This is a genomic window from Saccharopolyspora sp. NPDC047091 (assembly GCF_040643635.1).
In the GTDB taxonomy this organism is placed as follows: Bacteria; Actinomycetota; Actinomycetes; order Mycobacteriales; family Pseudonocardiaceae; genus Saccharopolyspora_C.
In genome coordinates, this window is the sequence record NZ_JBEYUS010000027.1 from 1 (window position 1) to 56,011 (window position 56,011).

54 protein-coding genes (1 of these 54 cut by a window edge) are annotated in these 56,011 nt (G+C 73.1%); 24 read left to right on the top strand and 30 right to left on the bottom strand.

The genetic code is table 11. The features are described from left to right. Window positions 1-191: 191 nt before the first annotated feature. From ABZ805_RS14180 to ABZ805_RS14190, 3 genes are read right to left on the bottom strand one after another with little or no spacing between them, the layout of a single operon-like run. Entirely contained in the window at window positions 192-1,304 is a 1,113-nt protein-coding gene (locus ABZ805_RS14180; RefSeq protein WP_358439298.1) for an iron-containing alcohol dehydrogenase, read from the bottom strand. A gap of 13 nt (window positions 1,305-1,317) precedes the next feature. After that, window positions 1,318-2,793, bottom strand: a complete 1,476-nt coding sequence (locus ABZ805_RS14185) for an aldehyde dehydrogenase family protein (protein WP_358439301.1) — start codon at window positions 2,791-2,793, stop codon at window positions 1,318-1,320. After that, the gene (locus ABZ805_RS14190) at window positions 2,790-3,911 is read right to left on the bottom strand and encodes a mandelate racemase/muconate lactonizing enzyme family protein (RefSeq protein ID WP_358439304.1); all 1,122 of its coding nucleotides are present in this window, start codon (window positions 3,909-3,911) and stop codon (window positions 2,790-2,792) included. The genes ABZ805_RS14185 and ABZ805_RS14190 overlap by 4 nt, the downstream gene beginning before the upstream one ends. 296 nt (window positions 3,912-4,207) lie before the next feature. On the opposite strand from ABZ805_RS14190, the gene ABZ805_RS14195 reads away from it, so the two are divergent. Next, entirely contained in the window at window positions 4,208-4,969 is a 762-nt protein-coding gene (locus tag ABZ805_RS14195) for an IclR family transcriptional regulator (protein WP_358439306.1), read from the top strand. A 22-nt stretch (window positions 4,970-4,991) separates the two neighbouring features. Here the strand turns inward: ABZ805_RS14195 and ABZ805_RS14200 are convergent, their stop codons facing one another. The 4 genes from ABZ805_RS14200 to ABZ805_RS14215 form a co-directional block, all read right to left on the bottom strand. Continuing rightward, window positions 4,992-6,245, bottom strand: a complete 1,254-nt coding sequence (locus tag ABZ805_RS14200) for a cation:proton antiporter (protein WP_358439309.1) — start codon at window positions 6,243-6,245, stop codon at window positions 4,992-4,994. A gap of 200 nt (window positions 6,246-6,445) precedes the next feature. After that, window positions 6,446-7,900: a cytochrome P450 gene (locus ABZ805_RS14205; protein ID WP_358439312.1), complete on the bottom strand. Its 1,455-nt coding sequence runs from the start codon at window positions 7,898-7,900 to the stop codon at window positions 6,446-6,448. After that, window positions 7,897-8,976 (bottom strand): alpha-hydroxy acid oxidase, encoded by a 1,080-nt coding sequence (locus ABZ805_RS14210; RefSeq protein ID WP_358439315.1) that lies wholly within the window; start codon window positions 8,974-8,976, stop codon window positions 7,897-7,899. The genes ABZ805_RS14205 and ABZ805_RS14210 overlap by 4 nt, the downstream gene beginning before the upstream one ends. After that, window positions 8,973-10,550: an NAD(P)-binding domain-containing protein gene (locus tag ABZ805_RS14215; RefSeq protein WP_358439317.1), complete on the bottom strand. Its 1,578-nt coding sequence runs from the start codon at window positions 10,548-10,550 to the stop codon at window positions 8,973-8,975. The genes ABZ805_RS14210 and ABZ805_RS14215 overlap by 4 nt, the downstream gene beginning before the upstream one ends. A 275-nt stretch (window positions 10,551-10,825) precedes the next feature. On the opposite strand from ABZ805_RS14215, the gene ABZ805_RS14220 reads away from it, so the two are divergent. From ABZ805_RS14220 to ABZ805_RS14235, 4 genes are all read left to right on the top strand, one after another. Beyond that, window positions 10,826-12,298 (top strand): AMP-binding protein, encoded by a 1,473-nt coding sequence (locus tag ABZ805_RS14220; protein WP_358439320.1) that lies wholly within the window; start codon window positions 10,826-10,828, stop codon window positions 12,296-12,298. A gap of 118 nt (window positions 12,299-12,416) precedes the next feature. Beyond that, a complete protein-coding gene (locus ABZ805_RS14225; RefSeq protein WP_358439323.1) occupies window positions 12,417-13,565 on the top strand; it encodes an NAD(P)/FAD-dependent oxidoreductase in 1,149 nt (382 codons plus the stop codon). Between the two features lie 11 nt (window positions 13,566-13,576). Next, on the top strand, window positions 13,577-14,185 hold the full coding sequence (locus ABZ805_RS14230; RefSeq protein ID WP_358439326.1) for a helix-turn-helix domain-containing protein: 609 nt from the start codon (window positions 13,577-13,579) through the stop codon (window positions 14,183-14,185). A 101-nt stretch (window positions 14,186-14,286) separates the two neighbouring features. Then, a complete protein-coding gene (locus tag ABZ805_RS14235; protein WP_358439329.1) occupies window positions 14,287-15,009 on the top strand; it encodes an alpha/beta hydrolase in 723 nt (240 codons plus the stop codon). Here ABZ805_RS14235 and ABZ805_RS14240 read toward each other — a convergent pair. Continuing rightward, window positions 14,978-15,865: a helix-turn-helix transcriptional regulator gene (locus tag ABZ805_RS14240; RefSeq protein ID WP_358439332.1), complete on the bottom strand. Its 888-nt coding sequence runs from the start codon at window positions 15,863-15,865 to the stop codon at window positions 14,978-14,980. The two genes, ABZ805_RS14235 and ABZ805_RS14240, sit on opposite strands and share 32 nt — an antisense overlap. Before the next feature lie 318 nt (window positions 15,866-16,183). On the opposite strand from ABZ805_RS14240, the gene ABZ805_RS14245 reads away from it, so the two are divergent. Then, window positions 16,184-16,987, top strand: a complete 804-nt coding sequence (locus tag ABZ805_RS14245) for an NPP1 family protein (protein ID WP_358439335.1) — start codon at window positions 16,184-16,186, stop codon at window positions 16,985-16,987. A 57-nt stretch (window positions 16,988-17,044) separates the two neighbouring features. Here ABZ805_RS14245 and ABZ805_RS14250 read toward each other — a convergent pair whose 3' ends face one another. Continuing rightward, window positions 17,045-17,212: a hypothetical protein gene (locus tag ABZ805_RS14250; protein WP_358439337.1), complete on the bottom strand. Its 168-nt coding sequence runs from the start codon at window positions 17,210-17,212 to the stop codon at window positions 17,045-17,047. A 99-nt stretch (window positions 17,213-17,311) separates the two neighbouring features. Between ABZ805_RS14250 and ABZ805_RS14255 the strand changes: the two genes are divergently transcribed. After that, the gene (locus tag ABZ805_RS14255; protein WP_358439340.1) at window positions 17,312-18,295 is read left to right on the top strand and encodes a helix-turn-helix domain-containing protein; all 984 of its coding nucleotides are present in this window, start codon (window positions 17,312-17,314) and stop codon (window positions 18,293-18,295) included. Between the two features lie 33 nt (window positions 18,296-18,328). Here ABZ805_RS14255 and aztA read toward each other — a convergent pair whose 3' ends face one another. Next, entirely contained in the window at window positions 18,329-19,042 is a 714-nt protein-coding gene (gene aztA / locus ABZ805_RS14260) for a zinc ABC transporter ATP-binding protein AztA (protein ID WP_358439343.1), read from the bottom strand. A 48-nt stretch (window positions 19,043-19,090) separates the two neighbouring features. On the opposite strand from aztA, the gene aztB reads away from it, so the two are divergent. The 6 genes from aztB to ABZ805_RS14290 all read left to right on the top strand — a co-directional run bounded on the left by aztB (window position 19,091) and on the right by ABZ805_RS14290 (window position 24,860). Further along, window positions 19,091-19,942, top strand: a complete 852-nt coding sequence (gene aztB, locus ABZ805_RS14265; RefSeq protein ID WP_358439346.1) for a zinc ABC transporter permease AztB — start codon at window positions 19,091-19,093, stop codon at window positions 19,940-19,942. Then, window positions 19,939-21,111, top strand: a complete 1,173-nt coding sequence (locus ABZ805_RS14270) for a hypothetical protein (protein WP_358439349.1) — start codon at window positions 19,939-19,941, stop codon at window positions 21,109-21,111. Before aztB ends, ABZ805_RS14270 begins: the two co-directional genes overlap by 4 nt. Further along, window positions 21,108-22,019: a zinc ABC transporter substrate-binding protein AztC gene (gene aztC / locus ABZ805_RS14275; RefSeq protein WP_358439351.1), complete on the top strand. Its 912-nt coding sequence runs from the start codon at window positions 21,108-21,110 to the stop codon at window positions 22,017-22,019. Before ABZ805_RS14270 ends, aztC begins: the two co-directional genes overlap by 4 nt. A gap of 44 nt (window positions 22,020-22,063) precedes the next feature. Further along, window positions 22,064-23,218, top strand: coding sequence for a zinc metallochaperone AztD (gene aztD / locus ABZ805_RS14280; RefSeq protein ID WP_358439353.1), 1,155 nt, complete (start codon window positions 22,064-22,066; stop codon window positions 23,216-23,218). A 160-nt stretch (window positions 23,219-23,378) separates the two neighbouring features. Next, window positions 23,379-23,675 carry a hypothetical protein gene (locus ABZ805_RS14285; protein ID WP_358439356.1) on the top strand — a complete coding sequence of 99 codons (297 nt, stop codon included), beginning with the start codon at window positions 23,379-23,381 and terminating at the stop codon, window positions 23,673-23,675. Window positions 23,676-24,578: 903 nt separating this feature from the next. Continuing rightward, window positions 24,579-24,860 carry a hypothetical protein gene (locus ABZ805_RS14290; RefSeq protein ID WP_358439358.1) on the top strand — a complete coding sequence of 94 codons (282 nt, stop codon included), beginning with the start codon at window positions 24,579-24,581 and terminating at the stop codon, window positions 24,858-24,860. A 190-nt stretch (window positions 24,861-25,050) separates the two neighbouring features. Here ABZ805_RS14290 and ABZ805_RS14295 read toward each other — a convergent pair whose 3' ends face one another. The 4 genes from ABZ805_RS14295 to ABZ805_RS14310 all read right to left on the bottom strand — a co-directional run bounded on the left by ABZ805_RS14295 (window position 25,051) and on the right by ABZ805_RS14310 (window position 28,887). Continuing rightward, the gene (locus ABZ805_RS14295) at window positions 25,051-25,845 is read right to left on the bottom strand and encodes a DeoR/GlpR family DNA-binding transcription regulator (RefSeq protein ID WP_358439361.1); all 795 of its coding nucleotides are present in this window, start codon (window positions 25,843-25,845) and stop codon (window positions 25,051-25,053) included. Between the two features lie 107 nt (window positions 25,846-25,952). Further along, window positions 25,953-26,153: a hypothetical protein gene (locus ABZ805_RS14300; protein ID WP_358439364.1), complete on the bottom strand. Its 201-nt coding sequence runs from the start codon at window positions 26,151-26,153 to the stop codon at window positions 25,953-25,955. Window positions 26,154-26,158: 5 nt separating this feature from the next. Next, window positions 26,159-27,514, bottom strand: a complete 1,356-nt coding sequence (locus tag ABZ805_RS14305) for a gluconate:H+ symporter (protein WP_358439366.1) — start codon at window positions 27,512-27,514, stop codon at window positions 26,159-26,161. Next, window positions 27,511-28,887, bottom strand: coding sequence for a homoserine dehydrogenase (locus ABZ805_RS14310; RefSeq protein WP_358439369.1), 1,377 nt, complete (start codon window positions 28,885-28,887; stop codon window positions 27,511-27,513). The genes ABZ805_RS14305 and ABZ805_RS14310 overlap by 4 nt, the downstream gene beginning before the upstream one ends. 248 nt (window positions 28,888-29,135) lie before the next feature. Between ABZ805_RS14310 and otnK the strand changes: the two genes are divergently transcribed. The 3 genes from otnK (at window position 29,136) to ABZ805_RS14325 (ending at window position 31,757) form a co-directional block, all read left to right on the top strand. Then, on the top strand, window positions 29,136-30,392 hold the full coding sequence (otnK, locus tag ABZ805_RS14315) for a 3-oxo-tetronate kinase (RefSeq protein ID WP_358439372.1): 1,257 nt from the start codon (window positions 29,136-29,138) through the stop codon (window positions 30,390-30,392). After that, window positions 30,389-31,027 carry a class II aldolase/adducin family protein gene (locus tag ABZ805_RS14320; protein ID WP_358439375.1) on the top strand — a complete coding sequence of 213 codons (639 nt, stop codon included), beginning with the start codon at window positions 30,389-30,391 and terminating at the stop codon, window positions 31,025-31,027. Before otnK ends, ABZ805_RS14320 begins: the two co-directional genes overlap by 4 nt. Window positions 31,028-31,298: 271 nt before the next feature. Beyond that, window positions 31,299-31,757 (top strand): helix-turn-helix transcriptional regulator, encoded by a 459-nt coding sequence (locus ABZ805_RS14325; RefSeq protein ID WP_358439378.1) that lies wholly within the window; start codon window positions 31,299-31,301, stop codon window positions 31,755-31,757. A 12-nt stretch (window positions 31,758-31,769) separates the two neighbouring features. Here ABZ805_RS14325 and ABZ805_RS14330 read toward each other — a convergent pair whose 3' ends face one another. The 13 genes from ABZ805_RS14330 to ABZ805_RS14390 all read right to left on the bottom strand — a co-directional run bounded on the left by ABZ805_RS14330 (window position 31,770) and on the right by ABZ805_RS14390 (window position 44,493). Next, window positions 31,770-32,579 carry a TIGR03619 family F420-dependent LLM class oxidoreductase gene (locus ABZ805_RS14330; RefSeq protein WP_358439380.1) on the bottom strand — a complete coding sequence of 270 codons (810 nt, stop codon included), beginning with the start codon at window positions 32,577-32,579 and terminating at the stop codon, window positions 31,770-31,772. Window positions 32,580-32,632: 53 nt separating this feature from the next. Further along, on the bottom strand, window positions 32,633-33,829 hold the full coding sequence (locus ABZ805_RS14335; RefSeq protein WP_358439383.1) for an MFS transporter: 1,197 nt from the start codon (window positions 33,827-33,829) through the stop codon (window positions 32,633-32,635). A 30-nt stretch (window positions 33,830-33,859) separates the two neighbouring features. Further along, complete coding sequence (locus tag ABZ805_RS14340) at window positions 33,860-34,645, bottom strand: alpha/beta hydrolase (protein WP_358439386.1); 786 nt, start codon at window positions 34,643-34,645, stop codon at window positions 33,860-33,862. 35 nt (window positions 34,646-34,680) lie between these two features. Further along, entirely contained in the window at window positions 34,681-35,688 is a 1,008-nt protein-coding gene (locus tag ABZ805_RS14345) for an alcohol dehydrogenase catalytic domain-containing protein (protein ID WP_358439389.1), read from the bottom strand. Between the two features lie 73 nt (window positions 35,689-35,761). Then, window positions 35,762-36,946: an acyltransferase gene (locus ABZ805_RS14350; RefSeq protein ID WP_358439392.1), complete on the bottom strand. Its 1,185-nt coding sequence runs from the start codon at window positions 36,944-36,946 to the stop codon at window positions 35,762-35,764. After that, window positions 36,943-37,617 carry an HAD-IA family hydrolase gene (locus tag ABZ805_RS14355; protein ID WP_358439395.1) on the bottom strand — a complete coding sequence of 225 codons (675 nt, stop codon included), beginning with the start codon at window positions 37,615-37,617 and terminating at the stop codon, window positions 36,943-36,945. The genes ABZ805_RS14350 and ABZ805_RS14355 overlap by 4 nt, the downstream gene beginning before the upstream one ends. Further along, window positions 37,614-38,390, bottom strand: a complete 777-nt coding sequence (locus tag ABZ805_RS14360) for a TIM barrel protein (protein ID WP_358439398.1) — start codon at window positions 38,388-38,390, stop codon at window positions 37,614-37,616. The genes ABZ805_RS14355 and ABZ805_RS14360 overlap by 4 nt, the downstream gene beginning before the upstream one ends. Further along, window positions 38,387-39,136: an SDR family oxidoreductase gene (locus ABZ805_RS14365; RefSeq protein ID WP_358439400.1), complete on the bottom strand. Its 750-nt coding sequence runs from the start codon at window positions 39,134-39,136 to the stop codon at window positions 38,387-38,389. Before ABZ805_RS14365 ends, ABZ805_RS14360 begins: the two co-directional genes overlap by 4 nt. Further along, the gene (locus tag ABZ805_RS14370; protein WP_358439403.1) at window positions 39,136-40,254 is read right to left on the bottom strand and encodes an alcohol dehydrogenase catalytic domain-containing protein; all 1,119 of its coding nucleotides are present in this window, start codon (window positions 40,252-40,254) and stop codon (window positions 39,136-39,138) included. Before ABZ805_RS14370 ends, ABZ805_RS14365 begins: the two co-directional genes overlap by 1 nt. Further along, window positions 40,251-41,264, bottom strand: a complete 1,014-nt coding sequence (locus ABZ805_RS14375; protein WP_358439406.1) for an ROK family protein — start codon at window positions 41,262-41,264, stop codon at window positions 40,251-40,253. Before ABZ805_RS14375 ends, ABZ805_RS14370 begins: the two co-directional genes overlap by 4 nt. Continuing rightward, entirely contained in the window at window positions 41,261-42,454 is a 1,194-nt protein-coding gene (locus ABZ805_RS14380; protein ID WP_358439409.1) for a sedoheptulose 7-phosphate cyclase, read from the bottom strand. The genes ABZ805_RS14375 and ABZ805_RS14380 overlap by 4 nt, the downstream gene beginning before the upstream one ends. A 321-nt stretch (window positions 42,455-42,775) precedes the next feature. Next, complete coding sequence (locus ABZ805_RS14385; protein WP_358439412.1) at window positions 42,776-43,936, bottom strand: MAB_1171c family putative transporter; 1,161 nt, start codon at window positions 43,934-43,936, stop codon at window positions 42,776-42,778. Next, window positions 43,918-44,493, bottom strand: a complete 576-nt coding sequence (locus ABZ805_RS14390) for a hypothetical protein (RefSeq protein WP_358439415.1) — start codon at window positions 44,491-44,493, stop codon at window positions 43,918-43,920. The genes ABZ805_RS14385 and ABZ805_RS14390 overlap by 19 nt, the downstream gene beginning before the upstream one ends. 281 nt (window positions 44,494-44,774) lie before the next feature. Between ABZ805_RS14390 and ABZ805_RS14395 the strand changes: the two genes are divergently transcribed. Continuing rightward, window positions 44,775-44,963 carry a class II aldolase/adducin family protein gene (locus tag ABZ805_RS14395; protein ID WP_358439418.1) on the top strand — a complete coding sequence of 63 codons (189 nt, stop codon included), beginning with the start codon at window positions 44,775-44,777 and terminating at the stop codon, window positions 44,961-44,963. Here ABZ805_RS14395 and ABZ805_RS14400 read toward each other — a convergent pair whose 3' ends face one another. Beyond that, a complete protein-coding gene (locus ABZ805_RS14400) occupies window positions 44,964-46,046 on the bottom strand; it encodes an amidohydrolase family protein (RefSeq protein WP_358439421.1) in 1,083 nt (360 codons plus the stop codon). Between the two features lie 118 nt (window positions 46,047-46,164). Between ABZ805_RS14400 and ABZ805_RS14405 the strand changes: the two genes are divergently transcribed. Next, window positions 46,165-46,773: a TetR/AcrR family transcriptional regulator gene (locus ABZ805_RS14405; RefSeq protein WP_358439424.1), complete on the top strand. Its 609-nt coding sequence runs from the start codon at window positions 46,165-46,167 to the stop codon at window positions 46,771-46,773. A gap of 53 nt (window positions 46,774-46,826) precedes the next feature. Here ABZ805_RS14405 and ABZ805_RS14410 read toward each other — a convergent pair whose 3' ends face one another. Next, the gene (locus ABZ805_RS14410) at window positions 46,827-49,094 is read right to left on the bottom strand and encodes a GH92 family glycosyl hydrolase (RefSeq protein ID WP_358439427.1); all 2,268 of its coding nucleotides are present in this window, start codon (window positions 49,092-49,094) and stop codon (window positions 46,827-46,829) included. 561 nt (window positions 49,095-49,655) lie between these two features. Further along, complete coding sequence (locus ABZ805_RS14415; protein WP_358439430.1) at window positions 49,656-50,225, bottom strand: TetR family transcriptional regulator; 570 nt, start codon at window positions 50,223-50,225, stop codon at window positions 49,656-49,658. 220 nt (window positions 50,226-50,445) lie between these two features. Between ABZ805_RS14415 and ABZ805_RS14420 the strand changes: the two genes are divergently transcribed. From ABZ805_RS14420 to ABZ805_RS14445, 6 genes are all read left to right on the top strand, one after another. Beyond that, window positions 50,446-50,979 carry a DUF4242 domain-containing protein gene (locus ABZ805_RS14420; RefSeq protein ID WP_358439433.1) on the top strand — a complete coding sequence of 178 codons (534 nt, stop codon included), beginning with the start codon at window positions 50,446-50,448 and terminating at the stop codon, window positions 50,977-50,979. Between the two features lies 1 nt (window position 50,980). Next, window positions 50,981-52,048, top strand: a complete 1,068-nt coding sequence (locus tag ABZ805_RS14425) for an acyl-CoA dehydrogenase family protein (RefSeq protein WP_358439435.1) — start codon at window positions 50,981-50,983, stop codon at window positions 52,046-52,048. Continuing rightward, on the top strand, window positions 52,024-52,758 hold the full coding sequence (locus ABZ805_RS14430) for an ABC transporter ATP-binding protein (RefSeq protein ID WP_358439437.1): 735 nt from the start codon (window positions 52,024-52,026) through the stop codon (window positions 52,756-52,758). The genes ABZ805_RS14425 and ABZ805_RS14430 overlap by 25 nt, the downstream gene beginning before the upstream one ends. Beyond that, complete coding sequence (locus ABZ805_RS14435) at window positions 52,755-53,930, top strand: ABC transporter substrate-binding protein (RefSeq protein WP_358439440.1); 1,176 nt, start codon at window positions 52,755-52,757, stop codon at window positions 53,928-53,930. Before ABZ805_RS14430 ends, ABZ805_RS14435 begins: the two co-directional genes overlap by 4 nt. Beyond that, window positions 53,927-54,727, top strand: coding sequence for an ABC transporter permease (locus ABZ805_RS14440; protein WP_358439443.1), 801 nt, complete (start codon window positions 53,927-53,929; stop codon window positions 54,725-54,727). The genes ABZ805_RS14435 and ABZ805_RS14440 overlap by 4 nt, the downstream gene beginning before the upstream one ends. 97 nt (window positions 54,728-54,824) lie before the next feature. Next, window positions 54,825-56,011: the 5' portion of an alpha/beta fold hydrolase gene (locus ABZ805_RS14445; protein ID WP_358439445.1), read on the top strand. 241 nt of this gene lie beyond the right edge of the window; 1,187 of the gene's 1,428 nt are visible here — the first part of the coding sequence; its start codon is at window positions 54,825-54,827; the stop codon falls past the right edge of the window.

Genomic DNA, 56,011 nt, shown 5'->3' on the forward strand with positions numbered 1-56,011 from the left:
CCTCAGCGGGATTCTCGCTGCGGGATCGTTTTCACCGGTGGCTCCGCCACAGGCGAAAACGCTGTCCTCGCGAGAATCCCGCTGAGAACCCGCGGCGGTGCCGGTGTCCTGGGTGGTCGTCTGCTCAGCGGCTGCGCCGCTGACAGGAAGGACCATGGGGGCCGCCCTGAGGTCCGGTGGCCGGTGGTCTGTCAGTAGGTGGCCTGCAGGAGGTCGTGGAGCTGGGGTTCCGCTGCTTCGGCGGGGTTGTTGCGGCTGACGGGGTCGGCGGCCGCTGCTGCGGCGATCGAGGGCAGCATGTCTCGCCGCACGCCCAGGTCCCGCAGCGGGGACCGGATCTCCAGCTCGTCGGCGAGGTCGCGGGCGCACCGGATCGCCGAGGCCGCGCCCTCGCCGGCCCCCATCGCGCGGGCCGCGTCGGCGTAGGCGTCCCCCGCGGTGTCCGCGTTGAACTCCATGACGGCCTCCAGCACCGCCGCCAGCGCCACGCCGTGCGGTGTCCCGGTGTGCCCGGTGATCGCGTGTCCGAGCCCGTGCACCAGCCCGAGCCCGGACAGGGTGAGCGCCTGCCCGGCCAGGTGCGCGCCCAGCATCACCCGGGAACGCGCCGCCAGGTCGGCACCGTCCCGGTGCGCGACCGGCAGCCAGCGGGCGACGAGCGCAACGGCCTGCGCCGCGTAGGCCGCGGAGATCGGGTTCGCGCCGCGCGAGGACAGCGATTCGATGCCGTGCACCAGCGCGTCCAGCCCGGTGGCGGCGGTGATGCGCGCGGGCAGGCCCGTGGTGAGCTCCGGATCGAGCACGGCGACGGTCGGCCGCACCGAGGCGTGCCCCAGGTAGACCTTGCGGCGGGTCGCCGGGTCCTCGATGACGCCGAACCCGTTGGTCTCGGCACCGGTCCCGGCGGTGGTGGGGATCGCCAGCAGCGGCAGCCCCGGCAGCCCGGGCTGGGCGCGCAGCGCGATGGCCTTCGCCGCGTCCAGCGGTGAACCGCCGCCGAGCGCGACCACGGCGGCCGAGCCGAACCGCTCCAGCCCCGCCGCACCGGATTCCACAGTGGACAACGTGGGGTTGGCGGCGACGTCGTCGAAGACCGCGTGCTCCAGCCCGGCCTCGGCCAGCACCGCCAGCACCCGGTCCAGGATTCCGGCCGCGCGCACGCCCCGGTCGGTGATCAGGTAGGCCCGGTGGTGGCCGAGCTCGTCGATCAGCCGGGGCAGCGCGGCGATGCGGCCCGGGCCGAACTCGATGCGGCAGGTCGGTTCGATGCTGAGCCCGTCGACGGGCAGCTCCTGGTCGCGCACGTGGCACCTCCGGTCAGGACAGGTCGATCCAGGTGGTCTTGAGCGCGGTGCACTCGGCCAGCGCGTGCAGGGACTTGTCCCGCCCGGCCCCGCTGGCGCCGAACCCGCCGAACGGGGTGATCACGTCGCTGGCGTCGAAGGTGTTGACCCACACGGTGCCCGCGCGCAGCCGCCGCGCCGCCCGGTGCGCGGTCGTCACGTCCCGGGTCCACACCGAGGCGACCAGCCCGTACTCGGTGTCGTTGGCGAGCCGGACTCCCTCGTCCGCGTCGCCCTCGTAGCCGAGCACGGTCAGGACCGGCCCGAAGATCTCCTCCCGCGCCGCGGGCGAATCCGGCGGCACGCCGTCGAGGATCGTCGGCGGGAAGAAGGTGCCGTGCAGCGCTTCGCCGCCGAGCACCGCGGTGGCGCCGTCGGCGAGGCCGCGCGCCACGTACCCCGACACCCGCCGCAGCTGCGCCTCGTCGACCAGCGGGCCGACGACGGTGGCCGGGTCGAGCGGGTCGCCGACGCGGAACGTCTCCTCGGTCAGCCGCACCACCTCGGCCAGCAGCCGGTCCTTGACGTCGTGGTGCACGATCAGCCGCGATCCGGCGTTGCAGGTCTGCCCCGCGTTGTAGAAGATCCCCCACGCGATCGCCGAGGCGGCCGCGGTGAGGTCCGCGTCCGGCAGCACCAGCTGCGGCGATTTGCCGCCCGCCTCGACGGCGACCTGCTTGCCGTTGGACTCGCCCGCGTACACCTGGAATCGGCGGCCGATCTCGGCGGAACCGGTGAACGCGATCTTGTCCACGTCCGGGTGCCTGCCCAGCGCCTGACCGGCCTGCTCGCCGAGCCCCGGGACCACGTTGAACACCCCGTCGGGCAGGCCCGCTTCGGAGCCGAGCCGGGCGAGCAGCAGCGCGGCCAGCGAGGTCTGCTCGGCCGGTTTCAGCACCACCGAGTTCCCGGTGGCCAGCGCGGGCGCGATCTTCCACGAGGTGATCAGCAGCGCGTAGTTCCACGGCACCACCGCGCCGATCACGCCGAGCGGTTCCCGGGTGACCAGCGCCAGCGCGTCCTGCGGGGCGGGCGCGACCTCGCCGGAGGTCTTGTCGACGGCCTCCGCGTACCAGGTGAGGGTGTGCGCGGCGCCCGCCACGTCGACGCGGCGCGCTTCGGCGAGCGGTTTGCCCATCTCCAGGCTGTCCAGCAGCGCCAGCTCGTCCGCGTGCGCGCGGATCAGCTCCGCCCAGCGCCGCAGGACCTCCTTGCGGCGCCCCGGATCCAGCCCCCGCCAGCGGCCGTCGTCGAACGCGGCGCGGGCGGCGCGCACCGCGCGGTCCACCTCGGTGCCGGTGCAGGCGGCGACCCTGGCGAGCTCGGCGCCGTCGCGGGGGCTGGTGCTGGGGAAGGTCTCGGCGGTGGCGACGAACTCGCCGTCGATGAACGGCCGCGTCTCCGGCTCGCCGATCAGCGCCGAGCTCGGCGCGTCCAGGGCGGGGGTCACGAGGTTCCTCCGATCGTGGTGGCGGCGATGACGTCCTCGTCGAGCTCCACGCCGAGCCCGGGGACCTGCGGCACGGCGACCATGCCGTCCGGGCGGATCTCGACGGGGCGGGCCAGCGGGAAGTCCCGGCGCTGCGGCGTCCACCCGGGCGGGTCGTAGGGGAACTCGAAGTGCGGTCCGCCGCCGACGCCCGCGGCCACGTGCAGGTTCGCCAGCAGGCCGATGCCGTTGGTCCAGCTGTGCGGGGTGAAGTGGCGGTGCTTGAGCCGGGCCAGTTCGGCGATGGTGCGGGCGCGGTGCATGCCGACGGCCAGCACCACGTCCATCTGGTAGACGTCCAGGACGTCCTGCTCCAGGTAGCGCACCAGGTCGGGCACCGAGTGCTGCATCTCCCCCGCCGCGATGCGCACCTCCGGGTACCGGGCGCGCAGGGCGCGGAACCCGGCGATGTCGTGGTACGGCAGCGGTTCCTCCACCCAGCTCACGCCGATCTCGGCGAGCCGCCGGACGGTGCGCGCGGTGGTCGCGAAGTCCACCGCGTCGGCCGTGTCGCCCGCCATCCGCCAGGACTGGTTGAGGTCCACCATGATGTCGAAGTCCGGGCCGAGCGCGTCCCGGACGGCCGCGACGGTCGCGACGCCCTCCTCGACGCCGTCCGGGGCGATGCGGATCTTCATGGCGCGGAACCCGGCCTGCCGCGCGGCCAGCGCCGATTCGACGCGTTCGGCGGGTGGTTTCAGCTCGGCGGTGGACGCGTAGGCGGGCAGCGCGTCGGTGGCCCCGCCGAACAGCACCGACACCGGCACCCCGGTGGCCTTGCCGATGACGTCCCACAGCGCGGCCTCCAGCGGCCAGAACGCGCCGCCGTGGAAGTTGGCCGTCTCGATGGCCTTGACGTGCCGGTCGATCCGCAGCGGATCGGTGCCGACGAACAGGTGCCGCACCGCCTCGAACCCGGTCATGGTGTCGCCGGAGCCGATGCCGGTGATGCCCTCGTCGGTGCGCACCCGCACCACGGTGGCGTCGAAGTGCTCCCGCGGCCGCGGGTCCCAGGCGGCGTGCAGCGGCGGGTCCAGCGGCAGCCGCAGCCGGTCCACGGAGATGTCGGTGATCTTCATCTGACCTCCCGGAACCGAAGCTAGGAAAGCGCCCGGCCCGAGGACAACCCGCCACGACCGATCGAAACCCGAGTTGCGCACGCGACAACCGGACGCCGCGAGCACGCACCGCGGTTCCTCGTCGGCGGCGGAGCGGCGGAGGAAACCGCTCACTGCCCGTCTCGCCACTTCTGCCGCGTAGTGCTCGGGTAGCGGAACCTCAGCGGCTTCCTCGCTGCGAGATCGTCCGATGTATGCCCGGTTCCGTCACCCGAGCAGCACGCACGCCGAGCCGCGGGAGAGGCATCGTAGGGGGCATGGGTGAGATCCAGGGTGGCTTGCGGCGCGATCTGGAGTTGCTGGAGGCGCTGGGTTCGGCGGAGGCGCAGCGCACCGGCGGGCTCGGGGTGGCGCGGCTGGCGGTGCTGACCGGGCGGGACAAGAGCCAGGTGTCGCGGGCGCTCAAGGCGCTCGCCGAGGCCGGGGTGGTGGAGCGGCAGCCGGACACCTTGGCGTACCGGCTGGGCTGGCGGCTGTTCTCGCTGGTCGCGCGCACCACCGGGGATCGGCTGGTGCGTTCGGCGGAACCGGTGATGCGCGCGCTGTCGGCGGAGGTCGAGGAGACCAGCCACCTGTGCGTGCTGCGGGAGCAGGAGGTGCTGACGTTGCTGTCGGTGTCGGGCCACTCGTTCCGGGTGCACGACTGGGAGGGCCGCGGGGTGCCCGCGCCGTGCACCTCGGCCGGCCGGGTGCTGTTGCAGGACGTGACGCCGGACGAGCTGTACGTGCGCTTCGGCACCGAGCTCGGCGCGACGCCGCCCGGGTCCACGGTGCGCACCCTGCCGGAGCTGTGGTCGCGGATCAGGGAGGCGGCGCGGACGGGCTACGCGCAGGTCAGCGAGGAGTTCGAGACCGGGCTGGTGGGGGTGTCCGCGCCGGTCCGGGACTTCCGCGGCCGGGTGGTGGCGGCGCTGAACCTGTCCGCGCCGGCGCAGCGCCTCGCCGATCGGCTGGACGCGGCGGGCCGGGCCACCGCCCGGGCCGCCGCCCGCATCTCCCAGGAGCTCGGCGCGGCCTGAGCACCGGGCGGATCTCCCCTGGTCAGGCGACCGGTTCCGGTTCGGGGTCGGGGGTGCGGCGGCGCTCCCGGCGGTCCAGGAAGGTCAGCAGCGGGGTCGCCATGATCGTGGTGACCAGGGCGACGAGCACCAGCACGCTGAACAGCTGCGGTGTGACGATCCCGGCCGCCAGCCCCACGTTGATCGCGATGAGCTGCATCAGCCCGCGCGCGTTCATCAGCGCACCCACGCGGGCGGCCACCGAGTTCGGCTCACCCACCAGCCGAGCCGCGGCCCAGCAGGCACCGAGCTTGCCGACGATCGCGGCCACCAGCGCACCGACGGCGAACAGCAGCACGCCGGAATCCACCAGCAGCGCCAGGTCCGTGTTCAACCCGGAGTAGGTGAAGAACAGCGGCAGGAACACGGTGGCGACCGGTTTCACCGTCCGCACCGCCGCGTCCACCTGCTCCGAGCGCGGCAGCACCACGCCGAGGCTGAACGCCCCGAACACCGCGTACAGCCCGATGGTGTCCGTGTACCAGGCGGCGAGGAACACCGCCAGGACCACCGCCATCAGCAGGTTCTCCGGGGTGAGCCGCCGCACCGCCCGGTCGAGCCGCCCCGCGGAGCGCACGACGGCGACCAGCAGCACCACGAACACCGCGCTACCGCCCGCGGCCAGGGCGAACGGCCCGATGCTGGCCGCGGAGATGCTGAGCACCCCGGCGAGCAGCACCCAGGCGACGGCGTCGTCGAGCGCCCCGGCGGCCAGCGACAGCGAGCCGAACCGGGTGCCGGTCAACCCGCGCTCGGTGATGATCCGCGCCAGCATCGGGAACGCGGTGATCGACAGCGTCACGCCCACGAACAGCGCGGAGACCAGCAGCGGCACGCCCGGCGGGTACATGTCCACGTGCCCGGCGGCGAGCACGGCCAGCAGGACGCCGAGCAGCATCGGGGTCAGCACCCCGGCAACCGACACCAGCGAGGCCGGGCGCGCGACCTGCCGCATCCGGTCGACCCGGAACTCGTAGCCCGCCTGGAACATGAACACGACGAGCCCGATCTGGCCGACCACGTACAGCACCGGCCGCAGCTCGTCCGGGAAGATCGCCTGCTCCACGCCGGGCGCGAGCAGGCCCAGCACCGAAGGTCCGAGCACGACGCCGGTGACCATCTCGCCGACCACGGGCGGCTGGCCGAAGGCGCGCAGCACGCGGCCGACCAGGCGGCAGGCCAGCAGGATGACGATGGCGGCGAGGAAGAACGTGGGGGCGAGCTCCGTCGGGGTCATGCGGGTTCCTCCGGGGGCGGTGGTGCGGCGGCGAACCGGTTGCGGCGCAACGGGTTCGCGGAAGGGTTCGCGGGGCGAAGGGTTCGCGAGACGAAGAGTTCACGGGGCGAAGGGTTCGCGAGATGAAGGGTTCGCGGGGTGAAGTGATCGCCGGGCGAAGGATCGCCGGGGCCTCCCGGTCGCGGAGGCCCCGGCCGCGCTCAGCGGTGCGCCGGGCAGCCCGGCGGGGGCGCTTCCCGCCGCAGCCGCTCGAAGTGGTGGCCGGCGAGCCGCTGCCTGCGCGCGTCCAGCACCATCCAGGTGCCCAGCACCAACTGCCGCACGCTGCGCTCCACGTCCTCCCACCGGTCGCGGACCCGCAGGAACGCCAGCAGCGCTCGGATGTCCCGCGTACCGGTGTCCAGCCTGCCGGTGCCCGACGTGCCAGTGCCCGGCGTCTCCGGGTCCCGCGTACCGGTGTCCAGCCTGCCGCGGCGCAGCAGCACGCACGGCCCGCGGGACGGCAGCGAGCGGGTGTGCCGCACGCTGGATTCGAGCCGGAACCGGGCCAGCACTTCGCGGGTGACGGCGCGCATCGCCAGCGGCGACAGCCGCCACGCGGGGCACGGCCGGTTCGCGGCCACCCCGAACGGGATGTGCGCGGCGTCCTTCGCCGACAGCTCTTCCCAGCGGGACGGGTCGAACCGTTCCGGGTCCCGGTGCCCGGTGGCGTGGTAGTCGGGGTAGCTGAAGCACAGCACCGAGCCGCGCGGCAGCGTGGTGTCCGCGTCGACGCGGATGTCGTCGGTGGTGATGCGGTGCGCGATGCCGAACAGCGGGAACACCCGCATCGTCTCGTCCAGCACGTGCGCGAAGTAGCGGTCGTCGCCGGGATCGTCGGCGAGCCGCCGCTGCACGTCCTGGTGCTGGGCGAGCACCAGCAGCAGGTGCGCCATGCCTTCGGACAGCTGCACCACGGAGGTGTTGAAGAACGTCCCCTGCAGGTAGTGCACCTGCTCCGCGGTGGACAGCGTGCCGGGCAGCTCGTGCACCACGTCCCCCGCGTCGACCCGCGCCCGCAGGTAGCGGGTGAGCCGGGCGCGGCGGCGCGGGTGCCGCAGGCTGGTGCACTTGAGCGCGTCGACCACGTCGGAGGCGTTGCCGACGATGAGCTCCCTGGCCCGCCGCGGGCAGGGTTCGCCGAAGACGAGCTCGTAGTTGAACTCGGCCCAGATCGGCATCATCAGGTCCCGCAGCCGCGGCACGCTCAGCTCCCCGGGCACCAGCTCGTCGAGGACCTTCGCCGCGCAGCGCGCCGCGGTGGCGGAGAGCGCGTCGCTGGAACCGGCCAGGAACCGCTGCGTGGTGCGGGCGACGTCGTCGTAGCGCGGCCCGGCCTCCAGGTGTTCCTGGTGCACCTCGGGTCCCGGCGACAACCAGTACCAGAACAGGTCGGAGAGGCCGGCGCCTTCGCTGCGGCCACCGGCGGCCGGGTGCGAGTAGACCTCGCGGAACCGGTCCGGGCCGAACCGCTCGCTCGGCAGGGTGATCGCGTTGTCGCCGTTGACGAGTTCGAAGACCTTGCCGCGCAGCGCGACGACCCGTTGCGGCAGCCAGCGCGGTGCGGTCAGCGCGGCCGCGGCGGCCACCCAGGGCAGCAGTCGCACCGGTTTCACCGGGCACCTCCGAATCCGCGCGGCACCACGAGGTCCGCGGTCAGGTCGTCGGGTCGCCGGGCCCCGCACAGCATCATGGCGCGGGCGAGGTCGGCGCCGATCCGGTCCAGCACCTCGCGGACGCCCTTCTCCCCGTCGGCGGCGAGCCCCCACAACACGGGCCGCCCGATGCCGACGGCGTCGGCGCCGAGCGCGAGGGCGGTGACCACGTCGGTGCCGCGCCGCACCCCGCCGTCCAGCAGCAGCGGGAGGGTGCCGCCGATGGCGCGGGTGATGCGCGGCAGCACGTCGATCGGTGCCGGGGCCGCGTCGAGCTGCCTGCCGCCGTGGTTGGACACAATGATCCCGTCCACGCCCTGCGCGACGGCGAGGTGCGCGTCGTCGGGGTGCAGGATTCCTTTCAGCAGCACGGGAAGTCCGGTGGTGGACCGCAGCGATTCCAGGTGCCGCCAGGAGATCTCCGGGGACATCTCGATGTCGCGGGTGCCGTCCGGCGGGCCGCCGGGCAGGTCGCGCATGTTCGCCGCTTCGTACCCGGGCGGCAGGTCGTGGAAGCCGTTGCGCCGGTCGCGCACGTGGTCGCCGAACACGGGCGAGTCGACGGTGAGGACCAGCGCGGTGCAGCCCGCGGCTTCGGCGCGCTCCACCAGCCGGGCGGTGACCTCCGGGTCGGGCTGCAGGTACAGCTGGAACCACACGGCCGCGTCGGAGCGCACCTCCCGCGCAGCCGCCACCACCTCGTCGATGGCGACGGTGGCGGCCATGCTGGAGATCAGCACGTTCCCGGCAGCCGCCGCGGCGCGCGCGGTGGCCAGTTCCCCCTCGGAGTGCGCGAGGCGGTGGAACGCGGTGGGCGCGACCACGACCGGTGCCGCACCCGGCGCTCCCGGCAGGTCCGCCCGCGGGTCGGGCGCCGGTCCGCCGCGCAGCATCCGCGGCAGCAGCGCGAGCCGGGCGAACGAGTTCTCGTTGTCCGCCAACGCGAACTCGTCCGCCGCCCCACCGGCGTAGTAGTCGTAGACCGCCGGTTCCAGCAGTTCCTTCGCCCGGTCGTGCAAGTCGGCGAAGAGGCTCACCGGGCGCCCGCCGGTGCCGCCACCCGCCCCCGCAGGAATTCGCGCAGCGGCGCGCGGTGCACCTGCTCGCTGTCCCACTCGTTCTCCAGGTTCTCGGTGATGTGGTGCTCGGCGACCAGCGCACCGCCGCGGAAGTGCCGCACCACCGGGTGCAGGTAGCGGCCGTCGAGCCCGCGGGTGTCCTGCTGGGAGGTGCGGCTGTGCTCGACGTCGAACGGGTTGACCCGGTCGTGGTCGGCGCCGTACTCCAACGTGATGGTGAGGTAGGAGTCGACCTCGCCGAACTCGCCGGTGTGCGCGGTCTCGTGCAGGTGGTCCAGGGGCACTTCTTCGGCGTAGCGCGCACCGTCCGGGCCGAGCAGCACCGCGTCGGCGAGGAACCCGAACAGCTGCCACAGCGCGGAACTGCGGTTGACCCGCTCGATGATGGCGTCGGTGACGGCTTCCGGCGTCTCCGGGAGCGTCGTCCCGGGCCAGGCCACCTCGTGGTCGCGGCGTTCCAGGATGCGGTGCAGCGCGCGCACCCCGTAGCGGAAGCCGTGGATGAAGCCGCTGGTGGACTTCTTGAAGTCGCGGACCTGGGTGATGGTGCCCGCGAAGTGCAGTCCGGGCACGTTCACCGATTCCCACGCCGCGGTCTGGTCGGGGAACCGGTCGTTGATGGTGAGCTCGGGCCGGCACTCGGGCGCGAACATCGAGGCGTCGAACCGGAATCCGGTGGCCAGCAGCACCCGGTCGTAGCGGATCTCCTTGACGACCTCGTCGACGCGTTCGAAGCTGACCCGCACCAGGTAGGAGTCGCCGTCCGCGCGGATGCCGAGGATCTTCCCGTCCAGCAGCGCGTTCTGCGACTTCAGCTGGTAGGTGTCCAGGAAGTTGTTGTTCACCGCGCGCAGGTGGCCCACGAAGTGGGTCTGCCAGGCGAGCTTCAGCGAGCCGGACCCGGCGACGTGGATGACCGCGGCGTTCTCGATGAGCCCGTCGGCGGTCTCGAACGCGGAGTTGCCGCGGCCGATGATGAGCACCCGCTGCCCGGTGTAGTCCTCGGGGTCGACGGACATCTCGGTGTAGGGCTCGGCGAGCTCGACACCGTCGATGTCGGGGATGTAGGGCTGGGTGACCCCGGTGGCGACGATGACGCGGGCGGCCCGGTAGGTGTTCCCGTCCTCGTCGCGGGCGACGAACTCGCCGGGCTTGGCGACCTCGACGATGCGGGTGCCGTAGCGGATGCGCAGCCGGTGGGTCTCGGCGTAGTCGGCGAGGTAGCCCAGCAGGTCGTCGGCGGCCGGGAAGTACCGCGGGGTGTACGAGGTGAGCAGCGGCGCGTTCTCCTCGGACAGCAGCGAGTTCCAGTCGGTGCGCAGGTTCAGTTCCGGATCGTCCCATCCGGTGTGCACCTTGTTGATGGAGATGAGCTTGCGGTGCCGCGGGAAGTCCGCGAAGAATGTTCCGGGCGACTCTCCCGACTCGACGATGAGGTAATTGCGCCCGGCCTGCTCCAGGTAATAGCCCGCTTGGAGCCCCGCCGGTCCGGCGCCGATCACGAGATAATCAAGAGAGTACTCTTCGGACACTAGTTGATTCGCCTCCCACCAGCACAAACATCAGATTACTTGAAGCTTAAAGCATAACGGCCCGACACGTACACGTGATGCAGATCACAGGTGTGATCAGTGGCTCAAGATCCTCTTCAATGGTAGTGATCCCCATTGTCCGCGCCTGCGGAAAAGCACTTTCCCCGGGCGACGGAATCCATACGACTATTTGACGAAAAGCGGTAAAAATGGGAGAGAAAACAGCCCCGGGTGACCATGAACACCGGTCTCGGGCACAACCTTTTCCGCAGTCCGTGCTCGACGCGCTCGGCGCCGACCCGCTCACCCCCGCGTTCGAGCACGGCGACCGCGTCGTGGTCCGCGGTGAACTGCTGGAACTCGTCGGCCGATGCACCGCCGGATTGCGCGCGGCCGGGCTCGGCCCGCGGGACGGCGTCGCCATCGACACCGCCGTCACCCCCGAGGGCTTCGCCGTCCAGCTCGCCGCGCACGTCCTCGGCTGCCGCGTCATCGGGCTGCGCCCCGGGCTCACCCCCGCGCAGCTCGCGCACATCCTCGACCAGGACGTGCGCGTCGTCGTCACCGACGACCCGCGCCCGCAGCTGCGCGCGGCCGCCGGCGACGTCGAGCTGCTCGAGCTCGGCCCGGCGCTGCTGCGCGCGCAGGAGACCCCGGTCGCGCGGGGCGAGCTCGACGACGACGCGCTCGTCGTGTTCACCAGCGGCAGCACCGGAAATCCCAAGGGCACCGCGTTCGACTACCGCGCCATGACCGAGCACTGGAGCTGGCAGGCGCCGGCGTGGACCGAACGCACCGCGGAACTCGCCGCGAAGTACCGGCGGTTCCTGCTGTTCGGCACGCTCAGCAGCGCCGTGATGCTGGAGCACCTGGCGCTGTGCCTGCTCTCCGGCGGCACCGCGGTGATCCCGCGCGAGCGGCCGGAATTCCCGCGGGTGCTGGAAGAACTGCGCATCACCGCCTGCCTGCTCACCGTCGCGCGGCTGCACCAGATCCTCGAGTCGCTGGACGAGCGGGACCACGACCTCAGCGCCGCCCGGATGCTGCTGGTCGCCGGATCACCGCTGGCGCCGCACAAGCTCGCCGAGGCGCACGCCCGCATCGGCCACGCCGTGCACCTGGGCTACGGGCAGACCGAGACCGGGATGCTCAGCCTGCTGTCCGCCGCCGACATCGCCGAGCGGCAGCAGGCCGCGAACTCCGTCGGCCGCCCGTGGGACGGCGTGGAACTGGAGGTCCGCGACCACGCCGGGCGGCCGCTGCCCGCGGGGTCCGACGGCGAGGTGTGGGTGCGCACCGCCTCCGCGCTGCGCGGCTACTGGCGGGACCCGGCCGAGACCGCCGAGGTGCTGCACGACGGCTGGGTGCGCACCAGGGACGTGGGACACCTGGACGAGGCGGGCTTCCTGCACCTGACCGGGCGCGCCCGCGACGTGGTGATCGTGAACGCGATCCTGCACTACGCGGGGCCGATCGAGCGGGCGCTGGCCGCGCACCCCGCGGTGGACCAGGCGTTCGTGATCGGCGTGCCCGACGAGCGCACCGGCGAGGCGATCCACGCGCACCTCGTGCTCGCCGGGGACGTGGAGCCCGACCACGAGGAGCTGCGCGCGCTGGTCGCCGCCGAGCTGGGCGCGGCCGCCGCACCCGTCGAGATCGGGGTGCTGCGGCAGGTGCCGCTGACGGCGACGGGCAAGCCGGACAAGCAGGCGTTGCGGGCGCTGACCACGATTCCCGAGCCGCGCTGATCGAGGGCCGCGGGCGGCGGGCCGTCCGGCGAAAAAGTGTAGTGACTACAACTTTGAAGTCACTTCAGGTATGGTTCCGGTGGAGCGACGCCGCGCTCACCTCGCCGGAAGGACCGCCATGCCCGCTTCCCCACCCCGCATCGCCGTCATCGGCGGCGGCCCCGCCGGGCTCACCTTCGCCCGCGTGCTGCAACGGCGCGGCCTGCCCGTCACCGTCCACGAACGGGACCGCGACCCGGCGCACCGCGCGCAGGGCGGCAGCCTCGACCTGCACCGGGACACCGGGCAGGTGGCGCTCACCGCGGCCGGGCTGCTCGACGAGTTCTTCGCCGCGTCCCGGCCGGAAGGTCAGGCGCTGCGGCTGCTCGACCGGGCCGGGACCGTGCTCGTCGACGCGCCCGCCGACCCGGACGACCGGTTCAAACCGGAGATCGACCGCGGCGAGCTGCGCGCGCTGCTGCTGGGTTCGCTCGAACCCGGCACCGTCGAGTGGGACCGCCGGTTGCGCACGGCCGTCCCGCTCGGCGACGGGCGGCACCGGCTCGAGTTCACCGATGGGCACACCACCACCTGCGACCTGCTCGTCGGCGCCGACGGGGCGCGGTCCGCCGTCCGGCCGCTGCTCTCCGACGCCGAGCCCGAGCACTCCGGCGTCGTGTTCGTCGAAGTGGTGCTCACCGACGTGGACCGCGCGCACCCGGAGATCGCCGAGCTCATCGGGCACGGCATGACGTTCGCGCTCGACGCGGGCCGCGGCCTGCTGGCGCAGCGCGGCAGCGGTGGCGTGATCCGGGTGCACGCCGCGTTCCGCGGGCCGGTGGACTGGGGGCACCGGGTCGAGCGCGGTGCGCTGCGCGCGGTGCTGGCGGAGATGTTCGCCGACTTCGGGCCGGTGCTGCGGGACGTGCTGCACCGCTGCGAGGACTCGTTCACGGTGCGGCCGATCACCGCGCTGCCGGTCGGCCACCGCTGGGAGCACCGGCCCGGGGTGACGCTGCTCGGCGACGCCGCGCACCTGATGTCCCCGTTCTCCGGGCAGGGCGCGAACCTGGCGATGCTCGACGCCGCCGAACTCGCCGAGCTCATCGCGGCGGGCGGCCCGCTGGACGAGGCCGTCACCGCCTACGAAGCGCGGATGTTCCCCCGCGCCGCCGAAGCCGCCGCCGAAGCCGCGGGCGGCGTCGAGGACTGCATCGGCCCGGACGGCCCGGCGCACGCGCTCGTCCACTTCCAGGCCATGACGGCCGGAAACCCGCAGCACGCCTAGGATTCCGCGACATGCCCACCCCAGAACCCGCCGGCCGCCGGGAGCGCAGGAAGGCCCGGACCCGCGCCCACATCGCCGAGACCGCGCTGGAGCTGTTCCTCGCCCGCGGCTTCGCCGAGGTGACCACCGCCGAGGTCGCCGAGGCCGCCGACGTCTCGGTGACCACGCTGTTCAACCACTTCCCCAGCAAGGAGGCGCTCGTCGTCGACGAGGACGCCGAGCGGGAGGCCGCGCTGGTCGCCGCCGTGCACGACCGCGAGCCCGGCACCTCGGTGGTGGACGCGCTGCACGCGTACTTCACCGCGGTGCGCGAAGCCCGCGGCGGCGACGACGGCGGCGCCCGGTTCCGCGAATTCCGCCGCATGATCCTGGAATCGCCGAGCCTGCGCGAACACGTGGACCGGATGTGGGCGCGGCACGAGGACTCCCTCGCGGCCGCCATCGCCGCGGACGCGGGCGCCGCCGCGGACGATCCGGCGGTGCGCGCCCTCGCGCACCTGGTGCTCGCCGCCCGATCCGTTCCCGGGGACGGCGGTGCCGGTTCCGACGCCGCGTTCGCGCTGCTGCGCGCGGGCTGGTCGGCGCTCGACCCGCTCGCACCGGCCGGTCCCCCCGGCTGAACGGCCCACCGGCTCAGATCGGCCGAACGGGCCGTTCCCGGGTCCTGCCCGGGTACCGCCCGGTTCGATCCTTCCACCACCCGCCAGGAAAGAGCGACACGATGACCACTCGAAGCACCCTCCACATCGGACCCGAGATCCAGCTGGCCATCGACGAGGCGGGCGAGTCCGGCCGCCCGGTGCTGGTGCTGCACGGCGGCGGTGGACCGGCCACGGTCGCCCCGATCGTCGAGCACTTCGCACCCCGCCACCGCGTGCTCGCCCCCGTGCACCCGGGCTGGGAGGACACCACCCGGCCGGAGCGGCTCGGCTCGGTCGCCGACCTGGCGCAGACCTACCTGGACCTGCTCGACGCGCGCGGCCTGCGGGACGTGCTGGTGCTGGGCAGCTCCTTCGGCGGCTGGGTGGCCGCCGAGATGGCGGTGCGCGACCGCGACGGGGTGCTCGGCGACGGGGTGCTCGGCGACCTGGTGCTGCTGGACGCCATCGGCGCCGAGATCCCCGGCCACGAGATCTCGCTGCCCACCCCGGCGCCCGGGCGGCCCGGCCCGCCGTCCGCGGCCATCGAGGCGATCCGGACGTACGGCGGCGCCGCGATGGCGGACCCGGGGCTGCTGCAGCGCCTCGCGCAGGTGCGGACCCGCGCGCTGGTGGTGTGGGGCGAGGACGACCAGGTGATCAGCGCCGGCTACGGCCGGGAGTACGCGGCCGCCTTCCCCGACGCCCGCTTCGAGACCATCCCCGGCGCCGGGCACCTGCCGCAGGTGCAGGCGCCCGCGGCGACCTTCACCGTCATCGACGAGTTCCTGAGCGCTCGGAGCTGACCGCCCGCTCCGGAGCGGGGTCGGCGAGCAGCCCGCGCAGCAGCTCCAGCCGCTCCGCGGACTCGCCGCCCGGCTCCGCGGTGTAGGCGATCAGCACCGGGCCCGGCCCGCCCGGCAGCGGGTAGGCGTCCCAGTCGAGGTCGAGCTCGCCGACCAGCGGGTGCGCGAAGTGCTTGCGGCCGCGGGTGCGCTCCCGCACGTCGTGCCGCGCCCAGAACCGGCGGAACTCCTCGCTGCGCACGCTGAGCTCGCCGACCAGCTCCTTCGCCCGCGGGTGGTCCGGGTCGGCGGCCACCGAGGCGCGCAGCATCCCGATGTACTCCAGCGCGCTCGACGCCCAGTCCGGGCACACCTCGCGCGCGTCCGGGTGGTGGAACAGGGCGCGCAGCACGTTGCGCTCGTGCGGCGGCTGCTGGTCGAGGCCGCCGAACAGCGAACCGGCGAGCGCGTTCCAGGCCAGCACGTCCAGGTGGCGGCCCAGCACCAGCGCGGGACCGCCGATGGTGTGCAGCAGCCGCCGCGTGCTCTCCGGCACCCGCTCCGGGACGCGGCGGCGCACCGGCTCCGGGTTGCGGGCGGCGCGGGCCAGCGCGTGCAGGTGCCGGGTCTCGTCCTCGTCGAGGTCCAGCGCGCGGGCCAGCACGTCCAGCACCTCCTCGGAGGGCCGCACGTCCCGGCCCTGCTCCATCCGCTGGTAGTAGTCGGTGCTGACCCCGGCCAGCAGCGCCAGCTCCTCGCGCCGCAGCCCGGTCACCTTGCGCCGCGGCCCCGGCTCCAGGCCGACGTCCTGCGGGCGCAGCCGGGCGCGCCGGGTGCGCAGGAAGTCGGCGAGCTCGCGGGAGTGGGAACCGTTCATACCTGCGATTCTGCCCGCTGCGCGGCCGCGCAGGGTGGGTCCGGCGGTCCCAGGGAACGGCCGCCGACCGGCTCCAGGCCGGTTCCCGACCGGCTCTCGACCGGTCCCACCCGGTCCCACCCGGTCTCGTCGGAAAATGAATTCGGCGGATGTTAAGGCCTACCCCGCCATTTCGGAGAACGGTTGTCGTGTTCTCGCCACGACCTCGGGTGAACCCGCCGTGAACCTGTTCGGAAGCACCGGATCATCCCCTGGGAATCGCCCACCCGGAACCCTATGATCATGCCGATCTGATGGCGATCGGAAGGTTCTGCTGCGATGGGAACACTGGAGAACGACAGAACGCGCGGCTCCCGGCGGCTCGGGAAGTCCTCGTTCGCGTTCCGCGCGCTGGTCGGCACCGCGGTGCTGTTCGTGGGCCTGCCACCTGCGGTGGCGCTGGCCGATCCGCCGCAGGCGCTGCCCGGCAGCTCCGCCGAGGCGGATGCGAAGTGGCAGCCCGCTTTCGATTACGACGGTGACGGCTGCTATCCCACTCCGGCCATCGGACCGGACGGCACCCTGGCCCCCGGATTGGAACCGTCCGGCGCGCTGAACGGGAATTGCCACGACCAGTCGGACTTGGACAACACCAATTCCTACTCGCGCTCGAAGTGCGACGGCGACTGGTGCGCCTACATGTACGACCTGTACTTCGAGAAGGACCAGGCGCTGGACGGGGTGCACGACGCGTTCGGGCACCGCCACGACATCGAGCACGTGGTCATCTGGGTGAACGACGACCAGGCGAAGTACGTCTCCACCTCCGCGCACGGCGACTTCTCCACCTACCCGGCCGAGGAGGTGGGCTTCGAGGACACCCACGCGAAGATCATCTACCACAAGGACGGCGCCAGCACGCACTGCTTCCGCCTCGCGAGCAAGGACGAGGAGCCGGAGAACCACTACGGCACCTGGCAGTACCCGGACCTGGTGAGCTGGGACAACTTCCCGGAGGGCATCCGGGACGCGCTGACCTCCGCCGACTTCGGCAGCGCCAGCCTCGGCATCAAGGACGACGCCTTCGCGGGCAACCTCGCCAAGGCCAAGCCCGACGACATCGAGTTCAACCCGGAGGCGTGAGCCCCACCGGCCGGGCGGGACGCGCCCGGCCGGTCCTCGGGCCCGCCGACGACGTCCTCATCGGCACGCCGCGCGAGCCGCGCCCACCGCCGGGCGGGCTCGCTCCGCGCTCGGGCCGCTCGCCTCCCGGGCGCTCCTCCGAATCCAGCCGACCAGCGCGACCGCGATGGTGCAGGCCACCGCGAATTCGACGAGCAGGACGGTCCAGACGGCGATCAGCGACATCGCGGTTCCTCTCCTGGGGGGGTTGTGCGCCTCCCATCGTCGGTTCGTCCCGCCGCCGCGACGAGTGGCCCGATGGCCAACATGTGGAAGAATCCGGCCATGTCAGAAACGCCGACGAAGGTCGTGGTTCTGGTGCGGCCGGGACTGCTGCCGATGGAGCTCGGGATCGTGCACCAGCTGTTCCCGCTGGCGACCGGCCCGGACGGAGAACCCCGGTACGAGGTGCTGACCTGCGCGCCGGTTCCCGGGCAGGTGCGCACCACCGGGGACTTCGCGATCACCGTCCCGCACGGGCCGGAGGTGCTCGCGGACGCCGACCTCGTGTTCGTGCCCGCCTCCGACGCGGATTACGCGGCGGATTTCGCGCTCCCCGACGACGTGCGGGACGCGCTCGCCCGGATTCCGGCGGGCGCGCGGATCGCGTCGATCTGCACCGGCGCGTTCGTGCTCGCCGCGGCCGGACTGCTCGACGGGCGGCGGGCCACCACGCACTGGAACGCGGCCGACCGGTTCCGCCGCGCGTTCCCGCGGGTCGAGCTGGACCCGGCGGTGCTGTACGTGGACGGAGGCCCGGTGCTGACCTCCGCCGGCGAGGCCTCCGGGATCGACCTGTGCCTGCACCTGATCCGGGAGGCCCACGGCACGGCGGTCGCCAACGACGTCGCGCGGCTGGCGGTGGTGCCCGCGCACCGCGACGGCGGGCAGGCCCAGTTCATCCGCCGCGCCGTGCCCGACCCGCGCAGCTCGTCCACCGCGCGCGCCCGCGCGTTCGCGCTGGAGAACCTGCACCGCGCGCTGCCGCTGCGCGAACTCGCCGAGCTCGAATCGATGAGCGTGCGCACCTTCACCCGCCGGTTCCGCGACGAGACCGGGCTGTCCCCGGTGCAATGGCTGACCGGGCAGCGCGTCGAACGCGCCCGGCAGCTGCTGGAGGAGACCGAACTGCCGGTCGACCAGGTCGCCGCCGATGCCGGGTTCGGCACCGCCGCCTCGCTGCGCCAGCACCTGCGGGCCCGGCTGGGCCTCTCCCCCAGCACCTACCGCGGCACCTTCCAGCCCGGCGGCACCGACGACGTCGCTTGATACGTCCTCAGTGGACTGTCGGCGGATTTCCCCTCACACCAACGAGTTCCCCCACAGCTCGCGGAGGGAGTCCGGTGCCAGCACCCGGCCGGGCGGGCCCGCGGCGCGCAGCCGCCCGTCACGGAGCAGGAGCACGTGGTCGGCATCGCGAGCTTCGGCGAGGTCGTGGGTCACGTGGACGACGGTGGCACCGCGGGACTTCTCCTCGTCCAGGACCTCGGTGATCCGCCGCTGCGCGGTGACGTCGAGCCCCGCCGCCGGTTCGTCGAGCAGCAGCAGTTCGGCCTGCTGCGCCAGGCCCTGCGCGACCAGCACCCGCTGCCGCTGACCGCCGGAGAGCGCGCCCAGCGGGCGGTCCGCCAGGTCGGCCACGCCCAGCCGTTCCAGGCAGTCCGCGACGATGCCGCGGTCCTGCTCCGACAGCCGCCGCCACGGGCCGGTCCGCGCCCACCGCCCCATCTCCGCGGTGGCGCGCACCGTCATCGGCAGCGCGTCCGAGACCGCGCTGCGCTGCGCCACCAGCGCCACGTCGCCCCGGCGGCGCACCGAACCCGAGGTCACCGGCAGCACGCCGGCGAGCACGCCGAGCAGCGTCGACTTGCCGGAGCCGTTGGGGCCGACCACCGCCGTGCGCGACCCGGCCGGGAACGCGGCGGTGACCCGGTGCAGCACCGGGTTCCGCCGATATCCGGCGGAGACCTCGTGCAGCACCGCCGCCTGGTGCTCTTCCTCGGTGATCGCTCTCACGGAACGTAGTCTACAACGACAATCATTTTCATTATAGGGTGATTCGTCATGGATTGGTTGTTCGTCCCGTTCGAGGTGTCGTTCGTGCAGCGCGCGCTGTGGGCCGGGGTGCTGGTCTCGCTGATCTGCGCGCTCGCGGGCACCTGGGTCGTGCTGCGCGGCATGGCCTTCCTGGGGGACGCCATGTCGCACGGGATGCTGCCGGGGGTGGCGCTGGCCGCGCTGCTCGGCGGCGACCTGCTGCTCGGCGCCGCGCTCAGCGCGGGGGTGATGGCCTTCGGCGTGACGGCGCTGGGGCGGTCGCGGCGGCTGTCCGCGGACACCGGGATCGGGCTGCTGTTCGTGGGGATGCTCGCCGCCGGGGTCATCATCGTGTCCCACTCGCAGTCCTTCGCCGTGGACCTCACCGGATTCCTGTTCGGCGACGTGCTCGCGGTGACCCCGCCCGAGCTCGGGCAGCTCGGCGTCGCGCTCGCGCTGGCCGCGCTGCTCTCGCTGGCCGGGCACCGCGCGTTCGTCGCGCTGGCCTTCGACCCGCGCAAGGCCCGCACCCTCGGCCTGCGCCCCGGCCTCGCGCACGCGCTGCTGCTGGGCCTGGTGACGCTGGCGATCGTCGCCTCCTTCCGCGTCGTCGGCACGCTGCTGGTGTTCGGGCTGCTCATCGCCCCGCCGGCGGCGGCCGTGCTGTGGGCGAAGCGGATCCCGGTGGTGATGGCGGTGGCCGCCGCGCTCGGCGTGCTCTCCACCGCGCTCGGGCTGCTCGCGTCCTGGCACTGGGGCACCGCGGCCGGCGCGACCATCGCCGCCACCGCCGTCGTCCTGTTCTTCCTGTCCGCGCTCGGCGCCGAACTGCGCGACCGGGTGCGGGACCGACCGCAGCGAACGGAGCCCGCCCTGTGAAACCGATCCCGACCGCCCTCGCCGCCGCGCTCGCACTGGCGACCACCGCCTGCGGGGCGCCGGCCGAAGCACCACCGCCCGTGCCGCACGGGTACGTGGCGGGTGCCGAGGAATCCGCCGAAGCCCAGTCGCGGCTCGTCGTCGCCGACGCCACCACCGGAGCGGTGCGGGTGCTCGACCTGCTCACCGAGGAGGTCGTGGCACTCGCGCCGGTGCCCGGGGTCAGCGCGATCAGCACCGACGGGCGGCACGCCTACCTCAGCGGCGACCGCGGCACGCACGTCGTCGACAGCGGTTCCTGGATGGTCGACCACGGCGACCACGTGCACTACTACCGGGCCGAGATCCGCGATGCCGGTGAGCTCGCCGGACCGGCCGTCGCGGCGCACGGCGACCCGAAGGTCTCCGCTGTGTCCACTCAGGACGGACGCGTGACGTTGCTGGACCGGGCCGCGCTCGACGAGGGCACCGCCCGCCCCACCGGCGAGGTCCCCGTCGCACCCGGAACCGCCGCCGTGCCCTACGAAACCCACCTGGTCGCCGCCGATGCCGACGGCACCGTGCGGGTCCTCGACCGGGCCGGGAAGCCGACCGCCACCGTCGAACCGCGCTGCCCCGAACCGGCGGGCACCGCGCTCACCCGGCGCGGCGTCGTGTTCGGCTGCGCCGACGGCGCGCTGCTCGTCACCGAGGAAGACGACGCCTTCCACGGCGAGAAGATCCCCTACCCGCGGGCGGTCGGCGACGACGAACGCGCCCGCGACTTCCGGCAGCGCCCCGGCAGCGCGACCCTCGCCGCCCGCGCGGGCGACCGCGGCACCTGGTCGCTCGACGTCGGCGACCGCGCCTGGACCTACCTCGAGACCGGGCCCGTCGTCGCGGTGAACGCCGTCGGCGAGGGCGGCCCGCTGCTGGCGCTCACCGCCGACGGCGTGCTGCACGCCCACGACCCCGAAACCGGTGCGCAGACAGCGGAAACCCGCGTCACCGCACGGCTGGTGGACCCGACCGGGCCGCCGCCGGTGATCCTGGTGGACACCTCCCGCGCCTACGTCAACGACGTCGGCACCGGAACCGTCCACGAGATCGACTACAACGATTCGCTGCGCCAGGCCCGGCGGTTCGACCTCGGCGGGCAGGCCACGCACGTGGTGGAGACCGGCCGATGAGCGCCCGGATCACGGCCGCCGTCGCGGTGCTCGCCACGCTGCTCGGCCTCACCGCCTGCACGAACTCCGCGCCGCGGGCCGAGATCGTGGTGACCACCAACATCCTCGGCGACCTCACCCGCAACGTCGTCGGCGACCAGGCCGAGGTGTCGGTGCTGATGCGCCCCGGCGCCGACCCGCACTCGTTCGGGATCTCCGCGCAGCAAGCCGCCGAAGTGGAGCTCGCCGAACTCGTCGTGCACAACGGCCTCGGCCTCGAAGAAGGTGTGCAGCGCACCGTCGACGCCGCCCGCGGCGCCGGGGTCGCCACCCTGCCCGTCGCCGAGCGCGTCGACCCGATCGACTACACCGGCGACGCCTCCCGCGGCCAGGCCGACCCGCACTTCTGGACCGACCCGGGCCGGGTGGCGCAGGCCGTCGACCTCATCGCGCGGCAGGTCATCGAGCACGTCGACGGCGTCGACCCGGCGGTGATCCGCGCCAACGCGGACCGCTACCGGGGCGAGGTGGCGGTGCTGGATGCCGAGACCGCGCGGCGGTTCGCCGCTCTTCCCGCCGAGCGCCGCAAGCTCGTCACCAACCACCACGTGTTCGGCTACCTCGCGCAGCGCTACGACTTCGAGGTGATCGGCGCGGTCATCCCCAGCGGGACCACGCTGGCCTCCCCCAGCGCCGCCGACCTCGCCGACCTCGCCGGGGCCGTGCGCGCCGCCGGGGTGCGGGCGGTGTTCGCGGACTCCTCGCAACCCGACCGGCTCGCCCGCGCGCTCGCCGACCAGGCGGGCCTGGACGTGCGGGTGGTGCCGCTGTTCTCCGAATCGCTGAGCCCGCCCGGTGGCGGCGCCGCGACCTACCTGGAGATGGCGCGGGCCAACACCGACGCCATCGCCACCGGACTCGCCGGGTGATCCGGCGCGCGAACCTCCCACCGCACCAGAGAAAAGGACCGATCATGCCCTCCTCCAGCAAGATCGCGAGCATCACGGCCGCAGCGCTGGTCCTCGGCGCCTGCGCCGCGCCCTCGCCGGAACCCGCGGCGGAACCACCGGCGGGCCCGCCGGTGCCGGAACCGGTCGTGGTGAGCTACGACGGCGGGATCTGGGTGCTCGACGGCCGCACCCTCCAGGTCGCCGCGGACCTCCCGCTGCCCGGGTTCAACCGGATCAACCCCGCGGGCGACGACGAGCACGTGGTGGTCTCCACCGCCGAGGGCTTCCAGCTGCTCGACGCCGCGCACCCCGAGCTGACCGACGTGAAGTTCCCCGGCGCGAAGCCCGGCCACGTCGTGCGCCACGCCGGCCGCACCGTGCTGTTCAGCGACGGCACCGGCGAGGTCACCTCCTTCGACCCGGCGCAGCTCGGCGACGGGAAACCCGCCACCGAGCACCACACCACCGCCGAACCGCACCACGGCGTCGCCGTCGAACTGGAGGGCGGCGAGCTGCTCACCACCCTCGGTGACGAGGACGAGCGGGTCGGCATCGTCGTGCTCGACGCGGACCGGAAGGAGATCGCCCGCAACGAGGACTGCCCCGGCGTGCACGGCGAGGCGACCGCGCAGGGCGGTGCCGTCGTCGTCGGCTGCGAGGACGGCGCGGTGCTCTACCGGGACGGGAAGATCACGAAGGTCCACAGCCCCACCGAGTACGGCCGCATCGGCAACCAGGCCGGTTCCGAGCACTCCCCCGTGGTCCTCGGCGACTACAAGCAGGACGAGGACGCCGAGCTGGAACGCCCCGAGCAGGTGTCGCTCATCGACACCGCCACCGGCTCGCTGAAGCTGGTCGACCTCGGCACCAGCTACACCTTCCGGTCGCTGGCCCGCGGCCCGCGGGGCGAAGCGCTGGTGCTCGGCACCGACGGCGGTCTCCGCGTCGTCGACCCGGTCGCGGGGCGCGTGGTGCGGACCATCCCGGTCACCGGTTCCTGGCAGGAACCGCTGGAGTGGCAGCAGCCGCGACCGGCGCTGTTCGTCCGCGGCGGCACCGCCTACGTCACCGACCCGGGTGAGAAGGTGATCCACGCGATCGACCTCGCCACCGGCGAGAAGACCGCGACCGGGCGACTGCCCGCCGCGCCCAACGAGCTCAGCGGCGTGCAGGCCTGACCCCACCTCGAACGGCGATGCGGCCCCGGCGGACGACCCGTCGGGGCCGCATCGCGCTCGCCGAGTTGCCGACACATGCGCAGCCACTAATGTGACGTGCAGCCGGAGGATTGCTCCATCCGGCGGTCGTGTCCGAACGAAACGCAGTTGCGAGGTTTCCATGACCACCGCCCACGCCCAGCACACCGACCACCAGCACGCGCACGGACCGGATTGCGGGCACGTCGCCGTTCCGCACGGCGACCACACCGACTACGTGCACGACGGACACCTGCACCGGGCCCACGACGACCACTACGACGAGTGCGAGCAGAGCGAGCACGTCGCGCACGACGACCACTCGCACGTGCACGGCACCGGGTGCGGGCACGTCGCCCTCCCGCACGGGGACCACACGGACTACCTGCACGACGGGCACCGGCACGCCGCGCACGGGGATCACTACGACGAGCACTGAAGGAACCGCACCAGTCCGGCCGGTCGAGGCACTCGACCGGCCGGATTTTCGTTGCGGCATCAGGGGAACTCCGCAGGAGGGCGCGCGGACCTCCCGCAGCACGGCACCCGCACCGCCCCGCCCGGCCAGTGGCGCGCAGGGAGTTCACGGCCCATCCGGCGACGTGCGCACCCGATGACACCCAGCGCCGTGGCGAGCGCGGTCCAACCGGGACGCTGATCAACAGGTCGGGCGAGCGGAACTCTCCGCGTTGCGTCACCGCCACCACGATCTCGCGGGAAACTCCGCAGCACTCGACATCGCCGCGCTGCCCCGATTCCGCCTTCCCTGCCTGGAATCCGTTGGGGCGCAAGGCGTTCCAGAGATCTCAGGAACCGCTCGGCGCTCCGCGCTCCACTCGATCGGCGAGACCTTCCAGGAACGCCGCCGACTCCGGACCGCTCGTGATCACCTGTGGATTCGCCATGCACTCCACGCCCTTTCCACGTCGGTGATCGGCACATCCATCCGGCCGGGACTCGGTGGAGACCGGTTCGCCGACCAGGAGAGGGGGCGATGCGTCCAGCCGCGGCCGCTGAGCGCCCGGGAGCCACTCCGGCGGCCACCGGCACATGACGGCCACCCCAGGGCGGGCGTTCACCCGGGTCGGCCGCATCAGTGGCGAACCGGACCGGGGCACCGACCTCGGGAAAGGTGCCCGCGGGCACCGCGCGGCGGGCTCGGGCGCCGCCGTTCGGGATCACTCGTACGCCGCAGTCGAGTTGACCGTTTTGCTCTTTTCAGGTGGTTCGCGCGGTTTTCCGATATTTCCGGGAAAACCTGGGCAAGATCTGGTGCAGAGCCGAAAACGGCTTCGCGGCGGGAGATCCGCCACTGGGGAAGTGAAAAATCAGGGGGTAACTCATGAGCAACACCATGCGTCGCGTCGCCGCGGGGCTCGTCACCGCGGTCGCGGCAGGAACGCTGTCGCTGGCGGTCGCCGCACCCGCACAGGCGACCACGTCGGACTGCACGACCTACCTGCAGGCCCGCGGATATCTGGTGGGGCCGAAGGTCCGAGCGGCCTGCAAGCAGGGTGCGTCCGGCACCACCTTCGCCCGGCTCATCTGCATGAGCAACCTGGTCAAGATCCAGGTCAGCAACGCTCACGCGGGGCACGCTTGCAAGCTGGCCGCCGTGAAGTGAGCACCGAACCGTCCCCGGACGCCATGGCAGGCGCCCGGGGGCGGTTCCCGCCGAGCGCGGCGATCCGCTCGCACGGGCCCGGCCGAGCGTCGAAATCAGTCCGGAGTGGACTCGAACCTTTTCCCGCAGATCCGGAATCACCTGCGCTGCAAAGGAATCCGTTCGACAGGGGTTCGGGAAGGCCCACCGCTCACTCCGAAGCCACCAACCGCAGCGCGGTGCCGTCCGCCCGGATCCCCTCCGCCGCCGCGTCGGCGAGCGCCGCGTCGGTGACGACCTCGTCGAAGGCGGTGAGCGGGGCGACCCGGTAGCGGCCGAACGTCCCGTACTTCGACGACCCGGCGACCAGCAGGGACGTGGAGGCCGCGGCCATCGCGGCGTGCTTGACCTCCACCTTGCGCTCGGAGGGCGTGGTGACGCCGCGCAGCAGGTCCCAGGAGCTGGCGCTGACGAACGCGATGTCCAGCGCGAGCTGGCGCAGCGTGGCGGCGGCGAGCCGCCCGACGGTGGAGCGGTTCGCGGGTTCGACGAGCCCGCCGAGGTGGATCACGTCCAGGTGGGTGGCGGGCAGCAGCCGCTCCACGGCGGTGAAGTCGTTGGTGACGACGGTGAGCTCCGCGTGCTCCACCAGCAGCGGGATCATGGTGAGCATGGTGGTGCCCGCGTCGAGGTAGACGGTCATGCCGTCGCGGACGTGCCGGGCGGCTTCCCGCGCCATCGCCTGCTTCTCGGGCTGTTCGGTGACGGACTTGTCCTGGTAGGTCGGTTCGGCGCGCAGCTGGCTGGCGATGCGGGCGCCGCCGGGCACGGAGAACACGAGTCCGCGGCGTTCGAGCTCGGCGAGGTCGCGGCGCACCGTCATGTGCGAGATCCCGAACAGCTGGGTGATCTGCTGGACGCTGAGCACCCCTTCACGCCGCAGGTGCTTGACGAGTTGTTCCCGCCGCTGGTCCGGAATGAGCGGCGGGGTGCCCGACGCGTCCATGCCCTGCTCCCGTCCTGGTTCCCGATCGCACCGGCACCACCACCGGCGACGTCCATTCTCGCCACCACCCGCGTCCGCGGCCCCCGCGGGCGGCGGATTCCCCCGGCTCAGCGGCGCAGCAGCGCCCGCACCCGGCGGAACCGGCCGGACCGCCGGGCACGGCGGTCCGGTTCCGGGTCGTGCAGCAGGAACGCGTCCCGCAGCGAGAGGATTCCGCCGTCCTCCGACACCGCCGCGCAGCAGGAACCACCGTCGCAGCACGCCGGAACGGGTGGCGCACCGCGTTCCGCGCCGAGCCGAACACCCATGTCGATCACCCCACCACCGCGCTCAGCAGCAGCACGCCGCCGAGGCTCAGCACCGACTGCACGGACAGCATCAGCGTCCAGCTGCGGAAGGTCTGCGCGACGCTGAGCTGGAAGTACTCCTTGAACAACCAGAACCCGGAGTCGTTGACGTGCGAGAGCATCACGGCCCCGGACGCGGTGGCGAGCACCAGCAGTTCCGGCGACAGCTCGGGATAGGCGGCGACGAGCGGTGCGACGATCCCGGTGGCCGCCGCGGTGGCGACGGTCGCGGAGCCGAGGCAGACCCGCAGCAGCGCGGCGGTGAGCCAGGCCAGCAGCAGCGGCGGCACCGCCCAGTGCACGGCGTACTGGGTGATCAGCTTGTCGACCTCGGTGGCGGACAGCATCTCCTTGAGGCCGCCGCCCGCACCCAGGATGAGGATGATCGCGCCGACCGGGCCGAGCCCCTTCGCCGCCATCTTCTGCAACTTCCCGAGCCCGAACCCGGATCGCACGCCGAGCGCGAAGAACGCGAACACGACGGCGACGAGCAGCGACAGCACCGGGGTGTCGCAGGCCTCGAACACGACGTGCGCCCAGCCGCCCGGCTCGACGACGGTGAGACCGAGGGTGCCGATGAGCATCAGCCCGGCGGGCAGCAGCACGGTGATCAGCGCGAGCACCAGCGACACCGGCCGGCGCTGCTCGTCCGCGGCGGGGCCGGGGTCGGGCACCGGGGACTTGTCCAGGTCCGGCGGGGGCCCGAACCAGCGGGACAGCAGCGGCGTCAGCACCGGTCCGCACAGGATCATCACCGGGATCGCGATGATCAGCCCGTAGAGGATGGTGAGCCCGGTGCTGGCGTCGTAGGCGGCGACCGCGAGCGTCGGCGCCGGGTGCGGGGGCAGCAACCCGTGCGAGACGTAGAGCCCCGCGGCCATCGGCAGCCCGACGAACAGCAGGTGCGAGCCAGTGCGCTTGGCGACGGCGTACACCAGCGGCACCAGCATCACGAAGCTGACGTCGAACAGGTGCGGCATGCCGATGAGCAGCGCGGCGGTGGCGATGGCGGTGGGGATCCACTTGACCGGCCGGGCGCCGATGAACGCGGTGGCGATGCGGTCGGCGCCACCGGAGCCGAGCAGGATGCCGCCGAGGATGGTGCCGAGGCCGATGACGGGCCCGGTGTCGCTGAGCGCGTCGCCGAAGCCGGTCTGGAAGTGCTCGGCGGTCTCGCCGGGTGCGATGCCGTTGGCGAAGCCGAGGCCGAGCGCGGCGATCATGAGCGCGAGGAACGGGTGCAGCTTCATCTTGGTGATGAGCAGGATCAGCACCACGATCGCGCCCGCCGCGAGCAGCAGCGGGGTCAGGTCGGTGCTCATCTGGTCTCCTCGCCCTGCTGCCAGGCCTCGACGAGGGCGGCGTCCGGGTTCTCCAGGTCGGACAGGGTGATCAGGTCGCCGGCGCGAACGTCGCGGCGCAGCGCGGTGTGCGCGGCGAGGTACAGCGGCGCGACGTCGGCGGGGGCCTCGTCGCCGCGCAGCAGCACGGCCTGCACGCCGGTGACGTCGTGGTGGTGCCCGCCCATGTCGAGCACGGTGCCCGCGCCGATGTCCTGCTTCGCGCGCCCGGCGAGCACGGCGTGCCTGCGGGGTTCGCGGGCGAGCGCGTCGCGGCCGCGGGCGACGAGGTCGAGCAGCGTCGCCGGGGTCTCCACGCCCATCAGGTGGAAGGGCAGGTAGAGCACGGCGTAGCGGCCGTCGCGACTGACGACGTGGCCCTTCTCGGCGAGCAGCCGCCAGGTCTCGGCGTCGTTGGTGCGCAGCACCACGAATTCGCCGCCGGCGAAGGAGGCCTCGCCGGGCAGCCGCAGCGCGCTGAACACGTCCACGGCGCCGGGTTCGCGCAGCACCCCGCCGTCCTCGCGCAGCGCGTAGACGTCGGCGAGCTCGGCGATCCGCGCGACCGGGTAGTGCAGCCGTTCCACGTCGGGCCGGAATCCGGTGCCGTTGGCGACGACGGCCATCTCGCAGTAGTCGGCGGTGGCGCCGGTGGGCAGCGCCGCGACCGCGTCGGCGCGGGCGGCGAGGGTGGCGCGCACGTCGGTACCGAGGTCGAGCAGCGCGCCGAGCGCCGGGGCGTCGACGGTGCGGTCGAGCTGGGTGACGGTCCCGCGCTCCGGGTCGTAGACGAGGTCGTACTCGGTGGACTTGCCGATGGCGACGACGTCCATGCCGAGCAGCCGCGCCCGCTCCAGCAGCTTGAGCAGGTTGCCGGGCTGGTCGCCTTCGGCGGGCAGGTAGGCGACGTCGTTGGCGGCGGCGATCCGGGCCAGGTGCAGCCCGGCGACGGAGTCGACCTCCTTGCTGACCATCGCGACGTGCCTGCCGAGTTCGAGCGCGGTGCGCGCCATCGCGTAGCCGTGGGCGGGGCTGCCGGTGGCTTCGACGAGGACGTCCCAGCCGCCCGCGGCGATCAGCTCGTGGTCGGCGACGAGGGCGATGTCCCCGGCCGCGGTGGCGGCGGCGGTCTCCGCGGCGTCGGTGCAGGTGCGCAGGCGTGCCTCGGGGTAGCCGAGTTCGACGCACAGCGCGCGCAGCCGCGGGACGTCGACGTCGCAGAGCACGGCGGGTTCGAGCGCGGGGATCAGCCTGGTCTGCGCCAGCAGGGTGCGGGCGAAACCGCCCGCCGCGCCGGAGAGCGCGTACCCGACGGGCCGGTCGCCGGCGCCCGGTGGGCGGGGCTGCTCGTTCATGAGTCTCCTCGTTGAGTCTCGCGTCGCGATAGCTCCGGGGGCCGTGCGGCGCGACGGCCGATCAGGTGGGATCGGCAGCACACTGTTTCACAGAAGATATTCACTGATTCACACAAGAGTCAAGCGTGCTAACATATTTTCACGGCCGCGTTGCGGTTCGTCCGCGACCCCCGATCCGGGCGAACCCCCCGGCCACGCCTTCGAACCCCCGTCCGCGCGCACCGCGGACCACCCGCCAGGGAGGACGCATGCCGCTGCTCGGCGCGATCGCCGACGACTTCACCGGGGCGACCGACCTCGCGACGATGCTCGTCTCCCGCGGCTTCCGCACCGCCGTGGTGATCGGCACCGCGGCGCCCGCGGAACCGCTCGCCGAGCTGGACGCGGTGGTGGTGGCGCTGAAGTCCCGCACCGCGCCGGTGGACGAGGCCGTGCGGGACTCGCTGGCCGCGCTGCGCTCGCTGCGCGCGGCGGGCTGCGAGCGGATCTACCTCAAGTACTGCTCCACGTTCGACTCCACGCCCGAGGGCAACATCGGGCCGGTGGTGGACGCGGTGCTCGACGAGCTCGGCGCGCCCGGCGCGGTGGTGGTGCCGTCGTTCCCGGCGACCGGCCGCACCGTGCACCGCGGGCACCTGTTCGTCGGCGACCAGCCGCTGGCGGAGAGCCCGATGCGGGACCACCCGCTGACCCCGATGCGGGACTCGAACCTGCTGCGGCTGCTGGCCCCGCAGACTCGCAGGCCGGTGCAGCTGGTCGGGCACGACGTGGTGCGTGCCGGAGCCGACGCGGTCCGCGCGCGGCTGGCCGAGTTCGGCGCGGACCTGGTGGTGGTCGACGCCGCCACCGACGAGGACCTCGCGGTGATCGCGGCGGCCACCGCGGACGCGCCGGTGCTCACCGGCGGCGCGGGCCTCGCGCTCGGGCTCACCGGTCCGCACCCGGGGCGGGCCCGCGCGGGATCGGCCGGGGCGGGCCCGGCGGTGGTGCTGGCGGGCAGCGCATCGGCCGCGACCCGGTCCCAGGTCACGCACGCGAAAACCCGGCTGCCGCACCGGAAGCTGGACCTCGCGGCGCTGCGCGCGGACTTCGACGGCACCACCGCCGAGCTCGTCGAGTTCGTCCGCTCCTGCTGGGCCGGTGATCCCGCGCTGCCGCCGCTGCTCTACGCGGTCGGCGTCGGCGACGAGGTCGAACCGGCGCGGGAGGACGACGCCGAACCCGCCGGGTCGCTGCTGGAGCGGGCGCTGGCGCGCTGCGCCGCCGAGCTCGTCGCGCAGGGCGCGCGGCGGCTGCTCGTCGCGGGCGGTGAGACCTCCGGCGCGGTGGTGCTCGCGCTCGGCGCCACCACCCTGCACGTGGGAGCGCAGATCGCGCCGGGAGTTCCCTGGTGCCGCACCGAATCCGATGTGGACGGTGAGCGTCGACCGGTGGACGTCGCGTTGAAATCGGGCAACTTCGGCGGGATCGACATCTTCACCACCGCATGGGACGTGCTGTCATGAACGAGGCCCGCACCGAACTGGCCGCCGCGGGCGCGAAGCTCGCCGCGCTGGGCCTGAGCCCCGGTTCCTCCGGCAACCTGAGCATCCGGGAGGGCGACCGGATGCTGATCACGCCGACCGGCGCGGACCTCGGCGACCTCGACCCGGCGGCGCTCGCCGAGCTGTCCCTCGACGGCGAGCACCTCGGCGGGCCGCGGCCGTCGAAGGAATTCCCGCTGCACGGCGCCTTCTACCGCCGCGACCCGGCCACCACCGCGGTGGTGCACCTGCACTCCCGGCACGCGTCCGCGGTGTCCTGCCTGCAGCCGTGGTCCGAGCGCAGCGCGATCCCGCCGCTGACCCCGTACTTCGTGATGCGCGTCGGCCAGGCCCCGCTCGTCCCGTACGCCGCGCCGGGCGATCCGGCTCAGGCCGGTGCGCTGGCGGCGCTGGACTTCGAGTTCCGGGCCGCGCTGCTGCAGAACCACGGCCCGATCACCGCGGGCACCTCGCTGGCGGCGGCGGTGGACGCGGCGGTGGAGATCGAGGAGGTCGCGGCCCTGCTGCTCGGCCTCGGCCAGCACCACCCGCGCCTGCTCGAACCCACCGAGATCCACGAACTCACCGCGAAGTACGGCACCCCGTGGGACGTCTGACCGAGCACGCAACGACTTCGCACGATCACGCAGCGAATTCGGTCCGGGGTGCCCGGAACGCCCCGGATCGGACCACGAAGAGGATCACCGGAACCGAACCCGGCCCGTGGTACTCTTCCGCGCAAGTCGGCCGCACACCTCCGAAAACGGGTGCGCGGACCCCCGGACCCCGCCGAAACGCACTCGCGGTGGACCGGAATGCGGGCGAACCGGATCGGACCGGTCGGCCACGACGGAGCGTGACGGCCGGCGGTCCCGCCGTGGAGGTGCGATGAACCCGGAACCCGGCTCGATGGAGCAGTCGCCGCGGACGCTCGCCGACAAACTCGTGTACCTGATCGACGTGTACGCCCAGCAGAACGCCGCTCCCGGGCAGCAGGCGCAGTGGCCGACCTTCGAACGCCTCGCAGCGGAGATCAGCACGAGCACCGGGAAATCCATCTCGCACGGCTACCTGCACCAGCTCTGCCGCGGCCAGCGGGACAACCCGACCCTGCACCACCTCCAGGCGCTCGCCGAGTTCTTCCGGGTTCCCGTCGCCTTCTTCACCGACAACGAGGCGACCCGGGAGATCGTGGCGCAGTACGAACTGGTCCTGGCCATGCGCAACAGCCGCATCCGGGAGATCTGCACCTACGCCCCGCTGCTCGACTGGGAAGGACTGGATGCGGTCACCGCGCTGGTGAAGGACCTGGCGGGCGGGGCGAAGCGGCCGGAGACCGGGAGCTGACCGCTCCGGTGCTCATCCGGCGGCGGCGATGAACCGCGCCATCCGGTCGCGCACCCCGTCGTCGGAACCCAGCCACACCGCGACCGAATCGGCCCCGGCCGCGGCATAGGCGTGCAGGTCGTCCACGACGGCCGCCAGCTCCGCGCCGCCGCCGAGCCAGGACGTCCGCACCGAGACCTGGATCGGCCGCGCCGCGTTCGCCCGCAACCACGTGACGCGCGCGGCGAACTCGGCGGGCTCCGGGGCGATGGGCTGCCACCCGTCGCCCGAGCGGGCCGCGCGGCGCAGCGCCCGCTCCCCCGAACCACCCACCACGATCGGCACCGGTGTGCCGGGCTTCGGTTCGAAAACCCCGGCGTCGTAGTGGAAGTGCGTGCCGTGGAACGGGCCGGACCCGCCGAGCAGATGCCGGATCAGGTCGATGGCCTCGTCGGCGCGCGCCCCGCGGTCGGCGAAATCGGCGCCCACCGCGGCGAATTCCGCCCGGTCCCAGCCGATGCCGACGCCGAGGGTGAAGCGGCCGCCGGAGATCCGCTCCAGTGTGGCGGCCTGCTTGGCGACGGCGAACGGGCTGCGCATCGGCAGCACCAGCACCGAGGTGCCCAACCGGATCGTCCGGGTGCGCACCGCGATGGCGGCCAGCGCGACCAGCGGATCGTAGATCCCGCCGTAGCTGCCGGGTGCGTAACGGGACGGCGGCAGCAGGTGGTCCGGCAACCACACCGCCCCGTATCCGAGCCGCTCGGCCGCCACCGCGAGATCGCCGAGCTCCGTGAACGGCAGCTCCGGCGATTCCGCGGGCAGCACCAGTTGCAGGTCCACCCGTCACCTCCTCCGCTCGGGTGCGGCCGGGGTCCGCCGACCCCGGCCGCCGGTCACACCGCGGATTCCACCGCGACCCGGTCACCGCCGCTCGATGACCGGTTCCGCCACCAGTGCGAGGTGGCGGCCAGCAGCAGCGCGAGCCCGCACACCACGGCCGAGGTCAGCGGCACCGCCCCGGTCCCCCAGCCGAGGTCGAGCACCTGCCCGCCGAGCCAGGCGCCGAATCCGTTGCCCAGGTTGAACGCGGACACGTTCACCGACAACGCGAGGGTCGGAGCGGCGATCGCGATGCGCTGGATGTGCGCCTGCAGGCTCGGGATGATGGAGAAGCCCGAAGCGCCGAACAGGAACAGCGCCGCCACCGCCAACGCCGGGACCGGACCGCAGAGCCAGAACACCAGGCACACCGCGGTGAGCACGGCCAGCACGGCGAGCACCGCCCGGCCCACGTCTCCGTCGGCGAGCCTGCCACCGGCGAAGTTCCCGACCACCGAGCCGACACCGAACACCACCAGCAGCACCGAGATCGACGCGGGCGCGAACCCGCTGACCTCCTGCAGGATCGGCACCAGGTAGGTGGAAGTGGTGAACACCGCGCCTTGGGCGAGCACCGTGACCACCACGGCCACCGCCAGCACCGGACTGCGCAGTGCCGCGACCTCCTGCCGCAGCCGTTCACGCCCGGTGGCCGCCTGCTGCTGCGCGGGCGGCCGCATGAACAGCGCGATCAGCACGATGGTCAGCCCCGCCACCAGCGCGATGGCGACGAAGGTGAACCGCCAGCCGAACCGCTGCCCGACGAACGTGCCCAGCGGGGAGCCGAGCGCGTTCGCCAGGTTGAACCCGAGCGCGATCTTGGCCATCGCCGAACCCTGCTTGTCCGGCGCGGAGATGGCAGCGGCCAGTGAGAACGCGACCGCGACGAAGGTTCCGTGGCTCATCGCGGTGAACACCCGCGCCGCCATCAGCACCCCGTAGTCCGGCGCGACCACCGCGGCGGCGTTGCCCGCGGTGAACACGGCCATCAGCACGAGCACCAGCGCCTTGCGCGGGACCTTCGTGGTCAGCAGTGTCACCGCGGGCCCGATCACCGTCACGCCGAGGGCGTATCCGGTGACCAGCAGACCCGCCGAGGGCACGCTGACCGCCAGGTCTGCCGCCACGTTCGGCAGCAGTCCGGAGATCGCGACCTCGGCGGTGCCGACGCAGAACACGCCGAGCATGAGTGCGAACACGGGAATGGGCATGGGCGAACCTCGCGGAGCGGTGGTCGTCGGTCAGTTCTCGGGGTGCAGGAATCCGCGGACCAGGTCGACCAGCTCGTCCGGCCGTTCCATGACGACCAGGTGCCCGCTGTCGATCTCGGCGTAGGTGCTGCCTTCGATGGACTCGTGCAGTTCCCGGGAGTGCCCGACGGGCACCAGCTGGTCGTGGGTGCAGCCGATGACCAGCGTGGGCGCCTGGATCTTCGGGGTGAGGTCGCTGATGTCCACGGCGAGCCCCAGGTCGATCTGCCGGTTGGTGCCGTCCGAGCACTTGGTGCCCGCGACGAACTCGGCCAGCGCCTCCACGCCCATCCGGCTGACGAAGCCCGGGGTGAACAGCAGCAGCGTGATCAGCCGCGCGTAGGAGGACTCGTCGAGTTCCGCCAGGTCACGCCACAGCTTGAAGGTGAGCTGGTGGCGCGGATCGGTCGAGTCCTGCCAGCCGGCGATGAGCACCAGCCGGTGCACCAGTTCGGGGTGCTTGGCGGCCACTCCCGCTGCGACGACGGCGCCCAGCGAGAACCCGCCGAGGTCCACCGGCTCGCCACCGTTGTCCCGGATGACGGCGGCGACCTGCTCGATCAACGCGTCGAGGGTGATCGCACCACCGTCGTCCTCGGTGCCGCCGCTGCCCGCGTAGTCCGGGGTGATCACGGTGTGCCGATCGGTGAACCGGTCCACCAGGTGGCCGAAGTTGGCGACCGAATCGGCTCCGGTCCCGTGCACCAGGACGAGTCCTGGCCCCGCGCCGTGCGTCGTGTAATGCACCACCGCGCCGGGGATCGAAACTGTACTCACGATGAGTTCACTTCTCCTTTCTCGTCCGGTCACCGTCAGGACATCCGAATCAGGATCTTCGGGCGTCGGCGACCGCTGCTGGCAAGCCGTTGGAAGGCGGCACCGACTTCCGAACGGGAGAAAACGGAATCTACCAAGGGATCCAGCCGGATCAGGCCGCTTTCCACGAACGTGATCAACTCCTCCCAGCACCCGATCCCGGAAAGGACCGCGTGCACCGTGACGTTCTTGATCACCAGGGCGGCGATCGGGAATCCGTCCACCGAATGGTGCGGAGTGCCCAGTTGCGCCATTCGGGCGCCCGGCGCGCACAGCACCGGCGCGGACCTGGCCGCGGCCACCGAACCCGATGCCTCGATGACGGCCGAGTAGCGGTCCGCTTCGGCGTTCTCCGGAACCGAGACCGGGAAGCCGAGCTCCGCGGCGAGCTCCCGCGGCTCCGGCTGCGGGTCGAACACCTCGACCCGCGCGCCCAGCGCACGGCACAACTGGGCCGCTACGACGCCGAGCGTGCCGGCGCCCAGCACCGCCACCCGGTCCGCATCGGTCACCGCCAGCCGCCGCACCGCGTGCAGCGCGGCCGAGGCGGGTTCCAGCAGCGCGGCGACGTCGTCGCCGAGCGAGTCCGGGATCCGGACCAGCGTGCCCGCCGGGGCTTCGAGGTAGTCGGCCGCGGCGCCTTGCTCCTGGCCGAGCACGCCGATCTCGCTGCGGGCCGGGCAGTACCTGAGGTCGCCGCGTCCGCACGCGGGGCAGTTCCCGCAGGGGCGGAAATTGTGCCCGGAAACGCGCTGCCCGACTTCGAATCCGACGACCCCGGGGCCGGTTTCGACGATCCGCCCGCTCCACTCGTGGCCGAACACGAACGGGAACGCCTTCAACCCGTCGTGCAGGTAATTGCTCGATCCGTCGTAGAAACCCAGATCCGTGCCGCACAGGCCGATCCGGCTGATCCGGATCAGGCAGTTCCCGCGGCTCGGCGGGGCCACCGGAATTCGCCGCTCCCGGACCACCCCGGGAGCTTCCAGCACCAGTGCGGACATCGCAGACGACGCGCCTTCGGGCGAATCGGGCGAAACACGGCCTGTCATGTCGGTGGAATGGGACATGCGCACCTCACTTGGCGGGAACGGGTTCGGCTGGGACGGATCCCTCGGGTGCCCCGGGCGCCGCGGGCGGGCGGCGACGGCCGAAGCGCCGCATGATCGGCCGTTCGACGGTGGTGTACAGCAGCCACGCACCCAGCACCGAGACGACGAGTTCGGCGAGCACCACCCCGCTCGCGGCCCAGAAACCGAAGTAGGCGTCCGGCCCCAGCAGCGCCCGGGTACCGCTCAGCACCAGCGCGTGCACCATGTAGAACGCGAACGAGATCTCGCCCAGCCACACCGCGAACCGCCCGCGCAGCGGCGAGCGGCCGCCTCGGATGTCGGCGCACGCGGCCGCCGGGATGAGCAGCGCCAACGGGATGATCGTGACCGCGTTCAGGTGGAACACCCACGGCACGAAGGACGCCAGTACGTACCCGCCGGCGGTGAGCAGCGCCGCAGTCCCGAACCCGAGCCCGATCCAGCGCCCGCTCAGCACGATCCTGGCCAGCACGATGCCGAGCGCGAAGTCCAGCGCGCGCACCGGCGGCAGGAAGTACACCAGCCAGAACTGCCACACCGAGCCCGGCGAGTTCGCCTCCGGCAACCCCGGTTCGGTGGGCACCAGGAACTGCGCCACGAACGCCACCGCGAACACCGCCGCGATCAGCCCGATCGCGGTCGCCCACAGCCGAGCCGCGGGAATCCGCTTGATCAGCGGGAACAGCACCGGGAACGCCAGGTAGAACAGCAGCTCGCAACCCAGCGACCAGCTCGGCACGTTCACGCTGAGGAACGTGTCGTAGTCCGGCACCCACGGGTGCAGCAGGAACAGGTTGGCGAGCACCGTCCCGGCCGCCGCGGTGCCGCCGCCGAACAGCACCAGCGCCAGCGCCCAGGTCACCAGGTGGTTCGGGAACACCTTCACCAACCTGCGCCGCCAGAAGTCCAGCACGTCCCCCACGGAGTCGCTGGACCAGGTGAGCACGAATCCGCTGAGGATGAAGAAGAACGCGACACCGATGCGGCCCGCGTCGGCGGCGACGGTGCTGAACGCGCTCGCCTGCGCCGGGTCGCCGAAGAACGTCCACGGCGGCGTCGTGCAGGAAGCGTGGAACAAGAACACGAGCAGCGCGGAGATGAACCGCAGGCTCGTCAAGGACGGTAACCGCGAGGTGCGGGCCCGCTCGGTGATCCCCCAGGTCTGCGTCATGGTCGTGCGGTCCTCGTTTCTGCGAGTCGGACCCGCAGGCGTTCGCCGTCGCTGGATGCGGTGACCGCGTCGAGGTCGGCGACGCGCGGCAGGTCTGCGGCGACCCGCCCGCCGTGGGCGCCGACGACGACCGCCCGCGCCCCGCTCGCCAGTGCCGAGAGCAGGCCTGCCTCGGCGTCCTCGAACACGATCGCCGCTTCCGGTGGCACCCCCAGGTGCCGGGCGGCGAGCGAATACCCCTCCGGGTCCGGTTTTCCTTGTCGGACGTCTTCGGCGCTGACGACCACGTCGGGCAGCCGCAGCCCGGCCGCCGCCATGCGCCGCCGCGCCAGTTCGCGGCCGGCCGAGGTGACCACGGCCCACCGCCCCGCGGGCAGGTTCGCCAGGAGCTCGGCGGCCCCGGGAATCTGCACGATCCCGTCGACGTCGGCCACTTCCTCCGCGACGAGCCGGGCGGTCTCCGCGGCCACGTCGCTGCCGGTGGGCAGGTGCCGCGCCACGGTCTCCCCGGTCCTCCTGCCGTGCGCGTCGGCGAGGATCTCGGCGCCGTCGAGCCCGTGGCGGCGGGCGAAGCGGTGCCAGGTCCGTTCGACGACGGTGGTCGAGTCGACCAGGGTGCCGTCCATGTCGAACAGCAGCGCTTCGGCGGTGAGCAGCACATCTTCGGTCATGGCCGGGCCTCGCTCGGTCGTCGGGTCAGGGTGTCGGCGTGTCCGCGCAGCCGCGCCAGGTCGACGCGCAGCCGTTCCCGGTCGCCGTCGCGGTGGTCGTTCTCCAGCACCAGGGCGTGCACGTGCCCACCGTGCGCGCGGACCGCGGCGAGGGCGGCCTCGGTGTCGCCACCGTCCTTGACGTGGATCTGGTCGGCGAACCGGTCGCCGAGCGCCGCGACCAACGCCGCGACGTCCACGCCCGCCTGGTGCGGGTTGGCCGTGTCGAGGAGCAGCCGGAAGGAGTCCGCGCCGACCTGGTCGAGCAGCCGTTCGGCCGCGGGACCGTCGAGGACGTTCTCGTTGGCCAGCAGCAGGCCGCGAGCGGCGGCTTCGGCACTCGCCCAGCGCAGCACCTCGGCGGTCGCCGACAACGTTGCGGGGCCGGTGATCGCGCTGCGCCGGAAGCTCGGCACGAACACCAGCGGTGCCTCCAGTTCCCGCGCCGCGTCCAAGGCGCGGGTCAGGGTGCCGCGCACCACCGCCGGGTCGGCGACGGTGAGCCCGATGTCGTTCATCAGGTTCACCGCTACCCCCAGCACGCGGACTCCGGTGGCGGCCGAGGTCTCCCGGATCCGCCGGATGCGCCCCGGTCCGTCGAGCGGTGCGCCGCGTCCCGGACCGCCGAGGTCGAGCTGCACCCCGTCCACGCCGAGCTCTGCCGCGAGGGTGAGCACGTCCGCGCCGTCGGCGTCGACCCGCCAGCCGGTGAGCCCGATCAGCGGCCGGTTCACGAACCCAGCCCGCGGCTCTGCGACTCCGGCGGCTGCTCGCGCACCGAACGCCAGCGGCCGTCGGCGTCGACGACCAGGCTGTCGCCGTGGTGCTCGCCGCCGCGGGTGCGCAGCAATTCGGTGGCGACCGGGCCGAATCCGGCCGGGCGCATGTAAGCGCTGTAGTCGAAGTCCTCCGGCCGCCGGCGGCGGATGCCCGGGGTGTCGACCATGCCGGCGGGCAGCACCTGCACGATCCGCAGCCGCGCGGTGTCCTCCTCCTGGGCCAGCGAGTGGAGCAGGCCGGTGCCCGCCGCCTTGGTCGCGGCGTAACCGGACCGGCCCGGTCCCGCGTTGTAGACCACTTCGGAGGAGACGCCGAGCAGCAGCCCGGGGCCTGCTTCCCGCAATGCGGGCAGCGTGGCCGCCAGCGTCAGCCACAGGCCGTGCAGGTTCACGTCCACCTGCCGGCGCCATTCCTGTTCGGTGACGTCGCGGAACAGCGCCCGCTTCGTCCCGTAGTGCACTGCGGAGAAGCACACCGCGTGCAGCGGGCCCGCGTTCGCGACCTCGGCGAGGGCCTGTCGGGCCTGGTCGGGTTCGGTGAAGTCCAGCGGCGCCCAGCCCAGCGCGGCGTCATCGGGCTCGCTGCGGCTCGCGACGACGACGTCGGCGCCCGCTTTCGCCCAGGCGTCGGCGATGCCGCGACCGATGCCCGTGGAGCCGCCGACCACGAGCGCGCGGACCGGTCCGGAAATGTCTGCCATCAGTTCTCCTCGTGGTGTCGGGGCCGCGGAGCGGAGATCCGCACGGCGAGCTTCACCAGCCGGCGGCCGTCGATGTCGCGGCCGCGGCCGGTCGCGAGCTCGCGCATGATCCGCGCCGCTCCGTGGAGGTCGGTGCCGTGCGTGACCAGGTCGCGGTAGCGCTCCGGGGCGCGCACCAATTCGTCGGCGGCGATCCGCAGGTGGTCGTTGCCGACCCCGCGGTGCCCGAACAGGTGCACGCGGTCGCCGGTGGTGGTGCTGAGCCCGGCGTGTTCGGGCGGGTCGGGTGTTCCCGCTCGGTTGGCGGCGCGGAGCGCGACGAGGTCGGCACCGGGCAGCATCGGCGTGTCCGCCGCCGGTGGCAGGCCGCCCACCAGGTCCACCGCGAGCTCATGGCCCGCTGCCGCCGCTATCGCCGTCTCCAGGCAGCCGACGGTCGCGTCCCGCGGGGTGGCGATGAGCACGGCGACGGGCCCCGGCGCCATTTCCGCCGCCAAGTCGGCGCCGGGTTCCAACACCGCGTGCACCGGCTCCGGCGGCAGTTCGTCGGCCGTGCGGCGCACCAAGACGCGCCGCTCGGCCTCGGCCAGCCATCGGCTCGCGGCGCGCACCGCGAGCCTGCCGACCGTCCCGGCGCCGAAGACGACCAGGGTGCGCGGGCGGAACCGGCGCAGCGCCGAGAGCGCGTAGCGCACCACCGCGAGCGGTTCCAGCAACGCCGCCAGGTCGGGTTCCGGCACCGCGGTCAGCGGCAGCACCAGGCCGGCGTCGACGGCCGATGCCGGTATCCAGGTCCGCTCCTGCAGCAGTCCGCCCACGTTGTGTCCCAGCAGGAACGCGGGATCGGTGGGGTGCGTCGGGTTCACCACGACCTTGGTGCCCGCGGCGAGCTCCGGTGCGACGCCGGGCCCGGCCGCCACCACGGTCGCGATGCCTTCGTGGCCGATCACCTCGGCCGGGTCGTCCCGCATCCCGCGCAGCATCTGGACGTCGGTGCCGCACAGGCCTGCTACTTCGGTGCCCAGCAGCAGTTCTCCCGGACCGGGCGGCCGGGTCGGCCGGTGTCGGACCGCGATGCCGGTGCCGTCGCGCACCACGGCTCGGTGCATCCGGGTCATCTGCCCTCCCGCGCCGCGAGTCCCGCTCCGACGAGCCCGCCGGAGGTACTCGCCTCGTCGACGACGAGCCGCCGCGCCGCCCAGCCGGGGACGCGGTCCCCGGTCAGGTAGGTCCCGGCGCGTTCCAGGTGCGCCAGCACCGCGCCGCGGTAGTGCTCGCCCAGCCCGGCGACGACGCCACCGGTCAGCACCAGGTGGTCCAGTTCCGGGTCCAGGCACACGGCGGTGCGCAGCAGGTCGGCGACCGGTGCTGTGACGGTGGCCAGCAATGCGGTGGCGAGCCGGTCGCCGTGGTCCAGCGCGGCGCGGAACGCGTCCTCGAACGCGGTGCCATCCTCGACGCGCCCCAGTTCCGAGTTCCGCCATCCGACGGGATCGCGGCGCCGGATCTCCTCCGCGACCCGGCGGATCCCGGGCCCTGCGGCGAACGCCGAGAGGTGGTCGTCGACTCCGCAATCGCAGGGCAGGTGCAGTTGTTCGCCGCGCCACGACGCGGCGACCGGCAGGTGCCCGATCTCGCCCTGCAGACCGCACTCGTCGACCGGGATCTCGCCGCGGCGGCGGTCCACGGTGCGGCAGGCGATGCCGGTGCTGATCGTCGCGAGCAGCACCTTGCGGTCGTCCGCGTACCTGGGCGCGGTGATGGCGTGCAGCAATGCGGCGGTGACGTCGTTGACGACGTGCCAGCGCACGTCCGGGCGCGCGGACCGCAGCTCGCCCAGCAGGTCGAACGGCTCCGCGCAGGATCCCCACAGCGGTGCCGAGGCGTGCACGGTGCCGGTCCGGTGGTCCAGCGCGGCGCCGAATGAGATCCCGGCGACGCGGCCTGCCGGCACCGCGGCGCACAGGTCCCGCACGAGTTCGGCCCGCAGCTGCGCGACGTCGGCGTCGGGATCCCTGCTGATGCTGGGCGAGGCGGTCTCGGTGATCTCGGCCAGCCCGTGCTCCGGCGTCCAGTCGGCGGCACGCAGCCGGGTGCCGCCGACGTCGATCACGGTGATCGGGTTCATCGCGCCGCACGCACCAGAGCCGCGTCCGATTCGGCCCGCTCGTGCACGAATCGGAGCGCCTCGTCGAGCTCCTCGCGGGTGATGTCGTGCACGAAGGTCGCGGAGCCGATGCGGTCGGTCAGCGGAATCCGCTGCTCGCCGTCCCGGTGCTTCACCGCGTCGCGCAACGCTTCGACGAGCAGGTCGGTGGTGAACACCGGGTCGGTCACGGGCAGGCCTGCGGCCTGCAGCAGCCCGATCGCCCGGGCTGCGTCCGCGGTGCCGAGCATCCCCCGGTTGTGCGCGAGCGCCACGCACACGGCCATGTCCACCGCGACGGCTTCGCCGTGCAGCAGCGGCGGGTCGGCTCGCAGTTCCAGCGAGGGGCTGAAGGTGTGCCCGTAGTCGACCGAGCGCTCCAGCACCTCTTCCCACAGATTCGGTTCCAGCTCGTCGAGCATGCCGCCGATCGCCCGCGACATGATCTCCATCGCCGGGCCGCCCGGCTCGCCGTCGGCGAACGCGGCCGCGTCCAGGTCGTGCACGGCGAGCTCCAGCAGGTCGAACAGAGCCGCGTCCTTGATCAACGCCATCTTCACGATCTCGGCGATCCCGTTCGCGATGTGCCGTTTCGGCACCGTACGCAGGAATTCCGGGTCGATCAGCGCCACTTCGGGCGCGTAGTAGCTGCCGAGCCGGTTCTTGTGCGTGCCGTGGTTGATGCCGGTCTTGACGCCGATCCCGGCGTCGACCTGGCCGATGAGCGTGGTGGGCACGCGGACGTAGGGAACGCCGCGCCGGTACAGTCCCGCGGCCATGCCGGCGACGTCGAGGACGGCTCCGCCACCGACCGCGACGACCTTCTCCGAGCGCCGCAGGATGCCCATCCCGGTCATCGCCTCGGTGATGGCGACGACTTGGTCGAGGTTCTTGGACTGCTCTCCGCCGGGGACGACGTGCCACTCCACGTCGATCGACCACGCCTCGAAGTAGGCGCGGAGCCGGTCGCCGTGGAGGACGTCGACGGAGTCGTCGACGATCAGCAGGCAGCGCGGTGACCTGCCGGGCGCGGTTCCGCACGCGTCGGCGAGCGCCGAGTTCGACGGCGACAGCAGCCCGTTGAGCACGCGGACGTCGTAGCCGACCGGTTGCCGGGCGCGGACCCGCCAGTCGGTGCCGATCTTCGCGGTGCCTCCGGAGTTCGCGGACATCACAGAGTCCTCCCAGTGGTGGTTCCGGCGCCAGGACGCGCGGTCCCGGCGCGCAGAGGTGCGCTCCCGAATTCGTGGATGGGTGGATCCGGGCGGGGTCGTGCCCTCGCCGGATCAGGTCGGCTGCGCTGCCGACGATCAGTTCGGTCGACCGAACTCCCCAGTTGCGCGAGCGAAGCCGATGCCCCAGATCATCCATATCAGCTTACGTCGCGCAGCCTAATGCTAATCAGAGCAGATGAACGTCGTCAACTGAAATGGATGAAAACGGGAGGTGACCTGTTTCCCTGGTCCCGGGACGGGCCGGTTACCGGGCGCTGCTCAGCGACCCGCGGGCTGCGAACGCTCCGCGCGGCGGAAGTCGAGCGCCGGCGCCGCCTCGTACTCCTCGGCGACCATCAGCAGGAAGCGGATCTCCGAATCCAGATCAGCCCCACCGGGCAGCGGCGCCGAACTCCCGGCCGCCACGGCGCCCTGCGCCCGGACGTCCTCCGCCGCCCGCAGCCAGCAGGCCAGCACCGCCGCCGCCACCCGGCTCGGCGGCACCCCCGTCGACACCACGTGTGCGCGCGCCCGCTCGACCAGTTCGGCCGAGCAGTGCCCGCTCAACAGCAGCACCGCATCCCGGATCTCGATCACGAGCCGGTAGCACGCCAGCTCCACGGCGGCACGCGACCGGAACACCTCCCGCCCCGCAGCAGCGACCGGAACACGCCGGACCTCCGGCACCCCGGCGGTGATCTCCGCCCACAACGGCAGCAGGCGCCGCAGAACCCGGCGCTTGGCCGAGGACCCGCGCACCTCGGCCCACAGCGGGGCGGACACCCCCACCGCGAAGCACCCGGCCTGCACCCCGGTGACGAAGGGCGCGACCGACAGCGGCGACGACTCCCCCGTCGAGGCCGCGAACGCCGCCAGCGGGCAGAGCACGAGAACCGACAGGAAGAAACCCGCCCCGTACGCGAGCAGACCGAACCGCGCCCCACCCGATCCCCCGCGCACGCCCGCACGCACGCACAACCCGCACGCCACCGCGTGCGCGACGACGTGCAGCAGCAGAAAGCCCGACCAGTAGCTGTCCAGCACCGCGACCGGCACCGGCGAACCTGCGAAACCGACCGCGGACAGATCGGAGCGGACCAGCAGCGAGACCACCACGGCCCCACCGGCCCACAGCAGCGACCTCCGAGCGCCACGCACCTGAAGGAAAGCCGAGAAGCCGTGGAGCACCAGGCAGGAACTCGTCACCGCGATCGAATTGCGCAGCACGTGCACCGCCTGCGCGCTCAGCGCGGACTCGCGCAACCACGTGCAGGAAGCGTCGGTGTGCAGCGTCATCGTCATCGCGAGCCCGGCTCCGACGAGCCAGAACACCCGGGTCCGGCGCTGCCGCACCGCCTGCGGTGCGCGGAACAGGACCGCGAGCCAGAGCGCCCCGATGCCCGCGAACTCCATCATCGAGCTCACCGCAGCGGCGGCCACGGGGTCACCGCGAACCCGAACGCCTCCTCGATTCCGCCCACCCGCACCGGAGTCGGCAGAATTCGGCTGCCCAGCAGCACCGCGATCTCCTCCGCCTCCCGCTCGGCCGCGGCACCGTGCCCGCCGTGCGAGCGGGCCAGCAACCGGGACACCGTTCCCGGGTCGAGGTCCGGGACCATCCGCCGAAATTGCGCAGCCCGCCGCTCCGAGTGATCAGCGGGTTCCGCTCCACCGTGCGCGAGGATGTGGCCGATCTCGTGCAGGATGATGTGCTTTCGGTGCAGTTCGCTGGTACGCGGCTCGACGAAAACGTAGTCGGTGTCCGCGGCTTCCACCCAGAGCCCGTGCGGACGCGCCGAATTCGCCACCCCCGGAAAGGGGAGCACGCGCAGCGGACGTTTCCGGCGCGCGGAGATGCACTCGATCAACTCTTCCATCGAACAGACGGCAGGCAGCGCCAATTCCTTGATCAGCCTGCGGAAACGCGCGCGCGAACGCCACCCCTCCAGCACCGGAAGCCCTCCCCGGTCACATGTCCACCCCAGTACGCTGAGCACTCTGTCCGACACTTTCCGCTACAGTCAATGCATCCTGCGTCACAGCGCACGAAAATCGCACCCCCTTAACAGAAGGTTCACGTTCTCACGAACGATTTCCAGATAGTGGGCGAAATGGCGCGGCACCGCGCGGAAATGGAGCGGCGCCCGGTCCCGGTGTCGGAACCGGGACCACCGCGATCAGGCGGCGGGGCCGACCTCGATGCACGCGCACCGGACACCGCGGACCTTGTTCGCAGTACGCCCGCTCCCACGTCGGCGCCGCCGTCGGCCCGCACGTCGTGATCGTCGAGCACGTCGAGACCGGCACCGTCCCCGGGTCCGACGTGGAGTCCATCGTGCACCTCGAAGGGCCGCGGCCCTCGAAGGAGTTCCCGCTACACGGGGCCTTCTACCGCCGCGACCCGGCCCCCACCGCGGTCGTGCACCTGCACTCCAGGCACGGCACCCCGTGGGACGCGGCGGCCTGATCAGGCGGCGGGTTCGACCTCGATGTCGGCGCACCAGATCCGGCGGAGCGCCCGGGTGGCGGTGATGTCGGCGAGCGGATCGCCGTCGACGAGCACCAGGTCGGCGCGCAGTCCCGGGGCGATGCTCCCCCGGTCGGCGAGCCCGAAGTACCGGGCGGGCAGCGAGGTCGCCGCGCGCAGCGCCTCCAGCGGGGTGAGCCCGGCCGCCACCAGCAGTTCCAGCTCGTGGTGCAGGCTGCTGCCGTGCGGCACCGGCGACGGCGACCCGGGCTGGGTGTTCGCGTCGGTCCCGGCGAGCACCGGAACCCCGGCGCGGTGCAGCGCGCCGACGCTGCGCGGCGCGGCCTCGTAGGCCTGCGGGAATCCCTTGGCGGTGGCGATGCCCTCCATCATGGCCAGCGTCGGCACGGCCACCGTCCCGGCCGCGACGGCGCGGGCGATGTCGGCCTCGGCCAGCGGGGCGCCCAGCGGGGTGTGCGTGACGATGTCGGCGCCGACGTCCAGGGCCAGTGCCCAGGCGCCGGGCGTGCTGGCGTGCGCGACGACCTGCTCGCCCTGCTCGTGCGCGGCTTCGACGAGGGCGACCGCGGTGTCCCGGTCCGGGCCGCCGTCGCCCGGGGCCTCCAGCACGATCTTGATGTAGTCGGAGCCTTCGGCGACGCGCGCCCGCACGAAGCGGCGCGCCTCGGCCGGGTCGTGCAGCACGGCCTCCGCGGGCATGCCGGGGATGTGGTTGTGCGGGCCGGACGGCCCGATCCCGGGGGTGCCCGCGCTGCGGATGTCGGCGGCGCCGGTCGTGCCGCGCAGCGCGTCGACGAAGTCGGCGGGCCAGGACGCCATGTCCAGGCCGGTCGTCACCCCGTGCTCGGCGAGCCGCCGCAGCGTTTCCGGGCCCTGCAGGTGGACGTGCGCGTCGATCAGGCCGGGCAGCAGCACCGCGCCGCCGCCGTCGACGACCTGCGCGCCGCGCTCGTCGCCGCCGATCAGGCCCGCGTCCAGCACGACGGTGGTGGGCTCCCCGATGCGGTGGCCGTCGAAGGGCCGGACGTCGCGCAGGGCGATCTTCGCGGGCTGGGTGCTCATGTGCGACTCCCGTTTAAGAGACATGTCTGTTCACTAAGAACACCGTACGCTCGCCCCCCTCGCGACGCGCGGCGGGCCGGGCTACGCGCACCCCTGCCTCGGGGGCTATACAGGTCGAGTGAGCACCGCACCCCACGAGGACTCCGCGCCACGGCCCCGCAGGCGGGGCGCGGCGCTGCTCCACGCGATCTACCTGACCACGCTGGAAGAACTGGCGCACACCAGCTTCGAAGAGCTCAGCTTCGACAAGATCGCCACCAAGGCGGGCGCGGGCAAGGCCTCGCTGTACCGGCGCTGGAGCAGCCCCGCCGAACTGGTGCTGGCCGCGCTCGCCGACCCGGTCACCGGCTTCGCCGAGACCCCCGACCCGCGGACCGGCTCGCTGCGCGACGACCTGGTGGCGGTGCTGAGCGGGCTCGCCGCCGCGCTGGACGAACCGCAGGGCCGCGCGCTGCGGCCGCTGCTGACGCAGAGCTCCCGGCACCCCGAGCTCTACGAGCGGGTGTTCCAGCAGGTCGTCGAGCCCCGGCAGGAGCTGCTGCTGCGGATCCTGCGCGCAGGCGCCGAACGCGGCGAAGCCGACCCGGACGCGATCACCCCGCGCATCGCCGCCGTGGGCCCCCGCCTGGTGATCGTCGAGCACGTCAAGGCCGGCACCGTCCCCCGGTCCGAAGTGGAATCCATCGTGGACGAAGTGCTGCTGCGCCTGCTCGCACCCCGCCGCTGACGCGGATCGAGGCCCCCGGCGGGAACCGGAGGCCTCGATCGGATAGCGCGGGATCAGCCGAACGACGGCGGCGCGTCCTCCGGAGCACTGCCCCACCCGGTGTTCGGCTCGGTGCCGAGGGTGTAGTCGAGCGTGCCGCCTTCGGCGACGAACCGCTCGGACAGCCACGGCTTCCCGGTCCGCTCCCCGTTCACCGACAGGTCCTGCACGTACTTCGCGTCCTGCGACGCGTCGGGCGCGTTGACGGTGATGGTGGTGCCGTTGCCCCGGTCGATGCTGATCGACGGGAACAGCGGGCTGGCCAGCACCAGGTCCGAACGACCCGGTGCCTCCGGGTACATGCCCAGCGCCGCCCACACCGACCAGGACGACATCTGGCCGAGGTCGTCGTTGCCGACGAGGCCGTCCGGTTCGGCGCTGAACAGCTCGGTCAGCGAGCGGCGCACCACGTCCTGCGTCTTGTGCGGCTGCCCGGCGTAGGCGTAGGCCCACGGGGTGTTCGCGGACGGCTCGTTGCCGAGGTACGCGTGCGGTTCCTCCGGTCCGGCGTTGAGCTCGGCGAAGAACTCGTCGAGCCGCGCCCCGGCCTGCTCGTTCCCGCCCATCCGGTCGAACAGCCCCGCGTGGTCGAACGGCACCATCCAGGCGTACTGGGCGGCGTTGCCCTCCACGTAGCCGTCCTGCTGGGCGAGGTCGAACTCGGGCCAGGACCCGTCCGCCTTGCGCGGCTGGATCCAGCCGCTGTCCGGGTTGACCAGGTTCTGCCAGTTCCGCGCGCGCTGCTGGAACTCGTCGCGCGCCCCGGTGTCGCCGATCCGGTCGGCGAACTGGGAGATGGCGAAGTCGGAGCTGGTGTACTCCAGCGTCGTCGACACCGAGCCCCACGATTCCTCGTCCTCGGCGGGGATGTAGCCGAGTTCGCCGTACTGCTCGTGCACCGGCCGCTCGTCCTCGTTCGCCGCCCCGGCGCGCATCCGCTCCAGCGCCTGGCCGGTGTCGAAGTCGGTGGCGCCGAACGCGTGCGCGCTGGAGATCATGATCGGCAGCGGGTCGCCGGTCATCACGCCGGTGCCGCCGTTGGCGACGGTCCAGCGGTCGAAGTAACCGCCCTGCGCGGACTGGTTCACCGCGGACTGCGCGATGTCCGAGGCGATGTCCGGGGCGATCAGCGCGACCAGCTGGGTCTGCGAGCGGTACACGTCCCAGCCGGAGTAGTTGGCGTACTGGACGTGGCCCTGCTCGGCCTGGTGCACCTCGCCGTCGAAACCGGTGTAGTTCCCGTCGACGTCGCTGAACACGTTGGGGTGCAGCAGCGAGTGGTACAGCCCGGTGTAGAGCCGCCGCCGGTCCTGGTCGCTGCCGCCGCCGACGTCGATCCGGCCGAGCATCTCGTTCCACGCCGCGCGGGTGCCGTCGCGGACCTGGTCGAGCCCGCGGTCGCCGAGCTCCGCCGCGGCGTTGGCCTTCGCGCCGTCCAGGCTGACGAACGACATGCCGACGCGGGCGGTGACGGTGCGTTCGGCGCCCGGGTCGAAGGAGACGAAGGCCTGCGCGCCGTCGTCCTGCGCCTGCTGCCGGTTCGCGGCCCCGGTGCCCGATCCGGAGATCTCCTTCGCCGAGGTGTCGACCCGGCCGTCGCGGACGACGCCGCTGCTGGTGAAGTCGTGGTCGAACTCGGCGTGGAAGTAGACGCGGTATTCGTTGGAGCCGCCGCAGAATCCGCCGCCGTCGCTGTAACCGTCGATGCTGTTGCCGTTGATGGTCAGCGAGCCCGATGCGTCGTTGAACGCCTTCGCCGCGTCGATCGACAGCGAGGCGGTCTCGCCCTCGGGGTAGGTGAACCGGGCGAGGCCCGCGCGCTGGGTCGCGGTGAGCTCGGTGCGCAGCCCGTTGTCGAAGGTGACGTCGTAGGCACCGGGCGAGGCCGACTCGTTCTCGTGCGAGAACGGGTAGTCCGGTGCCGGGGCGTCGCCGAGCGTCGGCAGGAACGGGATGTTGCCGAAGTCCCCGCACCCGGCGCCGGAGATGTGGGTGAGGCTGAACCCGCGGATCCGGTCGTCCTCGTACTGGTAGCCGCCGTGCTGGTACTCGGCGGTGTCCGGGCTCCACTGCATCATCCCGAACGGCGCGACCGCGCCGGGGAAGGTGTTGCCCGCTCCCCCGCCGTGGCCGAAGTCGGGACCACCCGGCTTGGTGCCGGTGAACGGGTTGACGTACTGCGCCGGGTCTTCGACGCCCGGCGCGGCCGGGGCGGCGACGGCCGGGACCGCGGAGCCCGGCAGGGCCAGTGCAGTGACCAGTCCGACGGCTCCGGCCAGCATCGATCTGTTCCGGCCGGATGTGCGTCTGCGCCTGGAGGTGCGCATCGTGCTCCTCTCCTGGGAGGTCGGGGCGGTTCGGTGCCGGACGAGGCGGATCCGCGCCACGGCGAACGGGGACGACCGCGGTTCCGCGGACGCGGAACGGGTCGGGTGGAATCGGAATTGTTCGCGGCGGGCCGAGTTCGCGGATTTTCCCGTTCAGGCCCGAGGAATCACGGACCGCATTCCGGCGGCCGTTTCCCGTCGATCATCGAGGCGGATTCGGTGGTGCGTGCGGCGGCGGCCCGCCCGGCCACGGCAGCGGCGCGACCACCGGGAACACCGCGCGGAATCCTCGGAGGCAGCGGGAAGAACAGCCCGGATCGCGCACAGATCCCCCATGACAACGTTGTCCATCGCGGCGAGATCAACCGTACAGATCGGACTCGGCGACGGCAATCATCCGCGCTGCGTGCGCCGCCCGGAGCAGCGGATTCCGGATGCGTTTCCATCCGTTCAGGGCAATGCGCGCACCCGCGCTCCCACATTTCCCAGTAAAAGGGGAAATCCCGGGAACGGCGGTCAGTTCGGGAGCAGCTCGGCGGCGAGCCGCTTGCCCAGTTCGATCGGTTCGGTGCCGCGGCTGAACTTGGAGCCCGCGACCGCGCCGTCGTAGATCAGCCGGATCCGCTCGGCGGTCGCTTCGGGATCGGCGGCACCCGACCGGGCGGCGAGGTCCACGAGCAGCTCGTGCAGCCAGGTGCGGTGCCGGTCGATGGCGGCGCGCGCCGGGTGCTGCGGATCGGGGAACTCGGTGGCGGCGTTGAGGTAGAGGCAGCCGCGGAACCGCCGGTTCAGCGCGGCGCCGTGCGCGAGGTCGAACAGCGCCAGGACCTTCTCGCGCGGCGAGTCCAGTTCGGCGGCGGCCTTCTCCCACTTGCCGCGGTCGGCCTCGTCCTGGTCGTCGAGGTAGGCGGCGATGAGGCCGTCCTTGGAGCCGTAGGCGTGGTAGAGGCTGGCCCGCGCGACCCCGGCCTCGGCGAGCACCCGGTCGATGCCGACCGCGCGGATGCCCTCCCGCACGAACAGGGTTCCGGCCGCGTCCAGGAGTCGCTGGGCGGGGGCGGCTGCGCCGGATCGCGTGGTGGCCATGGACACAGCCTAACATCGATGGACAGAACGATCGGTCTAGCTCTAGGGTGGTGGCATGCCAGGTTCGGAGCTCGTGCGGCGGTTGCAGGTGGACCTGCTCCGCATCGCCAGCGCGATCTGTCCCGCTCCCCTGGCCTGAACCCCTCTCGCGCCATCCGCGCGGACGACGTGTCCCGTCGTCCGCTGCCGCGCATCCCCCTGCCCGCACGGAGGCTCCGCCATGTCCTTGTTCCTGTACGAGATCGTGCCCGCCGACGACGCCCGCCAGCGGACCGAGCAGCTGCTCGCCGCCTTCGACTCCGCCGCGCGCGACGCGGGCGCCGAACTGATCGAATCGCAGGTCACCGGCGCGCGGGACCGGGTGTTCGCCGTGGTGGAGGCCGCGGACGACGCCGACCTCGCCGCCCTCCGCGGCGAGCGGCTGCCCGAGGTCGCCGAGCTGTCCGGCCCGCACCTGGTCCGCCTGGTCGGCGCCGACCTCGCCGACGTCAAGGCGGCCCGCCCCGAAGCCGGCTACCTCGTCGAGTGGGACTTCCCCGCCGACCTGGACATGGACACCTACCTGGCGAACAAGAAGGCCAAGGCGCCCAAGTACGCCGAGGTGCCCGAGGTGACGTTCCTGCGCACCTACGTGCGCGAGGACATGGCCAAGTGCCTGTGCCTCTACGACGCCCCCGACGAGGGCGTCGTGCGCAAGGCGCGCGACGCCGTGAGCACGCCGATCGACCGGCTGCACACCTTGGACCGGGGCTGACATGACGGCGGCGCACACCACCCGGACCGGCGTGCCCGCGGACTACCCGGGCCGCGCCGAGGTCGCCGAGCACTTCGCCGACCGCGCCGCGGAACTGGACCGCGGCGACGCCGACGTGCGGCCCGGCCTGCGGTTCCTCGGGGAGCGCGGGCTGCTGGAGCTCGGGGCACCGGGCTGCGGCGGCGACCTCGCCACGATGCTGCTGCTCGTCGAGGACGTCGCGGCCGGGTGCCTGTCCTCGGCGTTCTCGCTGTGGGCGCAGCGGATGGTCGTCGAGTACGTGGCCCGCGGTCCCGCCGGTGCGGGAGCCGCGCGGGAACTGGACGCGCTGCGCACCGGGTCCCGGATCGGCGTCACCGCGATGGCGCCCGCGATGAAGCACGTCGCCGGTATCGAACCGGTGCCGGTGCTGGCCGAGCGGACCGGCACCGGGGTGCGGCTGAACGGGCCCATCCGGTGGGCCTCGAACCTGTTCGACGGCGCGCTGGTGGTGGTCCCCGCCCGGTTCGCCGACGGCGGCGGGCTGATCGCGGTGCTGCGCGTCGGCGATCCGGGTGTGACCGTCCGCCCCGCGCCCGAGCTGCTGGCGCTCGGCGCGACCGGTTCCTCGTCGGTGGTTCTGTCCGAAGTGGACGTTCCGGCGGCGGACGTGCTCAGCGCGGACCTGACGGAGTTCGTGCGCGCGGTGCGGCCGACGTTCCTGCTGGTGCAGAGCGCGTTCTGCACCGGGCTCGCGGGCGCGTCCCGGCGGCAGGCGGCCACCGCGCTGGACGGGCTGAACGCCGAGTTCCGCCCGGACTTCGACGAGCTCGCCGCCGCGCACGACTCGGTGCGGTCCCGGCTGTTCGAGTTCGCCCGCGTCCCGCCGCAGCCCGCGGACCTGCTGCGGCTGCGGCTGGACGCGGCGCGCGCGGCCGGCGCGGCGAGCAGGCTGGAGGCGGCGGTGACCGGTGGCCGCGGCTACGCCGCCACCAGCCCCACGAGCCGCAGGCTGCGCGAGGCCGCCTTCCTCCCGGTCCAGGCCCCGACGGAAGGACAACTGCGGTGGGAACTATCACGGTCCGCCTGAGCGGCGCGGAGAAGTCGTACCCGCCGCACCACCGCAAGGTCCTCGACGGACTGGACCTGGTGGTGCGGGACGGGGAGTTCGTGGTGCTGCTGGGCCCCAGCGGCTGCGGCAAGTCCACGCTGCTGCGCATCCTCGCCGGACTGGAGTCCCTCGACGGCGGCGCGCTGGAGTGGGCCGGTGGCACCCGGCCCCCGATCGGTGCCGTGTTCCAGCAGCCGCACCTGATGCCGTGGCTGACGGCGCGGGACAACGTGCTGCTCGGCGGCCGCTACCGGGCCAACCGGGCGCGGTTCTCGCCGGACCGGGCGGCGGGGCTGATCGAGCGGCTCGGGCTCGCCGAGCTCGCCGATTCCTACCCGGACCGGCTCTCCGGCGGGCAGGCGCAGCGGGTCGCGGTCGCGCGGGCCGCGGCGATCGGCCCGGCGCTGCTGCTGCTCGACGAACCGTTCAGCGCGCTGGACCCGGCGGCGCGCGCCGACCTGCAGCGCTGGGTGCGGGCGAGCACCGACGACCTCGCGCTCACCTCGGTGCTGGTCACCCACGACGTGGACGAGGCGCTGCTGGTCGCCGACCGGATCGCGATGCTCGACGGTTCCGGGGCGGTGGCGCGGGAATGGCCGAACTCCCCCGGCACCGCGGACGGCCCGCTGCGGGAAGAACTGCTCGCGCACTACCCGGCGAGCCCCGTCGCCGCGGGAGCGGCCCGATGAGTCCGCTGTGGTCACGCCGGTCGCTGCTGCTGGGCGCCGGGGCGCTGGGCGCGGCCGCAGGTCTCGGCGCCACCGCCGACCTCGGGCTGAACGCGGCGCGGCACCGCGACGTCTCCTCCGGCGCACTGCGCATCGGTTACCTGCCGATCACCGACGCGGCACCGCTGCTGCTCGCGCACGGCAGCGGCCTGCTCGACGAGCACGGCACCGGGGCGGCGCGGCCGGTGAAGTTCCGCAGCTGGGCGTCGCTGGCCGAAGCGTTCCTCACCCGGCAGGTCGACGTGGTGCACCTGCTGATGCCGTTCGCGGTGCAGCTGCGCTACGCGATGGGCGCCGAATGCCGGGTGCTGGCCTGGAACCACACGAACGGCTCGGCGCTCACCGTCCGCCGCGACGTCGAACGCGTCGAGCAGCTCGCCGGGCACAAGGTCGCCATCCCGTTCTGGTGGTCCATCCACAACATCGTGCTGCAGCGGATGTTGCGCGCCGCCGGGCTCACCCCGGTGGTGCGGCAGCAGCCCTCCGCCGCGGACGGCACGGTGGAACTGGTGGTGCTGAGCCCCTCCGACATGGTCCCCGCGCTGGACGGCGGCTCCGTCGGCGGCTACATCGTGGCCGACCCGTTCAACGCGATCGCCGAGATCAAGGGCGTGGGTCGCATCCTGCGGTTCGTCGGCGACGTGTGGCGCGACCACGCCTGCTGCGTGGTGCTCGCGCACCAGGACCTGCTGGACACCGCACCGGGCCGGGTGCAAGGCCTGGTGGACGCGCTGGCGCTCACCCAGCTCGGCCTCGCCCGCGATCGCGCGGGTGGCGCGCGGGCGCTCACCGGCGGGAAGTACCTGCCGCAGCCGCTGAAAGCGGTGTCGACGGCGTTGGAGTACCCGGCGGCCGACTACCCGCACGCCCTGCACCACCCGGAGTGGTCCGGGCAGCGCATCGGCTTCCAACCGTTCCCGTTCCCCGGCTTCACCGCGGAACTCGTCGAATCGATGCGCGCCACGGTCGTCGACGGCGACACCCGGTTCCTCGACGGCCTCCGCGCCGACGAGGTGCACGGGCAGCTCGTCGACGACCGGTTCGTCCGCGGCAGCCTGCGCCGCTTCGGCGGACCGGCCGCGTTCGGCCTGCCCGGCTCCCTGACCCGCAGCGAAGAGGTGAACCCCGCATGACCACGCTCTCCCCGCGCGGCGCCGAGGACACGAGCCCCGCCCGGACCGACCGGCCGGGTCTCGCGCACCGGGTCGGGCCGCCGCTGGTGGCGGTGCTGGTGGCCGTCGCGGTGTGGTGGCTGCTGACCGACGTTCTCACCGGCGACCGGCTGCTGTCGGCGTTCGCCCCGCAGCGCGCGGTGCCCGCGATCGGCGACCTGCTGGCCAGGGGCGTGCTGCTGCCGGACGTGGCGGCCAGCCTGTGGCGGCTGCTGCTGGGCATGCTCATCGCCGCGGTCGTCGGCGTCCCGGTCGGACTGCTCGTCGGGTCGCTGGACGTGGTGGAACGGGCGACGCGGCCGGTGTTCCAGTTCCTGCGGATGATCTCGCCGCTGTCCTGGGCGCCGATCGCGGTCGCCGTGTTCGGCATCGGGCACCGGCCGGTCACGTTCCTGGTGGCGGCCGCGGCCGTGTGGCCGATCGTGCTCAACACCGCCGCCGGGGTGCACGCCGTCTCGCCCGGGCACGTGCGGGTGGCGCGGTCGCTCGGCGCGACCCGGCTCGAAGTGCTCACCAGCGTGGTGCTGCCGACCGCCCGGACCCACGTGCTGACCGGACTGCGGCTGGCGCTCGGCATCGCGTGGGTGGTGCTGGTGCCCGCGGAGATGCTCGGCGTCGATTCCGGGCTGGGATACCAGATCCTCAACTCCCGCGACCAGCTCGCCTACGACCAGGTGATGGCGGTGATCCTGGTGATCGGCGTCCTCGGCTACCTCCTCGACGCGCTCGCGCGCACGCTGCTGCGCCCCCGGCCGTGAGCACGGGCCCGCCCCGCGGGTGATCACCGCGTGGGACGATCTCGGGGTGGTGAGCGTCGTGCGTCCCGCTTCGTCGTGGCTGGTTCCCGTCCTGGCGGTGTTGCTGCTCGTGGGTGCCGGATTCGGGCTGGCCCAGGTCGATTCGGGCGTGGTCCGCACGCGCGCCGTCGTCGACGGGGTGCCGATGGACCTGGTGCGCCCCGCCGCGCTGACCGGGACGGCTCCGGCGGTGGTCGTGGCGCACGGGCACGCCGCGAGCCGCCGGCTGATGGCCGACTGGGGGACGACGCTGGCGCGTTCCGGGTTCGTCGTCGCGCTGCCGGACTTCGCCGGGCACGGGGCGAACCGGACGCCGCTGCCCGATGGCCCGGCGCGGGAACCCCGGCTCGCGGCGGACCTGGACGCGGCCGTCGGCCTGCTGCGGCGGACGCCGCAGGTCGACCCGGACCGGATCGGGCTCGTCGGCCACTCCATGGGGGCGGGCGCGGTGTACCGGTTCGCCGCGGCGCACCCCGAGATCGCGGCGACGGCGGCGATCTCGCTGCCCGACGGTGCCGTGCCGGAGCCCGCGGCGGCACGGCACCTCCTGCTCCTGGTCGGCAGGCACGAGTTCCCGTCGTTCCACCGGGCCGCCGAGCAGGCCTCCCGGGCCGGGGCACCGGGCGACCACCGGCCGGTCGAGGTCCTCCCCCGCGCCGAGCACCTCTCGATCCTCTTCGCGCCGCGGGCGCACGCGGACACCGCGCGGTGGCTGCAGAACTCGCTGGGCGTCGACGCTCCGCTCGGGAACGCCGCGGGCGAACGCATCCGGCCCGCGGTGCTGCTGTGGGCCGCGTTCGCGGTCGGCTTCGTCCCGTTCGCGCGCCGGATCGTCCGGCCCGCGGTCCCCGCGGACCAGGAATCCCCTGCCGCGCCGCCCGCGATCGCCGGTGCCGTCGCGGCCGGGCTCGCGGTCGGCTGGGCGGGCTCCGCGGCCGCCCCGGCCGGGTGGTCGCCGCTGGCGGTCGGCGGCGAGCTCGGGCTGTTCCTCGTGCTGTTCGGGCTCGGATTCGCCGCGGTGCCGCAACTTCGCCATCAAATCCGATGTGGACGGTCGGGTTCGGCGTGGCGGTCGGTGGCGGTCGCCTGCTACGCGGCGCTGGCCGTCCTGCTGCCCATCGGGATCGGCGCGGCGGAGCCCGTGCCGCACGGCGCGCGCTGGTGGTGGACCCCGCTGCTGGTCGCGAGCGGCGGCATCGCCTGCGCAGCGGCGGAACTCGCGGCCCGCGGCCGACGCGGCGTGCG

Coding starts and splice junctions, on each gene's coding strand:
- ABZ805_RS14320 (WP_358439375.1), top strand. CDS start 30,389: ATGAACGAGGCCCGCACCGAACTGGCCGCCGCGGGCGCGAAGCTCGCC.
- ABZ805_RS14290 (WP_358439358.1), top strand. CDS start 24,579: ATGAGCAACACCATGCGTCGCGTCGCCGCGGGGCTCGTCACCGCGGTC.
- ABZ805_RS14380 (WP_358439409.1), bottom strand. CDS start 42,454: ATGTCCGCGAACTCCGGAGGCACCGCGAAGATCGGCACCGACTGGCGG.
- ABZ805_RS14305 (WP_358439366.1), bottom strand. CDS start 27,514: ATGAGCACCGACCTGACCCCGCTGCTGCTCGCGGCGGGCGCGATCGTG.
- ABZ805_RS14365 (WP_358439400.1), bottom strand. CDS start 39,136: ATGGCAGACATTTCCGGACCGGTCCGCGCGCTCGTGGTCGGCGGCTCC.
- ABZ805_RS14230 (WP_358439326.1), top strand. CDS start 13,577: ATGCCCACCCCAGAACCCGCCGGCCGCCGGGAGCGCAGGAAGGCCCGG.
- ABZ805_RS14300 (WP_358439364.1), bottom strand. CDS start 26,153: ATGGGTGTTCGGCTCGGCGCGGAACGCGGTGCGCCACCCGTTCCGGCG.
- ABZ805_RS14335 (WP_358439383.1), bottom strand. CDS start 33,829: ATGCCCATTCCCGTGTTCGCACTCATGCTCGGCGTGTTCTGCGTCGGC.
- ABZ805_RS14345 (WP_358439389.1), bottom strand. CDS start 35,688: ATGTCCGCACTGGTGCTGGAAGCTCCCGGGGTGGTCCGGGAGCGGCGA.
- ABZ805_RS14195 (WP_358439306.1), top strand. CDS start 4,208: ATGGGTGAGATCCAGGGTGGCTTGCGGCGCGATCTGGAGTTGCTGGAG.
- ABZ805_RS14370 (WP_358439403.1), bottom strand. CDS start 40,254: ATGACCCGGATGCACCGAGCCGTGGTGCGCGACGGCACCGGCATCGCG.
- ABZ805_RS14235 (WP_358439329.1), top strand. CDS start 14,287: ATGACCACTCGAAGCACCCTCCACATCGGACCCGAGATCCAGCTGGCC.
- ABZ805_RS14425 (WP_358439435.1), top strand. CDS start 50,981: ATGACGGCGGCGCACACCACCCGGACCGGCGTGCCCGCGGACTACCCG.
- ABZ805_RS14410 (WP_358439427.1), bottom strand. CDS start 49,094: ATGCTGGCCGGAGCCGTCGGACTGGTCACTGCACTGGCCCTGCCGGGC.
- ABZ805_RS14440 (WP_358439443.1), top strand. CDS start 53,927: ATGACCACGCTCTCCCCGCGCGGCGCCGAGGACACGAGCCCCGCCCGG.
- ABZ805_RS14190 (WP_358439304.1), bottom strand. CDS start 3,911: ATGAAGATCACCGACATCTCCGTGGACCGGCTGCGGCTGCCGCTGGAC.
- aztB (WP_358439346.1), top strand. CDS start 19,091: ATGGATTGGTTGTTCGTCCCGTTCGAGGTGTCGTTCGTGCAGCGCGCG.
- ABZ805_RS14310 (WP_358439369.1), bottom strand. CDS start 28,887: ATGAACGAGCAGCCCCGCCCACCGGGCGCCGGCGACCGGCCCGTCGGG.
- ABZ805_RS14250 (WP_358439337.1), bottom strand. CDS start 17,212: ATGTCGCTGATCGCCGTCTGGACCGTCCTGCTCGTCGAATTCGCGGTG.
- ABZ805_RS14295 (WP_358439361.1), bottom strand. CDS start 25,845: ATGGACGCGTCGGGCACCCCGCCGCTCATTCCGGACCAGCGGCGGGAA.
- otnK (WP_358439372.1), top strand. CDS start 29,136: ATGCCGCTGCTCGGCGCGATCGCCGACGACTTCACCGGGGCGACCGAC.
- aztC (WP_358439351.1), top strand. CDS start 21,108: ATGAGCGCCCGGATCACGGCCGCCGTCGCGGTGCTCGCCACGCTGCTC.
- ABZ805_RS14255 (WP_358439340.1), top strand. CDS start 17,312: ATGTCAGAAACGCCGACGAAGGTCGTGGTTCTGGTGCGGCCGGGACTG.
- ABZ805_RS14435 (WP_358439440.1), top strand. CDS start 52,755: ATGAGTCCGCTGTGGTCACGCCGGTCGCTGCTGCTGGGCGCCGGGGCG.
- ABZ805_RS14420 (WP_358439433.1), top strand. CDS start 50,446: ATGTCCTTGTTCCTGTACGAGATCGTGCCCGCCGACGACGCCCGCCAG.
- ABZ805_RS14355 (WP_358439395.1), bottom strand. CDS start 37,617: ATGACCGAAGATGTGCTGCTCACCGCCGAAGCGCTGCTGTTCGACATG.
- ABZ805_RS14285 (WP_358439356.1), top strand. CDS start 23,379: ATGACCACCGCCCACGCCCAGCACACCGACCACCAGCACGCGCACGGA.
- ABZ805_RS14245 (WP_358439335.1), top strand. CDS start 16,184: ATGGGAACACTGGAGAACGACAGAACGCGCGGCTCCCGGCGGCTCGGG.
- ABZ805_RS14400 (WP_358439421.1), bottom strand. CDS start 46,046: ATGAGCACCCAGCCCGCGAAGATCGCCCTGCGCGACGTCCGGCCCTTC.
- ABZ805_RS14200 (WP_358439309.1), bottom strand. CDS start 6,245: ATGACCCCGACGGAGCTCGCCCCCACGTTCTTCCTCGCCGCCATCGTC.
- ABZ805_RS14375 (WP_358439406.1), bottom strand. CDS start 41,264: ATGAACCCGATCACCGTGATCGACGTCGGCGGCACCCGGCTGCGTGCC.
- aztD (WP_358439353.1), top strand. CDS start 22,064: ATGCCCTCCTCCAGCAAGATCGCGAGCATCACGGCCGCAGCGCTGGTC.
- ABZ805_RS14240 (WP_358439332.1), bottom strand. CDS start 15,865: ATGAACGGTTCCCACTCCCGCGAGCTCGCCGACTTCCTGCGCACCCGG.
- ABZ805_RS14325 (WP_358439378.1), top strand. CDS start 31,299: ATGAACCCGGAACCCGGCTCGATGGAGCAGTCGCCGCGGACGCTCGCC.
- ABZ805_RS14415 (WP_358439430.1), bottom strand. CDS start 50,225: ATGGCCACCACGCGATCCGGCGCAGCCGCCCCCGCCCAGCGACTCCTG.
- ABZ805_RS14350 (WP_358439392.1), bottom strand. CDS start 36,946: ATGACGCAGACCTGGGGGATCACCGAGCGGGCCCGCACCTCGCGGTTA.
- ABZ805_RS14225 (WP_358439323.1), top strand. CDS start 12,417: ATGCCCGCTTCCCCACCCCGCATCGCCGTCATCGGCGGCGGCCCCGCC.